Below are 46,148 nucleotides of genomic sequence, written 5' to 3'. Positions count from 1 at the left end.
GCGCAAAGCCATCTGAAGGCGATGTGTTTGAACCTGTTGAAAGCGGCTAACAGGCTAAGTGTGCCTGTTGCTGCCTAAAAGGCGGCCCGGATGCCTGATTATCGGGTATCCGGGGAGGATTAAGGGGATATTTGGGTAAAATTAGGAGTGATTTGGGGGGCGGAAATAGACGAAAACCTGTGTTTGGGTTTCGGCTGTCGGGGGAAGGGCTTTTTTGCAAAGGTCTCCACTTTTGAATTTTGGAAACTGTTTTTCAAATATCTGTTTCTTAAAATTTCCAATGGATCCCCGCCTGCGCGGTAATGACGGTTCATAATGCTGATTAAAAACCGAGCTGCCTGTAGCGTGGGTTCTACCCACGAATGAACAGAGATGATTGGATTCGGATGTTTGGGCGGAAGATCGTGGGCGAAGCCCACGCTACGATTTGCTGCAACGGCAACTTGTTCCTTCCCCCGTCCGACGGGGGAAGGTTAGGATGGGGGTGGCTTTATGGTTCTAGGTAAAATTAAATTCGTGCAAACTGTAGAGCCGATCTCTCCTGCTAGACGGGAGATTCAGCCGCTCGTAGCGTGGGTTCTACCCACGAATAAACAGAGATGATTAGATTCGGATGTTTGGGCGGAAGATCGCGGGCGAAGCCCACGCTACGATTTGCTGCAACGGCAACTTGTTCCTTCCCCCGTCTGGCGGGGGAAGGTTAGGATGGAGGTGGCTTTATGGTTCTAGGTAAAATCAAATTCGTGCAAACTGTAGAGTTAACCTCTTCCGCCAGACGGGAGAGCCAGCCGCCCGTAGCGTAGGTTCTACCCACGAATAAACAGAGATGATTAGATTCGGATGTTTGGGTGGGAAGGTCGTGGGCGAAGCCCACGCTACGGGTCGGTTTATCCTGAATCTGTATCCACTTGACGAAGGGTCGTCTGAAAACAGAAATCCTCAATTTTTCAGACGACCTCAATAACAGACTTTCAATTCAATCCACTATAATTTTTACCATTGAAATTTACGGCAACTATTTACATTATCCACGCCATAATAATTTTCCGCATCCAATTTATTATTTCTATAAAATATAGGTATTCCTCTAAAATATTTATTTAAATCAATATCTCTATCTCTATCTCCATCACTTAAGGTATGTTTTCCTTTCCAATTAACGTAGTATTTAGAAGGCGCCATAACCAAGCACCCACTTTTATGATTTAAAATCAAAATATTATTAGTTTCATGATAATGCGAGGAATTTTCTTCCAAATCCTCTACCATGCCTCCTTCTATGTGCATAAATATCGAATACTTGCCATCAGGCGAAGATTCCAGATAAACCATTTCAGATACACAATTATCTACTTCATCTTTTTGATAACAGCCATCTTGTAAGGAATATGTTTTTATTCCTTTATTTTTCATCGTATAGCGCATAAAAATATTTTTTTTATTTGGCTTTAAAAACTCTAGCTGCCCATAACCCAACAAATTTTGCACCTCGCGAACAGGAAAAATATTTTGTTCTGCCATAGCGAAACTACTATAAATAAAGAATAATAAAATGATTTTCTTCATATCAATCCACCTTTGTCGTATTGCTCCTGCTCCCGTGCCCAGTCCACCATATCTTTAGGATAGTACAGATACTGCCGCAGGGAGGTGTCGTCCAAATCTTTCAAATAGGCGACGGCGGCGGATTCAAAACTCCAGTAGCCGATATAGCCGCCATATTCGGGATCTTGGTTCAAATGTGTGTCAATCAGGAGATTGCCGATTTTTCGGTTGCCTTCGTACCAGCCGGAGAGGTAGGCGTTGAGGTGTTTCAGGGTTTCTTCCTTGCTTTCTGCCATGATTGCTTGCAGTAGGGGTTTGCGGAAGTTGTGTCCGCCTTTGGCAAATTTGGCGCGGGGATCAAATTTCGTGGGTATCGCCATATTCATCAAAGCCCTGAACGAGGGGTCGTAATACATTTCGTCATCGTTATAGGGATTGAGGCTGTCTTTAATGGTTTCCAGCCAATCCATCCGTTCGAACAAGAGGCAAAGTCCGATAATGTTGGGCTGCTTTTCTCCCGCCCACTCCTCCGGTCCCCAAATAAACATGATGTCTTCCTCTTGCCCGTATTGCCTGTGTATATCTAGGCATTGCTTACAGTAATAAACTATCTGCTCCATACGTTGCTTGATTTCCTCTATCGGAAATCCTGCGGTGTATTCGGTAAGTAATAAAGGATATAACTGGTCAACCACATTTGTAGGCGGTTCGGTAGGATAGTCTTTTTCACACTGAAACGTGACATTAAGCAACATAAGGTTATTTTCATAAGATTGTTCAAAAAAATCCTGATTGAACAACCCCTGACGGTCTTTGTTATGGTCGTATTTGCTTTGATTGGTCATTTTGAGTCTTTTAAATAAATAAGTTATTTTAAGCCGCATTGCTCCTGTTCGTGCTTAAGCTCCTGCTCCCGTGCCCAGTCCACCATATCTTTAGGATAGTACAGATACTGCCGCAGGGAGGTGTCGTCCAAATCTTTCAAATAGGCGACGGCGGCGGATTCAAAACTCCAGTAGCCGATATAGCCGCCATATTCGGGATCTTGGTTCAAATGTGTGTCAATCAGGAGATTGCCGATTTTTCGGTTGCCTTCGTACCAGCCGGAGAGGTAGGCGTTGAGGTGTTTCAGGGTTTCTTCCTTGCTTTCTGCCATGATTGCTTGCAGTAGGGGTTTGCGGAAGTTGTGTCCGCCTTTGGCAAATTTGGCGCGGGGATCAAATTTCGTGGGTATCGCCATATTCATCAAAGCCCTGAACGAGGGGTCGTAATACATTTCGTCATCGTTATAGGGATTGAGGCTGTCTTTAATGGTTTCCAGCCAATCCATCCGTTCGAACAAGAGGCAAAGTCCGATAATGTTGGGTTGCTCTTCTCCCGCCCACTCCTCCGGCCCCCAAATAAACATGATGTCTTCCTTTTGCCCGTATTGCCTGTGTATATCCAGGCATTGCTTACAGTAATAAACTATTTGATTCATACGCTTCTTGATTTCTTCTATCGGAAATCCTGCGGTGTATTCGGTAAGCATTGTTAGATAAAGCTGTTGAGGCAGTGCATCTGAAGGAATAGTTGAATCACTCTTACTTTCTTCTATCCACTCTTGCAGCAGTTGTAGATTTTCAGAATAACTGGTTTTAAAAAAATCTTCTTTAAACAATCCCTGACGGTCTTTATTGCGATCATATTTAACTTGATTGGTCATTTTAGTCCTTAAATAGACAAGTAAGTTATTTAAATCATCTGGGGCTGGTTTCTGCATTTTTCCAACGTTTTTTTTGGCATTTTCATAGTTTCTTTGTGCTTTTAGCCTTTTCTCCGTTAGCGAACAATCAATTCTTTACCTAGAAAATGTGGTCGGCAGGTTTGTGATGGCGGTGTATCACAGCCATATGAATAATTAAACAGGACGACTGCTATTGGCAAAGAGGTCGTCTGAAAACTTTCAGACGACCTTGATAGATGTTGGATTTCCAACCCAATCTACGCTTACTGCACTCCTTCGGATGTTTTGAAAAAAGCGTTTTCCAAAATAGGCGTTGGCGGAGGCAGCATATTGAATCGATACTCGGAAGGATGGCATTTGATGTTCGGTTTGTCTGCACTTTTAATGTTTATATCGACGGTATCGGTATTTTTTGCCGAACAAAATAGCATTATGATAGGTATAAACTGCGTACTTAAAATAGGCATCATAAATCATCTTCAAGCTTTTATCATTACGCATAATATCCCATATCATTTTCCGACGCTGTTCTCTTTGAACTCCCCCTGATGTGGAAAACAAAAATTTCGTTATAAAATGAAAACTTTGTTCAAATATTTGCTGATGATTGAAATTTTATCTTTTAGGACGGTAGAATGCGGGGGTATTGGATAGGAGACATCCTCTAAAATGTTGGGACTACCTGATTTGTGGTTCCGAGTGTCAAAATTTGAACAATGAAAGTACCAATCATGCAGGAACCTTATTCTCGCGAGGGGAATAATCCCTCATCTCATTCCGGCTCATTTTGGGAGCGCGAAGTATTGCGCGAAGTATTGCTGGCTTCTTATAAAGAGCAGCGTAGCGCACGTATTTGGCGCAATATTTGGCGTGTTATCGGTGTGATTTTATTTCTCATGTTTATTGCGTCACTGTTTGGAGACGATACCGATGCAGTACAAAGCAGCGGGGAACATACGGCAGTTATCGATTTGAAAGGTGAAATCGGCAATGAACTTGATGATCAGGTTGAGATGCTGCGCACTGGTATGGAGGCGGTTTACAATAATCCCAATGCTAAAGCGATTATCATCCGCGCCAATAGTCCGGGCGGATCGCCTGTGGTTTCCAATATTGCGTTTAACGAAATCCGCCGCATGAAGTCGGAGCATAAAGACATTCCTGTGTATGTGGTGGCGGAAGATATGTGTGCATCGGGCTGTTATTACATTGCGGCTGCGGCTGACAAGATTTATGCGGATCCTTCCAGCGTGGTAGGCAGTATCGGTGTAATTGGCGGAGGGTTTGATGCGACGGGGCTGATGGATAAAATCGGTATCAAACGTCGTCTGAAAATCGCGGGCAGCAATAAAGGCATGGGCGATCCGTTTTCTCCTGAAACGCCCGCACAAACTCAGATTTGGGAAAAAATGCTGACCGATATCCATAAGGAATTTATTAAATCGGTTAAACTCGGACGCGGAAAGCGTTTGAAAGATCAGCAGTATTCTGATGTTTTCAGCGGCCGTATCTATACCGGTTCGGAGGCTAAAGAAGTGGGATTGATTGATGATTTCGGCAGCGTATATAGTGTCGCTAGAGATGTCGTCAAAGCCCCTGAGTTGGTGAACTATACGCCTGAAGAGGATTTCGGCAAAATATTGGGTCGCCATTTGAGTGCTGAAATGGAGACTAAAGTTAAAGAAAAACTGTCGAAAATATGGTAACAGGATTTGTCCATTATTCGTTTGTTGCCGCCCTAAGTCATTGTGGGGTCGTCTGAAAACGTATCTCTTGAGGTGTTTGATGATGTTCCATATGCCATTTATAGGTTGGAAGGTAACAAACCAATGACAAAAAAGCGGCTTGGAAGGTGTCCTTGCCGCTTTTTTAAGTCCACTAATATAGGGTAAAGTTATCCGTCCTTCGATTAAAGCGACCGCAGAAGCAGTTTTTTGTATGTCAAACAGTTTTTTGTTGATAATACGAAGGCTTCAAGATCGGAACTGCTGAGGCTGAATGTTTATCATGAAATGCCAAGGAATGTTTGAGGTCGTCTGAAAAGCCATTTTGTCATTTCATCTGCGTGATAAAGGTTTATCAGTTGGCGTTAGCGTTCCCGATTTTTGCATCCAACCCCTTCATATCTTATAAATATTATGATTAATGTCCAACATCTAGATTTTTACTACGGCAATACGCAGGCCTTATACGATGTCTCGGTTGAGCTTCCGCAGGGCAGTATTACCGGATTAATCGGACCTAATGGTGCCGGCAAATCCACTTTGATGCGCTGTATGGCAGGATTGGAAATCCCGACATCCGGGGATGTCTTACTTGATGGTCTGCCTATTCTTGATAATCCGCGCGACAGCTTTTCCAAACTCGGCTACCTACCTGATTTTTTTGGTTTGCCGGATGGTTTGAGCGTAATCCAGTGCTTAACTTATGCCGCCAAATCCCGCGGTATTCCTGATGCGCGACTTCCTGATTTGCTGCTGGAAACCGTTCGCCTGCTTAATTTGGAACATAAACTCTATGCCAAAGTCAGCGACCTCTCCCGCGGTCAGAAGCAGCGTGTCGGTATCGGACAAGTCATCATCCATCGTCCTAAGTTCTTGCTTTTGGATGAACCCGCCAGCGGTCTTGACCCTGAGGCACGACATGAATTGTCTTTGTTGCTGCTGAAGCTCAAAGATGAAGGCATGAGTATTTTGGTATCGAGCCATATTCTTTCCGAGCTGGATGAATATTGTTCGCATATGCTGGTGATCAAAGGCGGACGTGTTCAGGCATTTCAATCTGTTAATGATGATGTTAACGAAGATCAGACTGTTTCGCTGCAATTTGTCGGTTTGGATGAAGCCATATTCAAGAGCGTCCGCAATACGGAAGGGGTGAAGAGGGCAGAATGGAGCAATCATGCCGTTACCGTCGTATTGGATGCGGGAGAAGAAGCGCGTGCAGCCTTGTTGCGTAAGCTGTTTGAGCAAAACTTGCCTTTGAGCGAAGCTGCCGTCATTAAAGCGTCGCTGCTGCACAGTTATCAAAACAGCCTCAATCCCCACAAACAGGAGCAAGCCGATGGACAATAAATTGAATATCCCTAAAATCCGGGTTAACGCCGAATTCCAAAGGCTGATGTGGCTCAACATGAGCTGGGGCATGATTGCAGGCATCATCATACTCTACAGCCTGTTTATCTTTGCTAAAGCAAATTCTGAGGACTTGGTGGAATATATTGCCGGAGTCGGTACATTCGGCGCATTCATTTCAAATATCGCCCTTTATCTGCAGATTGAGCGCAGTTTGCGCCAAGATGTATCCAGCAATGCATTTGACCAGTTGCGTATGTCCTCTTTGTCTCCGTGGCAGATGGCTTGGGCGAGGATTGTTGTCGCGCCTTTGACCGGTTGGGTTATTTTCCTTGTTGGCTGGATACTGCTCGGCCTAACGATGTTTCATTTCAACCATGAAGACAGCGATGTTTTCATCATATGGTTGATTATGCCGCTTAATTCATGGGCGCTTGCCTGTCTGATATTGGTCAATGCTTTGCAGTTCAAACGCGGCAACAATCAATGGGAAGGATCTCTGTTGCAACTCCTATTGCTGTTTGTTGTCATGGTCATGTTCGTAACCGGTATGTTGTCCGCCGCGGAAGATCTTTCATACTTGAGTGAAGGTGTATCCAATACAGTATCTCCAATTATTGCTTCCATTGTTTCTGTTGTCTTATGCAGCGTTGCCGCCCGCGCGGCTATGGCAGAACGCCTGCACCTGCGCTCTTCTCGATTGACTTTTATCGTACTTGGACTTCTTACGCCTTTAGCTGCGATTAGCTTCGTAAGCAACTATAAACAATTGCTGTATATTTGCGCCGTAGCTTATGGCGGCATGAGTATTTTGTCTTTGATTACGCAGAAGCAGACGACCTTTTCTTCTGTTGGAGAATTTGTCCGTGCACGTAATAGAAAACCGAAGTGGGCGATTGCTTCGTTGCCTGCTTGGATGATTCTGTTGCCTTTGGGATTGATTTGTGCCGCATTGGTGTCAGCAGACATGGTATGGGTATACATAGGACAATTCTTTCTCCTCATACTGCTGGTTTTTTCCATCAACCAAATGAAATGGCGATACAACAACATCACTATCGCATTATTGATATACCTGCTTCTTCGAGGCCTTTGGTTCGTGATTGCATCGTAACAGGAGCGTATTTTTCTGTTTTTCACCCTGCCTTTAGCCATAGAGAGGTTGGGAGGTAGGATAGGATAAAGGTCGTCTGAAAACCGGTTGGCAAGGTTTTCAGACGACCTTTTTGTCTATACGCAAATGAATTCGGCTGTATCGAGGTCGTCCATGCTTTTCCGTCCCAAACTCATGTGTAACGGCATTTAAATATCAGTTAAGAAACAAGGCCCAAAACCGCCCCTGCCTTGTCGGAATTGCCGAATGACGGTACTATGCGCAGTTAACAGCTTGATTGCCGTTCGGATGGTCATGCGTCCGGGCGAGGTTTTAAATTCAGTATCTTATTTGAAAGTATAAAATGATTAACGATATTCAAAAGACAGCGGAAAGCAAAATGCAGCGCTCGGTAGAAGTGCTGAAAGAGAATTTGGCGAAAGTGCGTACCGGCCGTGCGCATACCGGTCTGTTGGACCAAGTGGAAGTCGAATACTGGGGCAGCATGGTTCCAGTCAGCCAAGTTGCCAACGTGACGCTTCTGGACGCGCGCACCATCGGCGTGAAACCTTTTGAAAGCAATATGGCGGCCAAAGTCGAGAAAGCTATTCGCGATTCAAACTTGGGTCTGAACCCGGCAGCCGTCGGCGATTTGATCCGCGTGCCTATGCCTATGTTGACCGAAGAGCGCCGTAAAGATTTGATTAAAGTCGTACGCAGCGAGGCGGAAGAAGGACGCGTGTCCATCCGCAACGTGCGCCGCGATGCCAACGACCACATCAAAAAACTCTTGAAAGACAAAGAAATTTCCGAAGACGAAGCACGTCGCGGCGAAGAGGCGGTTCAAAAACTGACCGACAAATACATCGCCGAAGCCGATAAAACGCTGGCTGCCAAAGAAGAAGATTTGATGGCGATTTAAACCCTTGTCCGCGGCGTTTCAGACGACCTTTGAACCGCCGCGCTGCGAAAGGCAGATATGAAGAGCAGCACGCAGACCATTTTGGAACACACTTCGGTTCCAAAGCATATCGCCGTGATTATGGACGGCAACGGCCGTTGGGCGAAAAAGCGTTTCCTTCCCCGCGTGATGGGGCATAAACGCGGCTTGGACGCGTTGGAAAATATGGTGAAGCATTGCGCCAAACTGGGTGTGCAATATCTGACCGTGTTTGCCTTTTCGACTGAAAACTGGCGCCGCCCCGAAGACGAAGTGTCGTTCCTGATGGGGCTGTTTTTGCAGGCTTTGCAAAAGCAGGTGCGCCGTCTGCACGAAAACAATATGCGCCTGAAGGTGTTGGGCAGCCGCGAACGCTTCAACCGGCAGATTCTGCAAGGCATCGAAGAAGCGGAAGCCTTGACGGCAAACAATACCGGTCTGACCCTGAGCATCGCTGCGGATTACGGCGGCCGCTGGGATATTTTGCAAGCGGCAAACAAACTGATTGCCGAAGGCGTATCCGAGATTACGGAAGACGCGCTGGCGAAACACTTGATGCTGGGCGATGCGCCGGAACCGGATTTGTTCATCCGCACCGGCGGAGAAACACGCATCAGCAATTTCCTGCTTTGGCAGATGGCGTATGCCGAACTTTATTTTACCGATACCCTGTGGCCCGATTTTGACAGCAAAGCCTTGGACGATGCTGTCGCCTCGTTCCAAAAACGCGAACGACGCTTCGGGCGCACTTCGGAACAGCTGCCGGTAGAGCAGCAAAGGGGTTAAAAATGTTGAAACAACGGATTATCACGGCGCTGTGGATGCTGCCGTTGATGCTCGGTATGCTGTTTTACGCGCCGCAATGGCTGTGGGCGGCATTTTGCGGATTGATTTCTCTGGTTACGCTGTGGGAATACTCTCGCATGAGCGGACTGGAAAAACTGAAAACCAATCATTATCTCGCTGCGACGCTGGTGTTCGGCGTCATCGCTTATGCAGGCGGTTGGATGCTGCCGGATATCGTCTGGTACGCCGTTTTGGCGTTTTGGCTGGTCGTCATGCCTTTGTGGCTGAAATTCAAATGGAAATTGAACGGCGGCTGGCAGGCTTATACCGTCGGCTGGCTTTTGGTCATGCCGTTTTGGTTCGCACTCATGTCCCTGCGTCCGCATCCCGATTATGCCCTGTCGCTGCTTGCCGTGATGGGTTTGGTGTGGGTTGCCGATGTTTTCGCGTATTTCAGCGGCAAAGCGTTTGGCAAACACAAAATCGCACCGACCGTCAGCCCCGGCAAAAGCTGGGAAGGCGCAATCGGCGGCGCGATTTGCGTGGCAGTGTATATGACTGTGGTGTGGTGGTCAGGTTGGCTCACGTTTAACGCAGGCTGGCTCAATACTGTGTTAATCGGTTTGGTGTTGACTGTTGTCAGCGTATGCGGCGACCTGTTGGAAAGCTGGCTCAAACGCGCGGCGGGCATCAAAGACAGCAGCAACCTGTTGCCTGGCCACGGTGGCGTGTTCGACCGCGTGGACAGCCTGATTGCCGTTGTCAGCGTCTATGCCGCCTTTGCAAGCTTGTTCTGAAGCGGTTAAAAATCGTTGGAACACATCAAACACAATATCGAATAAGCGTTTTCAGACGACCTTTCCGACCTCAAGCCTAAAGGTCGTCTGAAATCCGAAAGCAGTACATAAAGAACACACCATGACACCACAAGTCCTGACCATATTAGGCAGTACCGGCAGCATAGGCGAAAGCACGCTGGACGTTGTTTCGCGCCACCCCGAAAAATTCCGCGTATTCGCGCTGGCGGGGCATAAGCAGGTTGAGAAGCTGGCGGCTCAATGTCAAACGTTCCGCCCCGAATATGCCGTCGTTGCCGATGCCGAACACGCCGCCCGGCTTGAAGCCCTGTTGAAACGCGACGGCGCGGCGACGCAGGTTTTACACGGCGCGCAGGCATTGGTTGACGTTGCGTCTGCCGACGAAGTCAGCGGTGTCATGTGCGCCATCGTCGGTGCGGCGGGGCTGCCCTCCGCGCTGGCGGCGGCGCAAAAAGGCAAAACCATTTATCTGGCGAACAAAGAGACGCTGGTGGTTTCCGGCGCGTTGTTTATGGAAACCGCGCGCGAAAACGGCGCGGCAGTGTTGCCCATCGACAGCGAACACAACGCCATTTTCCAAGTTTTGCCGCGTGATTACACAGGTCGTCTGAACGAACACGGCATCCGTTCGATTATCCTGACTGCTTCCGGCGGCCCGTTTCTGACGACCGATTTAGGCACATTCGACAGCATTACGCCCGCGCAAGCGGTCAAACACCCCAATTGGAGCATGGGGCGCAAAATCTCCGTCGATTCCGCCACCATGATGAACAAAGGTTTGGAGCTGATTGAAGCGCATTGGCTGTTCAACTGCCCGCCTGATAAACTCGAAGTCGTCATCCATCCGCAGTCCGTGATACACAGCATGGTGCGCTACCGTGACGGCTCCGTGCTGGCGCAACTGGGCAATCCCGATATGCGTACGCCCATCGCTTATTGTTTGGGCTTGCCGGAACGCATCGATTCGGGTGTCGGCGACCTGGATTTCGACGCATTGTCTGCGTTGACCTTCCAAAAGCCAGACTTTGACCGCTTCCCTTGTCTGAAGCTCGCCTATGAAGCCATGAATGCGGGCGGAGCCGCGCCCTGCGTATTGAACGCCGCCAACGAAGCCGCCGTCGCCGCTTTCTTGGACGGGCAGATTAAGTTTACCGACATTGCCAAAACCGTTGCCCATTGTCTTTCACAAGACTTTTCAGACGACCTCGGCAACATCGAAAACCTGCTGGCGCAAGACGCCGTTACCCGCAGACAGGCGCAGGAATTTATCGCCGCATTGGGATAAACCGTGCCGCAACGATAAAAAATGACAGGTCGTCTGAAAACCCGCCCACCCGTCATGTGTGGCGGACAAAACGGCAGACTGACTTTATAATCGGCAAAATAACGCCAATAATATTTTCTACACATTGCGAATGCTTTCAGACGACCCCTGCCTTGATACGTCGTCTGAAACATCGACAACGTCAACCCATACCCAACCAGAGAGATTCTTTTGCAAACCCTTCTAGCTTTTATTTTCGCTATCCTGATTTTGGTCAGCCTGCACGAGTTCGGACACTACATCGTCGCCAGATTGTGCGGCGTCAAAGTCGTACGCTTTTCCGTCGGCTTCGGCAAACCGTTTTTCAGCAGAAAGCGCGGCGATACCGAATGGTGTTTGGCGCCCATCCCGTTGGGCGGTTACGTCAAAATGGTCGATACGCGCGAGGGGGAAGTGGCACCGTCCAACCTTCCTTACGCCTTCGACAAACAGCATCCCGCCAAACGCATCGCCATCGTCGCCGCAGGCCCGCTGACCAATCTCGCGCTGGCAGTTCTGCTTTACGGCTTGAGTTTTTCCTTCGGCGTTACCGAAATCCGCCCTTATGTCGGCATGGTCGAGCAAAATACCATCGCCTCAAAAGCAGGTTTTCAGCCCGGAGACAAAATTATTTCGGTTAACGGCGTTAACGTCGGCGAGTGGGAAAAAGCCCAGCAAGAAATCGTGTTGAACATCGAGTCAGGCAAGGTAAATGTTGCCGTTCAGACGACCTCGGGGCAAAAAACCATGCGGATTATCGATGCCGCCGGTACGCCTGAGGCAGGTAAAATTGCGAAAAACCAAGGCTATATCGGGTTGTCGCCTTTTAAAATCACCACCCGCGTCGGCGAAATGAAAGAAAACAGCCCGGCTGAAAAAGCCGGTTTGAAAAAAGGCGACAAGCTGATCAGCGCCGACGGACAAGATATCGAGTCTTGGCAGCAATGGGTGGAAATCGTACGCCAAAGCCCGGGCAAGAAAATCGAATTGATTTATGAGCGCGACGGTAAAACTTTTCAGACGACCATCCGCCCCGACAGTATCCAGCAACCCGACAGAACGCTGGTCGGCAGGGTAGGCTTCGATCCTCAGGGCGACGAAGCGTGGACAAAAGAAATCAAGCGCGAATATAAGCCGTCTGTTGCAGAAGCATTTGCGATGGGCTGGGACAAAACCGTCAACAACGCTTGGATGACGGTAAAATTCTTCGGAAAACTGATTACAGGCAATGCCTCCCTGAACCATATTTCAGGCCCGCTGACCATTGCCGACGTCGCCGGAAAAACGGCACAGCTGGGATTTCAAAGCTATTTGGAATTCCTCGCGTTGGTCAGCATTAGTTTAGGCGTGTTGAACTTGTTGCCCATCCCCGTATTGGACGGCGGGCATTTGGTGTTCTACACTGCCGAATGGATACGCGGAAAGCCCTTGAGCGAGCGCATACAGGCAATCGGCCTGCGCCTCGGACTGGCTGCCATGCTGTTCATGATGGCACTGGCTTTCTTTAATGACATCAACCGTTTGTTTGGATAATTTTATGAAATTGAAACAGATTGCTTCTGCTTTGATGGTATTGGGCATGTCGCCTTTGGCGTTTGCCGACTTCACCATTCAAGACATCCGCGTCGAAGGTTTGCAGCGCACCGAACCGAGTACGGTCTTCAACTACCTGCCCGTCAAAGTCGGCGACCAATTCAGCGACGCACGCAGCGAAGAAATCATCAAAAGTCTGTATGCGACCGGTTTTTTTGACGATGTCCGCGTAGAGACCTTGGGCAATCAGGTCTTGCTGACCGTTATCGAACGCCCGACCATCAGCACGCTGAACATTACCGGCGCGAAAATGCTGCAAAATGATGTGATCAAGAAAAACCTTGAATCCTTCGGTTTGGCGCAATCCCAATACTTTAATCCTGCCACGCTGAGCCAGTCTGTCGCCAGCCTGAAGGAAGAATACAAAAGCCGCGGCAAACAGTCGGTCCAAATCACGCCGACCGTCACTAAACTCGCGCGTAACCGCGTTTCCATCGACATCGCCATCGATGAGGGTAAAACCACCAAGATTACCGACATCGAATTTGAAGGCAACAAAGTCTATTCCGACCGCAAGCTCATGAAACAAATGTCTTTGAGCGAAGGCGGCATGTGGACTTGGCTGACCAAGAGCAACCAGTTTAACGAGCAGAAATTCTCGCAAGACATGGAGCGCGTCAGCGAGTTCTACCAAAACAACGGCTACTTCAATTTCCGCATTCTGGATACCGACATCCAGACCAACGAAGACAAAACCAAGCAAACCATCAAAATCACGGTTGACGAGGGCGAACGCTTCCGTTGGGGCGACGTGCGCATAGAAGGCGACACCCGCGAAGTGCCGAAAGAAGAGCTGCAAAAACTGCTGACCATGAAGAAGGGCAAATGGTACGAACGCGCCCAAATGGTCAAATCGCTCGAAGCCATTCAAAACCGCATGGGTACGGCAGGCTACGCGTTCAGCGAAGTCAACGTTCAGCCAGTGCCTAATGCCGAGACTCAAACTGTCGATTTCGTCCTGAATGTCGAACCCGGCCGCAAAATTTATGTGAACGAAATCAACATTACCGGCAACAACAAAACCCGTGATGAAGTCGTGCGCCGCGAATTGCGTCAGATGGAATCTGCGCCTTACGACACTTCCAAGCTGCAACGTTCCAAAGAGCGCGTCGAGCTGCTGGGCTACTTCGACAACGTACAATTCGATGCCGTACCGGTTGCCAATACGCCCGACCAAGTCGATTTGAACATGAGCGTGAACGAGCGTTCTACCGGTTCGCTGGATATGAGTGCGGGCTGGGTTCAGGATACCGGCTTGGTCATGTCTGTGGGCGTTTCCCAAGACAACCTGTTCGGTACGGGTAAATCTGTTTCCCTGCGTGCTTCACGAAGCAAAACCACGCTGAACGGCTCGCTGTCGTTTACCGATCCGTATTTCACACCCGACGGCGTGAGCCTCGGTTACGATATTTACGGCAAGTCTTACGACCCGCGTAAAGCCTCTTCCAGCGCGAAACAATATAAAACCACCACCGCAGGCGCGGGCGTGCGCATGGGCATCCCCGTTACCGAATACGACCGCGTCAATTTGGGTCTGGCGGCGGAACACCTGACCGTGAATACCTACAAAGGCGCGCCTAAACGTTATGCCGACTTTATCAACCAATATGGTAAAGGCACGGACGGCGTGGGCAGCTTCAAAGGCTGGCTGTACAAAGGTACGATCGGTTGGGGACGCAATAAAACCGACAGCGCCTTGTGGCCGACCCGCGGTTACATGACCGGCATCAACGGTGAAATCGCCCTGCCGGGCAGCGACCTGCAATACTACACACTGACCCACAACCAAACCTGGTTCTTCCCGCTGACCAAAGACTTTACCCTGATGCTCGGCGGCGAAGTCGGCGTCGGCAACGGCTACGGCAAAACGAAAACCATGCCGTTCTTTGAAAACTTCTACGGCGGCGGCTTAGGCTCCGTACGCGGTTACGAGAGCGGCACGCTGGGTCCGAAAGTTTATGACGAATACGGCGAGAAAATCAGCTACGGCGGCAACAAAAAAGCCAACGTTTCCGCCGAGTTGCTGTTCCCGATGCCGGGTATCAAAGACTCCCGCTCCGTCCGTCTGAGTCTGTTTGCCGACGCGGGCAGCGTATGGGACGGCAAAACTTATAACGACAGCAGTAGCAATACCTACTACACCAACAATGCCGCTCAAAACCCATACGGTTTAGGCAAGACCCACAAATCGACCTTCAAGGAAGAGTTGCGCTACTCTGCCGGTGCGGCAGTAACCTGGCTCTCGCCTCTGGGTCCGATGAAGTTCAGCTACGCTTACCCGATCAAGAAAAAAGACAGCGACGAAATCCAACGCTTCCAGTTCCAATTGGGTACCACATTCTGACGTAGGCAGAAAAAGGTCGTCTGAAAACTGACATCCCTATGCGGTCAAACGTTTTCAGACGACCTGAAGGAAAAGGGGCAGGGCGTTCTGCCTCTTTTTAAAAACAAACCGTCATCCCGCTGATTGGCGGGATACAAAATCAAGGAAATCCAGATGAACATCATTGCCAACGCCTTCCGCCTCGGCGGCGCGGCTTTATTGGGCTTCGGGTTGATGAACCAAGCTGCGGCGGCGGAAGCCGTGCAGAAAATCGGCTTTATCAATACCGAGCGCGTTTATCTTGAGTCCAAGCAGGCGCAACGCATTCAGACGACCTTGGAAAAAGAATTCCGCGGCCGTCAGGACGCTTTGCAGAAATTGCAGCAAGAAGGTGAAAAGCTCGAAAAATCCCTGTCCGAAGGCAAATTGCAGGGCAAAGAGCGTGAAGCTGCGGCAAAACGCTGGGGCGAGCTGGTTCAGCAGTTCCGCAAGAAACAGGCGGAGCTGGCAGAAGACTACAACCTGCGCCGCAACGAAGAATTTGCCGCCCTTCAGCAAAACGCCAACCGCATCATCGTCGATCTTGCCAAACGCGAAGGCTATGATGTGATTTTGCAGGACGTGATTTACGTCAACGCACGTTACGACATTACCGACAGCGTGATTAAAGCCCTGAATACACGTTAATCGGAAGGCTGAACGAGATACAGCAAACCTGTTTTCAGACGACCTCTTTCAAGCGAAGGGTCGTCTGAAAATCCAATAAACGATATAATTACCTGTCTTATCACTCCTGCCGGCATACGTTTTAGGCAAACCGTTCTGTCCGACTGCTCCCGCCGTCCCTTTCAGACGACCTCATCCCAAAGCTTACGAAACATCATGACTTCAAAAACCTACACCCTGTCCCAAATCACAGCGCAGCTTGGCGGCGAATGGCGCGGCAAGGACATTTCCGTCGCCGCCGTGCGCCCGCTCGCAGACGCGCAGGCGGAACACATCAGCTTCCTTGCCAATCCGAAATACAAAGCCGAAGTCCACGACAGCAGCGCGGGTGCGGTCATCGTTTCCGCCAAAGCAGTAAACGAATTTGAAGGGCGAAACCTGATTGTCGCCGACGACCCCTATCTCTATTTTGCCAAAGTCGCCCGCCTGTTTTCGCCTATCGTCAAAGCGCGCGGCGGCATCCATCCGACCGCTGTCGTCGAAGAAAGTGCGACCGTTCCTGCAAGCTGCGAAATCGGCGCAAACGCCTACATCGGCGCGAACACCGTGCTCGGCGAAGGCTGCCGCATCTTGGCAAATGCCGTTGTCCAACACGATTGCAAACTGGGTGACGAAGTCGTCCTGCATCCCAACGCCGTCGTTTATTACGGCTGCACACTGGGCAACCGCGTCGAAATCCACAGCGGCGCAGTCATCGGCGCGGACGGTTTCGGACTCGCCTTCGCCGGCGATTCATGGTTTAAAATCCCGCAAACCGGCGCGGTAACGCTGGGCGACGACGTAGAAATCGGTTCGAACACCAACATCGACCGCGGCGCAATGAGCGACACCACCGTCGGCAACGGCACCAAAATCGACAACCAAGTCCAAATCGGACACAACTGCAAAATCGGTTCGCACACCGTCATCGCCGCCAAAACCGGCATTTCCGGCAGCGTTACCATCGGCAGCTACTGCATCATCGGCGGCGGCGTCGGTACGGTCGGACACATCGAAATCGCCGACAAAACCACCATCGGCGGCGGCACGTCCGTGACCCACAGCATTACCGAAAGCGGCAAACACCTCGCCGGCATCTTCCCGATGTCCACCCATAAAGAATGGGCGCGCAACGCCGTTTACATCCACCGCCTGAGCGAAATGAACAAACGCCTCAAAACATTGGAAAACCGTCTGAGCGACAGCGAAAAAGACGAATAACCCCACAATCGGTTTACATGGCGGATGCGCTTTAAATCCCAACAAAGCAGCAAAGCCTGCCGTTTTAAAGCCCCCGCGATGAAACCGCCCAGCCAACCCGAAACACCAAGGAATACGACGAACATGGACGTACAACTCCCCATCGAAGCCAAAGACATCCAAAAACTCATTCCCCACCGCTACCCGTTTTTGCAACTCGACCGCATCACCGCCTTCGAGTCCATGAAAACCCTGACCGCGATTAAAAACGTCACCATGAACGAGCCGCAGTTCCAAGGCCATTTCCCCGACCTGCCCGTCATGCCCGGCGTACTCATCATCGAAGCCATGGCGCAAGCCTGCGGCACACTCGCCATCCTCAGCGAAGGCGGCCGCAAAGACAACGAATTCTTCTTCTTCGCCGGCATAGACGAAGCCCGCTTCAAACGCCAAGTCATCCCCGGCGACCAGCTTGTTTTCGAAGTCGAGCTGCTGACCAACAAACGCGGCATCGGCAAATTCAGCGCCGTCGCCAAAGTGGACGGACAAGTCGCCGTCGAAGCCATCATCATGTGTGCCAAACGCGTGGTTTGAGTGTTCAGAAAAAGGTCGTCTGAAAGTTTCAGACGACCTGTTGCCGTCGCGCATCTTCGCGGCAACACGACAGGAAAGGAAAAACATGACCCTCATCCACCCGACCGCCGTTATTGACCCCAAAGCCGAACTTGACTCCAGCGTCAAAGTCGGCGCGTACACCGTCATCGGCCCCAACGTCCAAATCGGCGCGAACACCGAAATCGGCCCGCATACCGTCATCAACGGCCACACCACCATCGGCGAAAACAACCGCATTTTCCAATTTGCCAGCCTCGGCGAAATCCCGCAGGACAAAAAATACCGCGACGAGCCGACCAAGCTGATTATCGGCAACGGCAACACCATCCGCGAATTCACCACCTTCAACCTCGGCACGGTAACCGGCATCGGCGAAACCCGCGTCGGCGACGACAACTGGATTATGGCGTATTGCCACCTCGCGCACGACTGCGTCATCGGCAACCACACCATCTTCGCCAACAACGCCTCGCTTGCCGGACACGTTACCATCGGCGACTACGTCGTCTTGGGCGGCTACACGCTGGTGTTCCAGTTCTGCCAAATCGGCGACTACGCCATGACCGCCTTCGCCGCAGGCGTACACAAAGACGTACCGCCATACTTCATGGCGGCAGGCTACCGCGCCGAACCCGCAGGCATCAACAGCGAAGGCATGCGCCGCAACGGCTTCACCGCCGAGCAGATCGCCGCCGTCAAAGATGTGTATAAAACCATCTACCACCGCGGCATCCCGTTTGAAGAAGCCAAAGCCGACATCCTCCGTCGCGCCGAAACGCAAGCCGAGTTGGCGGTGTTTAAAGACTTCTTCGCCCAATCTACGCGCGGGATTATCCGTTGATTGGGAGAAACCGTACCGACAGGCAGGATTAAGGGCTGAAAGCCGTAGCAACGACAAAGTTTGAATAGAAACTGGGTGCTGTCCGCAAACCGTTTCAGACGACATTGTCGCACCGTCAGCCTTGTCCTTTTCCTGTTTAGCGCGGGAATGACTGCCGTCCAAACATTTGTCTTCAGTCCAATAGAAAAGGTCGTCTGAAAACCGGGTAAACCAAGTTTCAGACGACCTTTTGATTTTATGGCACGATGTTCGTCATGCGGATTTTAGGGGAATGGGGCGGCATCTTCTGCGTGGGCAATGCCTGCCGTTCCGCCTGCTTAGTGGACGTGGCTGCTTTCTACGCCGCCTTTGATTTCGCCATAGACTTGTGCAGAACTGCCTTGTCCGGATTGGGAGGCGCAGGCGTTGAGGAGCAGGAGGGCGGTGGTGAGGAAGATGAATTTTTTCATGCTGGTTTCCTTTGGTTGGATGGGAGGGGAGGTCGTCTGAAACTCAATAAAAGGGTTTCAGACGACCTTTTTTACCAATGCGACGCCATATTGTCGCGGTGGATGAGTTCGTCTTCGTGGGCGTAGCCTAATTTTTCGGCGATGCGCTCGGACGGGGTTTGCAGGATTTTGGCGGTTTCGCCGCTGCTGTAATTGGTCAGGCCGCGGGCGATTTCTTTGCCGTCGGTATCGAGGATGGCGACGAGTTCGCCGCGGTGGAAATGGCCGTCCGCGCGGATGCAGCCGACGGGCAGCAGGCTGGCGTGTTGTTCGGTCAGGGCTTTTGCCGCGCCGCTATCGACGGTCAGGCTGCCTGCGGTTTGGACGTGGCCGAGCAGCCATTGTTTGCGGGCGGCGACGCGGCTGTGCGCGCTGGTAAAGAGCGTGCCTATGCTTTCGCCTTGTTTGAGGCGGACGAGGACGTCGGGTTCGCCTCCCCATGCGACGACGGTGGCGGCTCCACTGAGCGCGGCGCGTTTGGCGGCGGTCACTTTGGTGTACATGCCGCCGGTACCGACGCTGCTGCCCGCGCCGCCCGCCATGCTTTCGAGGTCGGGATGGTCGGCTGCGATGGTTGGAATCAGTTTGGCTTGCGGATTTTTGCGCGGGTCGCTGTCGTACAGGCCTTTTTGGTCGGTCAGAAGGACGAGGGCGTCGGCTTCGATGAGGTTGGTCACGAGCGCGCCGAGGGTGTCGTTGTCGCCGAGTTTGATTTCGTCGGTGGTCACGGTGTCGTTTTCATTGATGACGGGGACGATGCCTTTGGACAGCAGGGTTTGCAGGGTGCTGCGGGCGTTGAGGTAGCGGGTGCGGTTGCTCAGGTCGTCGTGGGTGAGCAGGATTTGGGCGGTGCGGATGCCGTGCGGTGCGAACGCGGCTTCGTAGGCTTGGGCAATGCCGGTTTGCCCGACGGCGGCGGCGGCTTGCAGTTCGTTGATGGCGGTGGGGCGTTTGCTCCAGCCCAGCCGTTTGATGCCTTCAGCGATGGCGCCGCTGGAAACGAGGACGGTTTGCACGCCTTGTTTGCCCAGTTCGGCGATTTGCGCCGCCCAGCGGTCGAGTGCGGCTTGGTCTATGCCTTTGCCGCCCGCGGTAACGAGGCTGGAACCGACTTTGACGACGAGGGTGCGGATGTTGGAGAGGTTTTGCAGGGACATGGTTTTTCTCGCTGGGGATATGGGGCGGCTTCGGACGGGTTGTTAAACGTAAAAAGGTCGTCTGAAAGCGCGAAAACTGATTTTCAGACGACCCCTATGGGGCTGTCAATACGCGGTATCGTGAAATTGCTAAAAGACAGGCGGGATTCGGTGAGCCGACTGTTGATGCCAATACGATACAAAAAGGTCGTCTGAAAACCACGATACGGGTTTTCAGACGACCTTTGATTTATTTGGTGTACAAGAATATCAAATACTCTGCGTATAGCCAGCCTGCTTACATCGATACGGCGGATAGCAGATACCGTATCGGCAACCAGTCGGGCCGGCCATCTCGACTATGCTTTACCGAACACCTTCTCCAAATGCGCCCGATAATCCGCCAAATACTGCTCCACCTGCGGATTCTTGATCACATCGTTGCAGATGAACGAGGGCAGGCGCGTGGTGCCGAGGAACTCGTTGGCCTTGTGGAAATGCAGGTACACGCCGTCCACGCCCGCGCCCTCAAAGAAATCGCCTTCGCGGGTAAACGCCTCAATCGGCGCGTTCCAAGTGGATGAAATCATGTGTTTTTTGCCATGCAGCAAGCCGCCCGTGCCGTAGCCTTCCGTCGGGTTGACACGGTGGCGGCCGTCGTTGGCCACCAGCTTGTTTTCGCCCACGCCTGCGGTAAACACTTCATCGATATATTTTTTCACCGTCCACGGCTCGCCCATCCACCAGCCGGGCATCTGCCAAACCACCGCGTCCATCCACAGCCATTTTTCCACTTCGGCATCTTTGTCGTAGCCTGCTTCAATCACGGTTTCCTTCACTGCATGACCGAGTGCGGTCAGCGTGTCGCGTGCGGTTTGGTGCAGCGTGTGGTTCAGGCGGCCGGCGGAATGGCCGAAATGTTGGCCGCCGTCAATTAACAGAATATTCATGTTGGTCCTTCAAATATTTGCGTTGAAAAAGCATTATTGTACTCCGATGCTTTATAATGAAAACAGCAATAATTGCAAAACACTTTTCCAGGAAAAGCAACAATGAAAACCCATTCAGACGAACTGGCCGTGTTCGTGCAGGTGGTGGAAAGCGGCAGTTTCAGCCGTGCGGCAGAACGGCTCGGGCTGGTCAACTCCGCCGTCAGCCGCACCGTGAAGCGGCTGGAAGACAAACTCTCCGCCAACCTGCTCAACCGTACCACACGCCAACTGCGGCTTACCGAAGAAGGCTGCCGCTTTTTCGAGCGCGCGCGGCAGATACTGCACGACATCGAAGCCGCCGAGGCCGAAATCCTCTCCACAGGCGGCGCGCCGCAGGGCGTGCTTCGGGTGGATTCCGCCACGCCCACGCTGCTGCACCTCGTCGCCCCGCTGGTACGCCCGTTCTGCGAACGCCACCCGCAGGTGTCGCTGCTGCTCACCTCGTCCGAAGGTTACATTGACCTCATCGAGCGGCGCGTGGACATCGCCATCCGCGCAGGCAGCCTGCACGACTCCGCCTTGCGCGCCCGCCATCTATTCGACAGCCGTCTGAAACTCGTTGCCGCGCCCGATTATCTCGCCCGTCACGGCACGCCCCAAACCGTCGCCGACCTGTCGCAGCACACCCTCATCGGCTTCTCCGAGCCCAAAACCTTGAACAACTGGCCGTTTGCCGATACCGGCCACACGCCCTACGCCGCCGTGCCGCAACTGTCCGCCAACAGCGGCGAAACCATCCGCCGCCTGTGCCTGGAAGGCAACGGCATCGCCTGCCTGTCGGATTTCACCGTCGCCGCCGATATCGCAGCGGGACACCTGCACGAACTCCTACCCGACCGCGCCTTGAACGAAGCCAAACCGTTTTACGCCGTCTATTACGGCGACAATGCCGTCAGCCCGAAAATCCGGGCTTTTGTGGATTTTTTGGTAGAACAAGTCAATTAAAGTACGTTTTTAAACACTAAGTCTTTCCGAACTTGCCCAAGATACAAAAAGGTCGTCTGAAAACCAAGATACAGGTTTTCAGACGACCTTTGCTATGGCGGAACGGCTTTACGCTTTGACCGGTTTGCCGCGCAGGGAGAAGGTGTAGGCTTCGGTGATTTCCAAATCGATCATTTGGTTGATCATGTCGGGCGTGCCGGTGAAGTTGACCACGCGGTTGTTGGCGGTACGGGCTTGGAGCTGGTCGGGGTCTTTTTTGGAGATGCCTTCGACCAGACAGCGTTGTACGGTGCCGATCATGGTTTGGTTAATGCGGGCGGTTTCGGCTTCGATGACTTCGTTCAGGGCTTCGAGGCGGCGCACTTTTTCGGCGTGCGGGGTGTCGTCCGGCAGGTTGGCGGCGGGTGTGCCGGGACGCGGGCTGTAAATGAAGACGAAGCTCAAATCGAAGGCGATGTCTTTCACCAGCTTCAGGGTTTGCTCGAACTCGCGCTCGGTTTCGCCGGGGAAACCGACGATGAAGTCGCTGCTCAGGCACAAGTCGGGGCGGATGGCGCGCAGTTTGCGGATGATGGATTTGTATTCCAAGGCGGTGTAGCCGCGTTTCATCGCGCTCAATACGCGGTCGGAACCGCTTTGAATCGGCAGGTGCAGGTGCGACACCAGCTTGGGCAGATCGCGGTAGCACTCGATAATCGAGTCGGTAAACTCGCGCGGGTGGCTGGTGGTGAAGCGCATACGCTCGATGCCGGGGATTTCGTGGACGATGCGCAGCAGGGTGGCGAAGTCGCAGATTTCGCCGTCTTCCATTTCGCCGCGATAGGCGTTGACGTTTTGTCCTAAGAGGTTGATTTCTTTCACGCCTTGCTGGGCAAGGTTGGCGATTTCGGTCAAAACGTCGTTCAGCGGGCGGGAGAACTCTTCGCCGCGGGTGTAGGGGACGACGCAGAACGAGCAGTATTTGGAACAGCCTTCCATGATGGACACGAATGCTGCGCCGCCTTCGACGCGGGCGGGCGGCAGGTGGTCGAATTTTTCGATTTCGGGGAAGGAAATATCGACTTGCGACAGGCCGCTGGTTTCTTTATCCACAATCATTTTGGGCAGGCGGTGCAGCGTTTGCGGGCCGAAGACGACGTCCACATAAGGCGCGCGTTTGATGATGTTTTCGCCTTCTTGTGAGGCGACACAGCCGGCAACGCCGATGATGAGGTCGGGATTTTTTTCTTTGAGCGGGCGCACGCGGCCTAAGTCGGAGAACACTTTTTCCTGCGCTTTTTCGCGTACGGAGCAGGTGTTGAAGAGGATGATGTCGGCTTCGTCGGCTTCGGTCACTTGTTCGATGCCGCCGTTTTCTTCGGCGAGTACGGCGAGCATTTTTTCGCTGTCGTATTCGTTCATTTGGCAGCCGAAGGTGCGGATAAATACTTTTTTCATGGTTTGTGTCTTTCTCAGGTAGCCCGTAATTGCGGGGCTGATTGTTATGGAAATCTTTATTTCAGACGACCTTTGGAACGTGGGCAGGTCGTCTGAAACGCAGATTCGTCAGGGCGCAAAAATGCGCGGTTGCGCTGCTGCGGCTGCAACAGCCAACCACGCGGTGTGTGTTTGGGTCGTCTGAAACGGGCAAACGACGGCTTATTGCGCGTCTTTTTTAATCTCGTCGCGGACTTCTTTTTGCGCGGTAAAACGGGAGGCTTCGTCGTCGGTCAAAACCCACACTTCGCGCACGAGGGCGTTGGTGTCGTTGTGTTTGAACGCGATGGTTTTGCCGGTTTTGCTTGCCAGCCGCCCCATCGGGATGAAGCGGTCGTTTTCGTCGTGGATTTTGGTGAAACGGGTGATTTGCAGCTTGGCGGAATTGCCGTCGGCAATGCCCAGCGTCAAGAGGCGCGTCCATGAGAAACCGCCACGGCTCACTTTCAGATAAGGCAGTTCGACCTGTTTCAAAACCGCCGCGTCCATATCGCTCGGCAGCTTGCGCTGGGCGGCGTAGGAGACGGTGGAAACCAAAAGGGTAAGCATTAAAATGAATCCGCGTAACATGATGTTTTCTTTATGGTATAAATGGGTGCGGATTATAGCACAAACGCTTCAAATATGAACAGAGTGATTGTTTTTACAGAACAATTTTCATTTTCAGATGCGGTGTTGCGCCGTGGCGGTTTGGGCTTTGGGGGTCGTCTGAAACGGCTGGCGCGGGCAATCTGATGATAAAATACCGCTTATTTTTCAGACGACCTCAGAAAGAATCCGCTATGAACCGTAACGAAATCCTGTTTGACCGCGCCAAAGCCATCATCCCCGGCGGCGTAAATTCCCCCGTCCGCGCATTCGGCAGCGTCGGCGGCGTGCCGCGCTTCATCAAAAAAGCCGAAGGCGCGTATGTTTGGGACGAAAACGGCACGCGCTACACCGATTACGTCGGTTCGTGGGGACCTGCGATTGTCGGACACGCGCACCCCGAAGTCATCGAAGCCGTGCGCGAAGCCGCCTTGGGCGGTTTGTCGTTCGGTGCGCCCACCGAAGGCGAAATCGTCATCGCCGAAGAAATCGCCAAAATCATGCCGTCGGTCGAACGGCTGCGCCTCGTCAGCTCCGGCACCGAAGCGACCATGACCGCCATCCGCCTCGCGCGCGGCTTTACCGGACGCGACAAAATCATCAAATTCGAAGGCTGCTACCACGGCCATTCCGACAGCCTGCTGGTCAAAGCCGGCAGCGGCCTGCTCACTTTCGGCAACCCGTCTTCCGCAGGCGTTCCCGCCGACTTCACCAAACACACCTTAGTCCTCGAATACAACAACACCGCCCAGCTCGAAGAAGCGTTCGCCCGCAACGGCGACGAAATCGCCTGCGTCATCCTCGAACCCTTCGTCGGCAATATGAACCTTGTCCGCCCGACCGAATCCTTCGTTAAAGCCCTGCGCGAATTGACCGAGAAACACGGCGCGGTGTTGATTTACGACGAAGTGATGACCGGCTTCCGCGTCGCGCTCGGCGGCGCGCAGTCGCTGCACGGCATCACGCCCGACCTGACCACGATGGGCAAAGTCATCGGCGGCGGTATGCCGCTTGCCGCGTTTGGCGGACGCAAAGACATCATGGAATGTATTTCCCCGCTGGGCGGCGTGTATCAGGCAGGCACCTTGTCGGGCAACCCGATTGCCGTCGCCGCCGGCTTGAAAACGCTCGAAATCATCCAACGCGAAGGCTTCTACGAAAACCTGACCGCCCTGACCCGCCGCCTCGCCGACGGGCTTGCCGCCGCCGCCAAAGCGCACGGCATCGAGTTCACCGCCGACAGCGTGGGCGGCATGTTCGGTCTGTATTTCGCCGCACACACCCCGCAAAACTACGGCGACATGGCGCGTTCCAATATCGACGCCTTCAAACGCTTCTTCCACGGTATGCTCGACCGCAACACTGCCTTCGGTCCGTCCGCCTACGAAGCAGGCTTCGTCTCCGCCGCGCACACGCCCGAGCTGATTGACGAAACCATCGCCACCGCGCATCAAGTGTTCGCGGAAATGGTGAAGTAAGACGGAAACCGGCTTGTCGTATTGAGCGGCACGCGGATAGGCGCAACGTCAGGGCAGGGCGGACAACGCCGCCTGCCGCCGCCCATCTTTTGGCAAGACAAAAAGGTCGTCTGAAAACTCGAATCCGAGTTTTCAGACGACCTTTCGTTTGTGGACAAGCTTTGTTTTGTCCTTAAGCTTCTTCGCGCGTCAGATGGCGTACCGACGCGGCGATTTCGTCCGCCATCCGACGGCTGGCACCTTGATGGCCGGCGACGAAGTGTGCCGCCTGCTGGGCGAAATGGCTGCGCTCGCTCGGGTTTTCCAAGCAGTCTGCCACGAAGGTGCGCCATTCGTCCGCGTTTTGCACCTGCACTGCCGCTCCGGCTTCCAGCGCGCTGCGGCAGGCGGCGGCAAAGTTGTAGGTGGAGAAGCCGAACACGGTCGGAATGCCGCAGGCTATCGGCTCGATGATGTTTTGACAGCCGCTGTCCACGAGGCTGCCGCCGACAAAGGCGACATCCGAACTGAGGTAGTAGGCAAAGAGTTCGCCCATGCTGTCGCCCACCCAGACTTGGGTTTGCCGGGAAACCGGCAGGTTGTCGCTGCGTTTTTGAACGGTATAACCCAATGCCTGCGCTGTTTCAAAGGTCGTCTGAAAACGCTCCGGATGGCGCGGGACGACGACCAGCAATGCGTCGCCGGCATAGCTTTTCCAGGCTTCGAGCAAGAGCGCCGCCTCGTCTTGGTCTTTGTAAAAACGGGTGCTGGCGCAGACGGCGACGGGGCGCGCGCCTATGCGTTCGCGGAAGGCGGCAGCCAGCGCGCGCATCCGTTCGGGCGGGGAAATATCGTATTTGGTGTTGCCGCAGACATGGACGTTGGATGCGCCGATCAAATGCAGCCGCTCCGCGTCTTCGGCGGTTTGCGCGAAACAGCCGCTTAAGGTTTGCAGCGCAGGTTCGAACAGATTGCGGATTTTCAAATAGCCGCGCTGCGATTTTTCAGACAGGCGGGCGTTGGCGAGAAACAGGGGGACGTGCGCGTCGGCGCAGGCGTGCATGAGGTTGGGCCAGATTTCCGTTTCCATCAGTACGCCGAACAGGGGGCGGTGTTCCTTCAGGAATTGGGCGACCCATTCGGGCTTGTCGTAAGGCAGGTAACGGCATTGCGCGTCGGGAAACAGTTCTTTCGCGGCGGCGCGTCCGGTCGGCGTCATTTGGGTCATGAGCAGCGGCGCATCGGGGAAATGGCGACGCAGCGCCTCCACCAAGGGCTGCGCGGCACGGGTTTCGCCGACCGATACGGCATGCACCCAAATCGGACGTTGCACAGGCCGGTCAAACGGTTCGCCGAAACGCTCGCCCCAATGGTAGAGATAGGCAGGCGATTTGGCGGCGCGCTTTTTGAGATAGTGGCGGATAAGCGGCGGCGCGATGCGCCATAATTGCGTGTAAAACCAACGATTCATGTATTCCACTCGAAAACGGTACGGACGGGGTGACGGATGGTGCGCGGCGGGGCGGATTCTAGGCGGTTGACGGTTTCAAGCTGCCTGTCGCCGAACCTCCGGTTTCCCAGACCTATTCTAGCCGATTTTGCCGCCTCGCCCATGCCTCTTTTGAACCTGACTTGATGTAACGGTGGAAAAAGGTCGTCTGAAAAACCGAAATCCGATTTTCAGACGACCTGTCTTGGTTGCGTCGCAGCGGGTTACGCCGTTTTCTTTTCGCGTATCGGCAGGTTCAGCAAAGCCGCCGTTCCCGCCAACACCGCATCGGCATACCACATCCAGCCGTAATCGTTGAACCGGTAAATCACGATGCCGCCGATATACGAGCCTAAAAAGCCGCCGATTTGGTGGCTCAACATGGTCAGCCCGAACAGCGTCGCCAGATAGCGCGTGCCGAACAGTTTGCCCGTAATCGCAGCGGTCGGGGCAACGGTGGCGAGCCAAGTGAAGCCCAGCGCGGCGGCGAAAATGTAGAAATTGACGTCGGTTCTCGGGGCGGCAAGGTAGATCAGCACCATCGCCACGCGCGAGGCGTAGAGTCCGAACAAAACGTATTTGCCCAAAAACCGCCCCGTACACCAGCCCGAAAAAATGCAGCCCGCGATGTTCGCCAAACCGATAATCGCAATCGAAGTCGAAGCGACCGAAGCGGGCAGGCCGCAGAGCGCGATTTCGTTGGGCAGGTGGGTTACCAAAAACGCAATGTGGAAACCGCAGGTAAAAAAGCCCAAGTGCAGCAGGATGTAACTGCGGTCTTTAAACGCCGCTTTGACCGCCTGTCCCAGCGTTTGCCCGTTTTCAGACGACGTGTGGTGCGTGGCGACAGCGTTTTTGCCGCCCGCCAGCCACCACGAAATCGGCAGGATTAAAAGTGCAATCCCGCCCCAAACGTAAAACGTTCCCGTCCAGCCGACGGCGGGCAACACCAGCAAACCCTGCACCAGCGGCGCAAACAGAAACTGCCCCGCCGAACCGCCCGCGTTGACCAGCCCTGAAGCCAAACCGCGTTTGTGCGGCGGCACTTTCGCCGCGACCTGTCCCATGATGATGGAGAAACCGCCCGCACCCGTTCCGAATGCAAAAAGCAGCCCGATTGCCAGCATCAGCCCCCAATACGTCGGCATCTGCGGCACCATCAGACAGGCAGATGCCAGCAACAGCGCGCCGCCGCCCAACACCTTAAACGCGCCGAAGCGGTCGGCAAGCGCACCGGAAAGCGGCTGGGACAAGCCCCACATCAACTGGAAAACGGCAATAATCAGGCTGAACTCTTGGATACTCAGCTCGGTAGAGTCGACGACCGGACGGACAAACAGCCCCATAGTCATGCGCATACCAATGGTAATCAGCAGGATGGCGGCGGCAGCAGTGATAACCAGCCAAAGGTTAGGGGATTTTTGCTGTGTGTGAGTCATGGTTATGGTTTGTTTCTATTGAAAAATGCCGTTCAATCAACCGGCAAAACGACGGATTTTAACAAACGGGCTGACGCAGGCTAAATAACTCCTGATGCTTTGATTATAGCCAAAACCTCTATCCGCGCCACGTTGTCCGTTCCCCTTTATTCACAAGGCAGGATGTGGAATGCGGACGGAAATTCAGTGCGTAAAGAACGGCAAAGGTCGTCTGAAAACCCGAAATCCGATTTTCAGACGACCTTTGTCCCGAGAACGGATAAAATCCGTATTGATGAAGCCGTATCGGCTTAAAGTGCATTCGCTATATAATCCGCCCTTTTCAGACGACCCCAACCCGCCACCGCTATGACCCCGATTTATTTTGACCACACCGCCACCGAACACGCCTGCCGTTTGGCGCGGCAATTCCAGCTTCCCATTTTGTCCGACCTGCCCGACAGCGGCGAATACCTGCTTGCCGATGCGGAGGGCATCAGCTTGTGCCGCGCGGGGGAGAAAGGACGTGTCCGCGTCGATTTCGGCGGCGGTGCAGCCCAATACCGTCGCACCAAAGGCGGCGGCGAGCTGATTGCCAAGGCGGTCAACCACACAACCAAACCGACCGTCTGGGACTGTACCGGCGGACTCGGACGCGACAGCTTCGTCCTCGCCTCGCTCAGTTTGAACGTCCAAACCTTCGAACAGCATCCCGCCGTCGCCTGCCTGCTTGCCGACGGTCTCGAACGCGCGCTGCAAGAGCCTGAAATTCAAGACATTGCCCGCCGCATTACCTTCCGTCACGGCGATGCCGTCGAATTGATGCGGGAACTCGCCGCCCAATCGCGCCCCGACATCGTGTACCTCGACCCCATGTACCCCGAACGCCAAAAATCCGCCGCCGTCAAAAAAGAAATGGCGTATTTCCACAGCGTCGTCGGTGCTGCCCAAGAAGAAGCCGAGCTGCTTGCCGCCGCCCGCGCCGTCGCCAAAAAACGCGTCGTCGTCAAACGCCCGCGACTCGGCGAGTTTCTCAACGGCGAAAAACCCGCCTACCAATACACGGGCAAAAGCACCCGCTTCGATGTGTACTTGCCTGATCATCCGGTTAAAGACGGGGAATAATTTATAGTGGATTAACTTTAAACCAGTACGGCGTTACCTCGCCTTGCCGTACTATCTGTACTGTCTGCGGCTTCGTCGCCTTGTCCTGATTTAAATTTAATCCACTATAAAACGCGAAAAGGTCGTCTGAAAACTGAATTTCAGACGACCTTTGTGTTTCTGCGTCCTGCGTTAGAACGATTTGACCAGCGACAGACCGACTTCGTTTTGTTTGTAGCTGTACAGCCAGTCGGTGTTGCCGTGGACGCGGCGGTGTTTGTAGCTGAGGACGGGTTTGAGGCCGGCGAATTTCCAGCGGTCCGCGCCTATGCTGAGGCGGTAGGTTTGTTCTTTGTCGCGGCGGCGTTGTTCGAGTACGGCGTTTTCTTCGCGGTGGCTGCGGATGCCGAAGGTGGCGGAGGCGGAGGCGTCGAAGCCGGCTTCAAACATTTTTGCCGCGCCCAGCCGTGCGGAGATGAGGCGGTAGCTGTCCACCGGTTCTTTGGCTTTGCGCTGCTGCCAGTCTATGCCGCCGTAGAGCATGAGGTCGTTGCGCGGGAAGTAGGACAGGGTGTTGTAAACGGAGATGAGGTTGCTGTCGAGCAGGCGGGTTTTGTCGGAATAGGAGAGGTGTTTCCACTCGGCTTTGGTGTTCCACGTCCAGCTGCCTTTGTCGAGGTTCCACTCGCTGCGCACGCCGTAGGCGCGGTTGAGGGTTTTGCCGCCGCTGCCGTTCCATTCGACAAGCGGGGCAAGGGCGAAGGTGTGGCGGTGGTTTTCAAACTGGTAGCCTGCGCTGAGGTTGAGCGTGTGTTCGTTGAAGTCTTTATGGTCGCGGTAGAAGCGGCCGTAGCCGAGCGCGCGGGCGGCGATGCCGTGGTGTCCTTTAATCTGCCAGCGGCGGACGGCGGCGGCTTCGTATTTGATGCCGTTGGCGGAAATGGGTTTGTCGCCTGAAAATTCTTCCCAACATTCGCCGTCGATTTCGGTTTTACACCACGTTTTGCCGCTGGCTTCGTTGATGTTGCTGTTGTGGACGGCGCCGACGGAAAGGCTGCCCTGCCGGCTTTGGCGTTGGTTTAAGGAATCGCGGAAATGTCCGATGTTTTCTTTGACGGCTTCGGGCAGGTCTTCGTTTTGAAGGCGCATAAATTCGGAAGTGGCTTCGCGGTTCAGACGACCTTCAAAGAGCAGGCGGGCGTAATCGAGCCGTCCGCGCGTGAAGTCGGGGTGGCGTTGCAGCAGGGTTTCGTAGTCTTGTTTGGCGGCTTTCCATCTGCCTTCGCCGCGGGCAAGCGAGGCGCGGGCAAAGAGGGCGATGTCGGGGTCGTATTCGGTTTGCTGTGTATAACGTTCAAGCAGCGGGCGCACGGTTTGCCAGTCGCTGCGGTTGACGGCGTTAAACAGGGCTTCGCCTTGGTCGGCTTCGGGGTTGGTTTCGGCTGCCTGCCCGATGTTTTCGGCTGGAATGTCGAGGCGGTATTCGCGCACTTTTTGTTCCTGTTCCTGCATGGTTTGGCGGGTGTCCTGCCACAGGCGTTGTGCGGTACGGTCGTCTGAAAAGTCAGAACGTGGCGCGGCAAGGACGGGGGCGGCGAGAAAGAGGAGAAGGCAGGCAGACGGTTTGTACATGATGTCGGCTTTCCGGTCGGCGGTTTTCAGACGACCTTGAGAAGGTGGTTGGCGGGCTGGTGTTTAAAAAAGCCTGCGTGAAGCAGGCTTTATTTTACTTAACTACGGATTTTAGCGTTTTACACCGCCGTATGCCGTATCCAAGTTGCGGTCGGTTTTAAACTTGGCAACACCGGCCAGCGCGCTTGCGTTGTGACCGAAGAAGTGGCCTTCGGTTTTACCGAAGTGGCCGTTGGCGCGGGCATAACCTTCAAACGATGCGCTAGACGGTTTGATGCGGGCATGGACATCCATGTTTACCGCGTTGTTCTTCATAGAACCCGCCAAGACGCGTTGACCGAAGTCTGCGCGCAAAGTACCCGCCATCGGGTTGTTGCCGGTGTAGTTGTTGATGCCTTTAACTGCGTAGTTGGCTACGCCTGATACCGGCATAGAGGTAGCGCGTTTGTCGCCAGAGTAGAAAACGCCACGATTGGTGCCTTTAGCGTATTCTTTGCCGACCCATTCACCGTAGTACACTTCAGAGCCGCCGCTCTTGATGGTGTTGAACGCATAGCGGCCGAGGTTTTGACGGGTGTATGCGTCGTTAACCTGTACGGTTTTGACGCCGTTGCGGTCTACATTGCCGGGCATGCGGTTTACGTTGGTGTAGTGTACGCCTGAACGGTAGGCAGCGTGTTTCATCACTTTTTCGCCTTCGGCTTCAGATGCGGGTTTGCCCCATTTTTTGCCGTATTTGTGGTTTTGGTAACCGTAATCAAATGGATTGTAGGCATTGTTGGCGGCAAATACGCCTGCGCTGAACAAAACAGCCAAAACAGCAGCGGTGGTTTTTTGCAGATTCAGTTTCATGATACGCTCCTTAGGGGAAAAACGATGGTTGGGAAAATAATGTTCCGTCGGTGTCAGTGTGAGCAGACTATCGTTCGTTATGTGAGGAGACTTTTGTTTTTCTTTTTTCTTGAACATCATTCTAGAGGGGGAATGTTAGAGGAGAATTAGCGGATGTTTTAGGGAGTGTCTTAATGAGATAAGAATATTTATTTTTGGTTAAGATGTATAGTGGATTAACTTTAAACCAGGACGGCGTTACCTCGCCTTAGCTCAAAGAGAACGATTCTCTAAGGTGCTGAAGCACCAAGTGAATCGGTTCCGTACTATCTGTACTGTCTGCGGCTTCGTCGCCTTGTCCTGATTTAAAGTTAATCCACTATATTTGGAATCGGCGCGGACGGTATGATGCTGTCCGCCAAATTGCCCGTGGTTACGTTGTTTTGTCCCGATGGATATTCGATTTGCGATTAGGCTGATGTGTTAGAGGGAAGTTGTCCTCAAACAAAAAAAGGTCGTCTGAAACTTTTCAGACGACCTTTTTCAACAACATTATTAGCGGATGTTGACATACGCGCCTGAGTGCAGGTCGCGCAGCAGGTTGGTTGTAGCCTGTTGGGCTTTTTGCTCGGACATGTATTGGCGTACGGCGTTGCGTTGACGCTCTTCGGGCGTACCGGCGTCACGGACGTCGTTCAGCTTGATGATGTGCCAGCCGAATTGCGTGCGTACGGGTGGGCTGACTTGACCGGGTTTGAGTTTGTGGACGGCTTCTTCAAACGGCGCAACCATCATGCCGTCGGCGAACCAGCCCAAATCACCGCCGCTGCTCGCGCTGCCGTCTTGCGAATATTGGCGCGCCAAACCGGCAAAGTCAGCGCCGCTGCGGGCTTGCGCGTAGATTTTGCGGATGGTGCTTTCCGCGCCTGCCGCCGCGTTGTCGTTGTCAGCTTTAATCAAGATGTGCTGAGCGCTGTATTGGCGCATCGGTTCGCCTTCAGGCAGGGCGACACCTTGTTGGCGCGCGCGCTCGATGAAGCTGTTGACTTCTGCATCGCTGACGCGGCTGTTTTGCATCACGGCCTGCTGGCGCACTTTTTCCATAATGATGGTGTCGGCGATTTCCCGGCGGGTGTGTGCAGACGGATTTTTCAGCGACGGCGTTTGGGCGATGACGGCATCGATTTCGGCATCGGTCGCTTGAATGTTGCGGCGTTTGCCCGCTTGAACAATCAGGGATTGGTTGACCAGTTGCGCCAGGACTTGCTGGCGGAGTTCGTCTTCGCTGATTTGCGTGCCTTTAGGAAGGTGTTGGCGTGCTTCGGCAATGGCATGTGCCAGCTGACGCTGGGTAATGACTTCATTGTCGGCAATGGCGGCGATGCCGTCGGAAAGGCGTACGGCGCCCGAATCGGCAGGCGTGGCTGCCGCTGCCTGTTTTGCTGCTTTCTGCGTTTTGACCGGCTTGCCTTTGGATGCGGCTTTGGGCGCGGCGTGTGCGTTCAATGCCAGACCGAGTGCGGCGGCAAGAATCAGGGGTTTGACGTTCATGGGGTAACTACCTCGTTGGTTTTGCTGTAGCCGGGAATGGCCAAGCGCAGTTTTTCAAATGGATTGTTGCCGAGATTGCTCAGGTCTTTGAGTTGGAGATTGAAGAATACGGCGTTTTTGCGGCTGTTTTCACCGGTCACGTAGCGTTGTCCGACGAGGCTTGCGCTCCAGCAGCCGCAATCGCTTTTGTATTCTGCGCCAACCAAGATTTCGAGCGGTTTCTTGGCTTGGATTTCATAGTTGTAACGTGCAACGGCGTAAAGGTTTTTACGGATGGGCCATTGCGCTGCCAAATCGACTTGGCGGATTTTGTCGTAGAAATAGTTGCCGTCGGATTGCAGGTAAATGCGTTCGTTGCGACCGTATTTGTAACGCGCGCTCAATACTTTGCCCGGCTCGGGATTGTAGCGGACAGTCGCGGCGTAGCTTTCGGCACGGCTTTCGTTTTGGTTGTAGTGGATGTCGAAGCCGGCATGGATGCTGTTGCTCAGTTTGCCGTGCGCAAAGCCGACCCAGTCGGATTGGCTGCGTTCGTAACGGCCGACGCTGCCGTCCAACAACACCTTGTCGTTTTTGAAATAAAACTTCTGTCCGATACCGGCGCGGAACAGTTCGGCACCGTTGTTCGGGTCGAGGAAGCGGGTTTGCGCGGCGGCGGTCAGGCTGTTGGCGGAGTTGATGCGGTCGTTGCCGACGTACAGGTTTTCACGGAAAAGTTGGTTGTAAGAGAAGCTGTTTTCCGAGGTGTCGAAATTGGGTAAATCGTTTTGGGACTTGGTCGGGATGTAGTTGTAGAACAGGCGCGGTTCGAGGGTTTGCAGATAGGCATTGCCGAACAAATTGGCGTTGCGCTCGAAGGTCATGCCGGTATCGACGTTGAATATTGGCAATACGCGGCTGACGCGGCGGCCGGATTGGTTGCCGAACGAGCCTAAGTCGTAATAAGTCGCGTGTACGCCGATTTTCGGACGGATATAGCCCCATTGGTTGTTGAAATCCCAACGGACGCTGGGATAAAGCACGGTACGGCTGCCGTCTTGTTTGCTGTCGTGTACGAAACGGGTGAACTGGCTGAATACGTTGATATTCGCCTTGCCCATGGTTTTCTGCCAACGTCCGGTCAGGCGCGGCATGATGGCGTAGGGTTCGTCTTTGTAACCGTTTTGGTTGGCAAGGGTTTGGTATTTCTGTACGTTCAGCGCGCCGTCAAAAGAGCCGCCCCAGATATTGTCGCCGTAGTTCAGCCACAGTTGGCGGTTGAGGTTGACGTTGCTGGCAATGTCTTCGCGTCCATAGAAGTCACGGTAGTAATTGTCGTCTGAAACCTGATTGAAGCTGATGCCGCCGCTGAGTTTGTCGGTCAGTTGGTGGTTGTGATCAAACTTGATTTGATAGCGGTTGTTTTCGTGGCGTTTTTTATCGTGCGGCATCCAATCGCCGTCAATGACGCCGTTAAATTTCGGCTCGAGATAGCGGACTTGTCCGCCAAGCTGCACGCCGCGCGAGCTGATGATGCCGGGGCGGAAGGTGGCGTCCAAGTTGGGGGCGAGGTTGAAATAATAGGGAAGAGCGAGTTCCAAACCGTCCGAACCGGTTGCTAAGGTCGGAACCAGCAGACCGCTCTTGCGATGACCGTTGAGCGGGAAATCCGCCCAAGGCGTATAAAGCACCGGAACGCCGCCGAACACCAGCGACGCGTCTTTTGCCACGCCTATACCCGTTTCCTGATCGGTTTCGATGCTTTTCGCTTTGATGTACCAACTTGCATCACCGGGCGAGCAGGTATTGAATTTGGTATTGATGAGCTTGTACAGCCCTTTGCCTTTCATTTCCGCCTTTTCGCTGACGCTTTGGAGGCGGCGGCCGTCTTTTTCGGCATCAACGCGGACATATTCGCTCGAGCCGGTATTGTCTTTCAGGTTGTACACCAAAGTATCGCCGCTGACGGTCGAACCGTCTTGATACAGCTTAAAGCGGTCGCCCGCCCTGACGGTATTGCTGGTTTGGTCGTAATCGGCCCAATCGGCGTTCAACACTTCCTGATTGCGCTCGATGATGACATCGCCTTCAGCGCGGACAGCGACTTTCGACTGTCCGGCAACCCTATCCGCAATCACGCGGGTGTAATCCTGCGGCAGGGCTTCTTCGCCACTGCGTTTGATTTCAGGTTGCTTGTTTGCTTCGGAAGCCTGATGCTGGCAAAACAGGCAGGTATCGCCTAAGGACAATTTGTCCTGATCGGCCAGACGATGGTTCTCCACGCTTTGAACCGCAGGCGGGGTGGCCTTTACCGGCTCGTAATCGGCAGGTTGCGGCAAAGATGCATTTTGCGCATATGCCCCTTCCGCGCCGAAGCCGACGCTTAACGCCAAAACCAATGGTTTGAGTGAAAATAAACGAGCCAAAATCGCCCCTTAAATCGGTTTGCCAGTTAGAATAGCGGTTATTTTAACCTGAAAATCCGCGACACCGCTATGCAACGACAAACCGAATTACAAAATTGGCTTCGCGCCGTCTATCCCGAACAAAACTTCGAATTAAGCTTCGCCGCCGCCGATGCCGACTTCCGACGCTACTTCCGCGCTACGTTTGCCGACGGCAAGACCGTCATCTGCATGGACGCGCCGCCCGACAAAATGAGCGTCGCTCCTTACCTAAAAGTGCAAAAACTTTTCAATATGCTTAACGTTCCCCAAGTATTGCATGTGGACGAAGCACAAGGATTTCTGGTGCTCAACGACTTGGGCAGCACCACTTTCCTGACCGCCATGCAGCAAGAGCAAGGCGCAGATGCACACAAAGTCCTGCTGCTTGAAGCCATAGACGAACTGGTCGAGCTGCAAAAAGCCAGCCGCGCGGGCGAATTGCCCGAGTACGACCGCGACATCATGCTGCGCGAAATCAACCTTTTCCCCGAATGGTTCGTCGCCAAAGAACTCGGACGCGAACTCAACTTCAAACAACGCCAGCTTTGGCAGCAAACCATAGACACCCTGCTGCCGCCGCTGCTTGCCCAGCCGCAGGTGTACGTCCACCGCGACTTCATCGTCCGCAACCTCATGCTCACCACCGGCCGCCCCGGCGTACTCGATTTCCAAGACGCACTCTACGGCCCGATTTCCTACGACTTGGTTTCCCTCCTGCGCGATGCCTTCATCGAATGGGAAGAAGAATTCGTCTTGGACTTGGTCATCCGTTACTGGGAAAAAGCCCGCGCCGCCGGATTGCCCGTACCCGCCGCGTTTGACGAGTTTTACCGCTGGTTTGAATGGATGGGCGTACAACGCCATCTGAAAGTCGCCGGCATCTTCGCCCGCCTGTACTACCGAGACGGCAAAGACAAATACCGCCCCGAAATCCCACGCTTCCTCAACTACCTGCGCCGCACTTCCCGCCGCTACACCGAGCTTGCACCGCTTTACGCGCTGTTGGTCGAACTGGTCGGTGACGATGAATTGGAAACCGGGTTTACGTTTTAAAAGGCAGATGGCTTTGTGCCACTCTTGATAACGAAAGAGGTCGTCTGAAAATTCTGAAATGGAGTTTCAGACGACCTCTTTAAGTCTTTTCTTCATCTGTTGAGGATGTTGTGGATAGGATTTCGGGTACACGGCATAAGAGTTCGCGTAGCTAATTCCTTATTCACTATAAAAAGGTCGTCTGAAAACCTGATTTTCAAGTTTTCAGACGACCTTTTCAGTATATGCCTTGAACGGTTTGCCCAACTCAAAACCCGATTCGGGTTCAGGTTGTCTGAAATAAATATTCCAAGGCTTTTTGCAAAGCAAAAATATCCGTCAGTGCATATAAACCTATCGATGTTTCCAGATGCTTGCTTGAGGGCGGTTGGGCAACGGCCGCTGCAATCAGTTTGACTTGATTTGCAGGGTCGGGCAGGTATTTCATTTGCGCCACGGCATAGCGGGAAATCCGAACTCTGCCGTCTTGATAATGTGCGCCGCGGGCAGGCAGTTTCTGTACTTCTTCCAAGTTTGGCACATGATCGAACACGCCGTCGTAAAACTCTATGACGGGGCATTCGTTGATGCCGGTGTCGCAGTGTACATAGGCAACGTAAAACCGTTTCTGATACTGAATGGAGACGACGTCTTGCGGGCGGAAAAAAGTAATATTGTCAGGCATGATCGGACGGCGTTTGAGCGGCTGCGGAGGCGTTTGCAGAAACGCTTTAATTTGCGGTGACCGGCGTTCGAAATCGTCGGAAAGCTCGACTGCGGCATTTAAAGCATCTATCGCGACCAAGGCTTGAGGAAGGATAGAGTCGATATTCAAGCCGTATTTATGGGCGATAACAGCCATGGCGAGAATGGTTTTCTGTTTATATGCCGCGCTGACTTCTTTTTTATCTTCTTCCTGTAACACGCAATTCCACCTACTGAGGATTTGTTGCCATACTTGGTTTTGCATATCAAGCGACCCCCCTTTTGTTGGCATGCTCCAGTTCATGGCGCGGGCAAAACTTTCGTCCAAGGCTTGTACGAGGAAACGCGCAGCCAGTTTGTCCAAGATTTGCTGGTGTTTCATGAGTGTTTCCTTTCAGAACGGTATCGGCAGCGTTGGAGTGGTAGCCGCATCTGTTTCGATTATTCTGAACTAAGCCTCCGCCACGGAATCGCGGCTGAAGGTTTTTTCGCAGTAATGGCATTTGAGCTTGGTCTGACCGCTTTGTTTGCGGACGTAGAAGCGGCTTTTCACCGGCTCGCCGTGGCTGGCGCAGTTGGTGTTCGGGCAGCGGAACACTTCGGCGATTTCGTCTGGCAGGGTGAGCCGGCGTTTGTTGATGACTTTGAAGTGGTCGATGGTGTTGACGACGGCTTCGGGGGCGAAGAGGGCGAGGCGGTTGGCGGCGTTGTCGTCCAGCCAGACGCCGGTGATTTTGATGATGTCTTTGCTGCCTTGGGTTTTGCTGGGCAGGTTGAAGCCGACGGTTACGGCGCTGCCGTAGTGCAGCAGTTTGAATTGGCGCAGGATAATCAGGCCTTTGCCGGCGGGGATGTGGTCGATGACGGTACCTTTTTCGATGGCTTCGACGCTGAGTTTAGGGGTTTCCATATTTGCTCCTTATACTTCTTCGTTCAACACCAGCGATAAAATCGCCATGCGGGCGTAAACGCCGTTGGTCGCCTGCTCGAAATAGTAGGCGTGCGGCGTGGCATCGACGTTGGGGTGGATTTCGTCAACGCGCGGTAGGGGATGCAACACGCGCAGGTTGGGGCGGGCGTTGGCGAGCATGGCGGCGTTGAGGTTGAATTTGCCTTGGATTTTGGCGAACTCTTGTTCGTCGAAGCGTTCGCGTTGGACGCGGGTCATGTATAGGATGTCCGCCCATTCGACGGCGGCTTCGAGGTCGGACAGGATTTGGTAGCGGCAGCCTGCGGCTTCGAGTTCTTCGGTGATGTATTCGGGCATGGCGAGGCTGGGCGGGGAGACGAAGGCGAATTCGCAGTCCCAGCGTTTGAGGGCTTGGCAGAGGGAATGGACGGTGCGGCCGTATTTGAGGTCGCCCGCCATGGCGATTTTGAGCTTGTTCAGACGACCTTGGGTTTCGTAGATGGTCACGAGGTCGAGCAGGGTTTGGCTGGGGTGTTGGTTGGTGCCGTCGCCGGCGTTGATGACGGGAACTTTGGAAAACTCTGCGGACACGCGCGCCGCGCCGTCTTTGGGATGGCGTTGGATGATGGCGTCGGTGTAGCTGGAGATGATGCGGGCGGTGTCGGCGAGGGTTTCGCCTTTTTTCGCGCTGGTGTTGGCGCCGTCGGCAAAGCCGATGACTTTGCCGCCCAAGCGTTGTACGGCGGTTTCAAACGACAGGCGTGTGCGGGTGGAGGGCTCGAAAAAGCATGAGCCGATGAGTTTGCCTTCGAGCAGGTCGTCGCGCGGGTCGGCTTTGAGCTTGAGGGCGGTTTGCAGGAGCAGCTCAAGCTGTTCGGTCGTCAGGTCGGAAATGGAGATGACGTGTTGTCGGTAAAGCGGGTTGGGCATTCGGCTTCCTTTCTTCAATTCGGCAAAAACCCCGCTAAGGCGGGGTTTTACGAAACAACGACGGACGCGCCGCGGCGTGCGGTACGGGCAAAACGGGCGGGGCGGGCGTTGAGGCGCATGGGTCGTCTGAAATCGGTTTGAGGTGGCGGTATTATCGCATATTTGACGGGGCGGGGTTTCGGATTTTCGTGAAAAGGGGTCGTCTGAAAAATGGGGTTTCATCCTTTTCAGACGACCTGCTTTATTCGGTTTTGCCCGTCAGGGCTTTCATACAAAGCTGATATTCCGCCTTGCCCGTATCTCGGGCGAAGATGGCGTAGTCGGATTTGGGGACGGCGTTCAAAGTCGATTGCGGGAAGTGGTAGATTTCTTGCGCCACGCGCTCGGTTAGCCCTTGAATGAAGGAGCGGCTGTAATCGTTTTTGGCAACGACCATAAAGCGTTCGTTCATCTTCTCAACGGTTTGTCCAACACCCGTACCGGACAAACGTTCGCCCATGGCGGTTTGAGCCATCAGTCCGACCAAGGCGCATTGGTCTTGGAAGGAGGCTTCTTGCGGTTCGGCGTGTGCAAAAGAGAATGCGGCGGCGAGCAGGAGGGCTGCGGTATATTTTTGTATGTTCATGGTGATTTCTTTGGAATAGAGGTTGTTGGAGCAGGCGGGAATTTACATGAAGTATTCTGTGGTGGCAACAACACGAAGCCGGCAGGATTTCAGGCGTGAAAAAGCAAGAAGGCGAAACCGTTTACCGTTTGGGCATTATCCGTGGGCGAAACGGCGACGAACATCAGACGCAGGTCGTCTGAATTTTACTTGCCGGAATAATTTAAGGTTATTTGAAATATAGTGGATTAACTTTAAACCATTACGGCGTTGCCTCGCCTTGCCGTACTATCTGTACTGTCTGCGGCTTCGTCGCCTTGTCCTGATTTAAATTTAATCCACTATAGTTTCAGACGGTCTTATGTTATTCCCTATGAATTTAAGCAGTTGCCGGAAATTTTGTGAAAACATCATAGAACGTACCGATAATTTGAGAACTTATCTTCCTGTTTAATAGTCTATTTTATTGTCGAGAATACCCCGACAGGATTCCGTGATATGCAAAATCAAAATGAAGCATCCGTTAGGTGCGGGTCGTCTGAAACCGCTGTTTCCCGACTTTCTCTGCTGCTTTGGGCGGGAATTGTAGCGGCGGTGTGCTGGACTGTTGCCGATATGCTGCTGGTCGGATTCGTGCAGACGCCGGAACGTTATCCTTTGCTTTCGCAGACGCTGGCGCCTCAGTTGGGCGAGGCGGCGGATTTTGCCGTGCTGATGCAGGCCGGCTCGCCCGAGCGGCTGCTGTGGGGCGTGTTGCCGGCGACGTTTTCTGCGGCGCTGTATCTGGCGGCGGCATTCGGCGTTTACCGGCTGATGCGGCCCGGACGCACGGCCAAGGTCGGTTTTGCAGTGCTGTTTTTCGGATATGCGCTGTCGCCTTTGGGACATGCCGGTTTTTATTTTACGGGCATGGTTGCCAAGGTGCTGCTGAATGCTGTGCCGGACGATTATCCGCCGCTACTGGCGCTGTTCCGCCATTTTTACCGGATGCTGGCGGTGCACTGGATGGCTTCGGTCGGTTCGATTGCGGCGGGATGGCTGCTGTTGCTGGTACAGACGCTGCGCCGCAGGACGCTGCTTCCGCGTGTCGCTGCATGGTGCAATCCGTTGCCGGTAGGAACGGTTATTGCGGTTTCGTACAGCCTGTTTCCGCAATCACCCGTTGCCGCCGCGCTTGGCGGGGCGACGTTTAATCTGGCGCAGTTGGTGTTTTTTGTTTGTGCGGCGGCGTGTGTCCGCAGGCGGGGAATGGGGATGCAGCCGGGCTGAAATAAAACGATGCCGCCTTTGCCGGACGGCAATCATCCGCCTTGGTGCCGATGCTTGTAATACAGGTAATCCGCCGTTTCGTCCCAAACCCATCACACATCATATTGCCGCTACGGCTCAAAGGTCGTCTGAAATTTGACGCTCCATTTTCAGACGACCCCTTGTCGTTTTTCAAAAAACAAAAAATCCGACTCCGGCCCCAAGCGCCACGAAGCACGGACAGTAGGGTATAATCGCAAAGTATATTCCTTCGTGAAATCAATAAAAAACAAAGACGCCACAGCAGTTTTTGAAAGGTTTCACCCTAATTTCAAACTCTACACAGGAAACCGCCATGTTAGTCTGCAATCCCTACGAAGTCGTGATCCACGGCACAACCAACAAAGGTAAGATTTTCCGTCCCAGCGACTGGGCAGAACGCTTGTGCGGCATATTGTCCTCATTCACCAAAGACAACCGATTGTCGTACTCCAACTGGGTGCGCCCCATGCTGGTGGACAACGTCCGCTGCGTCGCCGTCGATAAGAAACTCGAAGAAGACAATCCGCAGATGTTCCGTTTCCTGATGGACTTTGCCGCCGACAACGACCTGCGCATCATCGACTGCAAAGAGCTTTTGAAAGAACAAGAAGACAAAGCACAAGGCGAGCCAGCCGAACGCGTTTTGCTGGCACAAGCCATCGAAGAAAAACACGCCGCCGAAAAAGCACAGGCCCAAGCCGCCACCGCCGAATACATTTTGCGCGAAATCCCGCCCGAAGACACATCCACCGCCTTCGCCGCCCTCAGCGTCCTGCGCTCCGCATTGACCGACATCAGCAAATTCACCGAACAAATTAACACCATCCAACGCCCCGCCGGCTACCGCCTCTTAGGCATTTTTGAAGAAGGCAAACACAACGCCGTCGCCGTCTGCGGCTTCCGCGAAGCCTGCAACCTCGCCAGCGGCCGCCATATCCACATCGACGACATCGTTACCCTGCCGCAAAGCCGCCGCAAAGGCTACGCCTCCCGCCTGTTGGCAGAAGTCCGCAAAATCGGCGCGGAAACGGGCGTGACCAAAATCCACCTCAACGTCCATGTCAATCACGACCGCGTCGATGCGCACCGCCTGTATTTCAAAAACGGCTTCGAAATCTGCGCATATCATTTCCGCTGCGATCCTAAATAACCCAAAAGGTCGTCTGAAAATTTTTCAGACGACCTTTTTTAAAGTTGGATTTTTAACCTAACTTACGTTTGCTAAACTCCCTAAAATGGATTTTTATAAAGTTTTCCAGATTTTAAAAGGGATAATTTCTATTGCAAACCCCTAAAAATTCGATATTTTCATGCTTAGTCTCATCGTCATAAATAAATTTATCATTACTATCAAAGCAAAAAGAATAATACTTACTTTCCCTTCTAGTACTAGTAGTCCTTATAGCAATAGAAACTGTACCATTCCTATATTTATTTCTATCAAAAATTAAAGTATTATTTCCAATAAATTGCATACCTGGTTTTTTATTAATTATATTTTCTATTTCTGAATAACATTTTTTTCTTCCTCACTACCTGCACAGTAAATGTTTATATCTTCCAATACTGCTCCATTATCATAAAAACCTATACTAAGATCAAATATTATATCTCGATCATCATGATCAATTATTACGTAAATGAATTGAGGATCAGTAATTGATGTTATTTTTACCTTTTTAATTTTAAATGCACTTAATAAGCATATATAAATAATAAAAATAAATATTGCAAGGAAGTATAGTTTAATTTTTTTGTCATGAAATTTATTGGTTCCAAATTCAAAAAATTCTAAAAAACTTTATCTTAAGCGGTTTTGCCACACTTGTATAAATCTTACTACTACTACTATGCTTGGGTATGCTGACAACCACTACTTTGCCTATTACTCTCTAACTACGTCCACTTTCACACCTAGCCCCAGCATAACACTAATTTTATTGGGACCTTTGCAAAATTCCCCAAAATCCCCTAAATGTCTTGGTGGGAATTTTGGGGATTTTGGGGAATTTTGCAAAGGTCTTAACCCTTTAAAACTTGGGTTCTTTCTGTAAATAAGTTAGTAAATCGGGATCCTGATAGCCCTCATCGATTTTATACCCCTTGCTAACCAACATGGCTTCCTCTTTTTTGCGTTTTGCCAGTTCAATATTTCGGTAGCGTTGCCAGTATTCCGGCAGGCGGGAGCTGATTTTATCCATTTCTTCTTGAAGTTTATCGATGCCATAACCGTCAGGGATAAATGTGTTATATATGTCATTTCGGGTGCTGTAGCGCGCGGTCGTAAATGAGATCCTCATCATATACTGCCCCCATTCGTTAAAACTTAATGTTTTATTGATGCTATCTAAATCTTCTTGGTCGTTGACGGTCGAGTCAAATGAAAGACTCATTTCAACACCGTCCAAATAAAAGGTTGCAATCATGCCTCGCTTCATCATAACGCTATACCATGTATTAAAATCGGGAACTACACCGGGATCGGTAATATTACCCAAGCCAAAATTTTCTTCATCTTGGAAATATCTGATGGCATCTTTATCTGTCAGCCGAGGACTGGATAAATAAATATAGCGTTGCCAGCCACTGTCCTGTATCCGCTTCATCAGTTTAACCCATAAATCATAGGCTTCACGATGGCGGATAAGTTCATCGGCACTGATGCCGCTGTTTAAAACAATATTATTTACTCCCTCTCCCTCAGGTTCGGAACGTACCGATCCCATGGCGGTAAAGGTATGCGGAATAGTCAGGTCATGGCCGCTGTGGCGGATGGTGACGGCTCCCAATTGTTTTGACGGCCACTTCAAATCTAAAAAGCCGACCAGTTCTCCTGCGGTATGGTGATCTGCAACCGCACCTGCCAGTTTGAAACTTTCCGGCCCTTTCTTACCTAATTGTAACGTAACTTCATGCAGCATGATTTTCTCCTTGTCTTCTAAAGCATGAACTGTTAATGAGATCAGAGCAAGCAAGAGAGTAGCGAGCAAAGCTGCTACAACCCGCTCACTGATTGCCTTGTGGATCGTTCCAAGATTCATGGGTTTCTCCTTTTTTGGTACTGCCTATCCAGCCTGCTATAGTTTGCAGGTGTCTTTCGATATATTCCCTACTTTTCGAATCACTCATTAAATTATGATACTTATCCGCTACGTCTAAAATCCATTTCATCCTACTATCATATTTCTCTGCTTTCATATTGTCTGGTGCATAGGAGAATGGGTCTTCCTTCAACCTGTATTTGACCCTTTCCGCCTGCGGCAGCGGCATACCGTGCCGGTTGAAAGATTCAACCGCATGATTACCACCGGATTCTTTCAACCTTTGAAGATAGACGGCATACGGTTCTTCTTCATAGCTGCTGTGGAAGCGGATAAAAGTCTTGGGATTCTTTGCCCACCGTTGCATTTCTGCACCTAAACGCATCCATGGATGATCCCAACATATGCTTTGGAGGATATTCTTCTGTTCTTGTACTGCAATCAGTTTAAGGTGTTTGATTTGAGATTCTAAAGCATTTTTACTGTATGGTTTTAAGTTTTCTATAAGTGGTAACTCTTGGAAAGCTTTCCGTATTTCATCGGTCAATTTAAAGCCCTTTACACCAGGCAGGGCTGTGGACGCCCAAGGCAAAGCATTGAGGGCTTTTTTTACTGGAGCAACATAATTACTTGCATTACGACTGGCTTTACATTGTTCAAAAGAACCTGGACTCAGTGCCCAAGCCCAATGCCATGGCGCAACATCCATAAATAGCCATAAATTCCCTTTGGCGAAAATATGAGCGGATTTCGCTGCATCACGATATTTTTCAGCCCATTTCGGTACATACCGAACTTTGGCAGCCCAAAGACCTGTTGTTGTAACCCAAGAGTTAAATGTGGCTGCTACCGTTTTTGAGGCAAATGCACCTAACCCCATCCAATAAAAACGCCCTGTTAAATTGGGGTTACCTCCTAACTCTTTCTCCATTTCTAGATAAATCCGTGCATAAATTGCCGCAATTCTTCGTGCACGTTGCTCATACCATACTTCAAGACGGTATTGATTATTTCCAGTTTTATTGGAAAGTTTAATGTAACTCGTCTGTTGTAATAAAGACCAAAAAGTATTACAGGTACACTTTTCGGAATGACAACTTTTTGGGGTTTGATTGGTTTGTGAGGTACTAAATGTTAAATTAGTCGCCATTTTTATGCATCTCCAAATGGTGGGGCAGAATCAAAATCAGCCCATTGTAATTCAGTTTTTAATTCCTGCTGTTTTTCTGCATGTATTCTATGACTAAGACCTTTAGTAGTCGTAATGCCGGTAATTACCTCATCTTTATTATGGATAATATACGCAATAGAATGCATAGGTTTGCCATCAGGAAATAAAAATTGAAACTGCTCATCATATTTTTCAACCGCAGGCATACCTTTCATATTTATCCCTGCACTATTCGGCCCCGTTACCTCCATCGGCGCCTTCACCCTAACCAGCTTCGGACTCCCAATCTCAACCTCCCCGTTCGCCAGTTTGATATACGCCCCTTTGCAGGTAATCAGAATCTCCTCCTTCGCCGCAATGGTGATTTTCC

General features: G+C 52.4%; 41 protein-coding genes. 20 read left to right on the top strand and 21 right to left on the bottom strand.

Annotated features, from left to right (window positions below; all coding sequences use genetic code 11):
- Window positions 1–993: 993 nt before the first annotated feature.
- The 3 genes from AAG834_RS07160 to AAG834_RS07150 form a co-directional block, all read right to left on the bottom strand.
- Window positions 994–1,566: a hypothetical protein gene (locus tag AAG834_RS07160; protein ID WP_070512566.1), complete on the bottom strand. Its 573-nt coding sequence runs from the start codon at window positions 1,564–1,566 to the stop codon at window positions 994–996.
- Window positions 1,563–2,093: a PoNe immunity protein domain-containing protein gene (locus tag AAG834_RS07155; RefSeq protein ID WP_342031713.1), complete on the bottom strand. Its 531-nt coding sequence runs from the start codon at window positions 2,091–2,093 to the stop codon at window positions 1,563–1,565. The genes AAG834_RS07160 and AAG834_RS07155 overlap by 4 nt, the downstream gene beginning before the upstream one ends.
- Window positions 2,094–2,413: 320 nt before the next feature.
- Window positions 2,414–2,953: a PoNe immunity protein domain-containing protein gene (locus AAG834_RS07150; RefSeq protein ID WP_342031712.1), complete on the bottom strand. Its 540-nt coding sequence runs from the start codon at window positions 2,951–2,953 to the stop codon at window positions 2,414–2,416.
- A gap of 1,049 nt (window positions 2,954–4,002) precedes the next feature.
- On the opposite strand from AAG834_RS07150, the gene AAG834_RS07145 reads away from it, so the two are divergent.
- The 13 genes from AAG834_RS07145 (at window position 4,003) to lpxA (ending at window position 18,562) form a co-directional block, all read left to right on the top strand.
- Entirely contained in the window at window positions 4,003–4,977 is a 975-nt protein-coding gene (locus AAG834_RS07145; protein WP_039863262.1) for a S49 family peptidase, read from the top strand.
- Between the two features lie 432 nt (window positions 4,978–5,409).
- Window positions 5,410–6,345: an ABC transporter ATP-binding protein gene (locus AAG834_RS07140; protein ID WP_342031711.1), complete on the top strand. Its 936-nt coding sequence runs from the start codon at window positions 5,410–5,412 to the stop codon at window positions 6,343–6,345.
- Window positions 6,335–7,459 carry a beta-carotene 15,15'-monooxygenase gene (locus AAG834_RS07135; protein WP_342031710.1) on the top strand — a complete coding sequence of 375 codons (1,125 nt, stop codon included), beginning with the start codon at window positions 6,335–6,337 and terminating at the stop codon, window positions 7,457–7,459. The genes AAG834_RS07140 and AAG834_RS07135 overlap by 11 nt, the downstream gene beginning before the upstream one ends.
- Before the next feature lie 343 nt (window positions 7,460–7,802).
- On the top strand, window positions 7,803–8,360 hold the full coding sequence (gene frr, locus AAG834_RS07130; protein ID WP_003758927.1) for a ribosome recycling factor: 558 nt from the start codon (window positions 7,803–7,805) through the stop codon (window positions 8,358–8,360).
- A 57-nt stretch (window positions 8,361–8,417) separates the two neighbouring features.
- Window positions 8,418–9,164: an isoprenyl transferase gene (locus tag AAG834_RS07125; RefSeq protein ID WP_003758925.1), complete on the top strand. Its 747-nt coding sequence runs from the start codon at window positions 8,418–8,420 to the stop codon at window positions 9,162–9,164.
- A 2-nt stretch (window positions 9,165–9,166) separates the two neighbouring features.
- Window positions 9,167–9,961, top strand: a complete 795-nt coding sequence (locus AAG834_RS07120; protein ID WP_342031709.1) for a phosphatidate cytidylyltransferase — start codon at window positions 9,167–9,169, stop codon at window positions 9,959–9,961.
- Between the two features lie 121 nt (window positions 9,962–10,082).
- Window positions 10,083–11,267, top strand: coding sequence for a 1-deoxy-D-xylulose-5-phosphate reductoisomerase (gene ispC, locus AAG834_RS07115; RefSeq protein ID WP_342031708.1), 1,185 nt, complete (start codon window positions 10,083–10,085; stop codon window positions 11,265–11,267).
- 210 nt (window positions 11,268–11,477) lie between these two features.
- On the top strand, window positions 11,478–12,818 hold the full coding sequence (gene rseP, locus AAG834_RS07110; RefSeq protein ID WP_342031707.1) for an RIP metalloprotease RseP: 1,341 nt from the start codon (window positions 11,478–11,480) through the stop codon (window positions 12,816–12,818).
- A gap of 4 nt (window positions 12,819–12,822) precedes the next feature.
- The gene (gene bamA, locus AAG834_RS07105; RefSeq protein WP_342031706.1) at window positions 12,823–15,222 is read left to right on the top strand and encodes an outer membrane protein assembly factor BamA; all 2,400 of its coding nucleotides are present in this window, start codon (window positions 12,823–12,825) and stop codon (window positions 15,220–15,222) included.
- Window positions 15,223–15,384: 162 nt separating this feature from the next.
- Entirely contained in the window at window positions 15,385–15,888 is a 504-nt protein-coding gene (locus AAG834_RS07100) for an OmpH family outer membrane protein (protein ID WP_374968210.1), read from the top strand.
- 195 nt (window positions 15,889–16,083) lie between these two features.
- On the top strand, window positions 16,084–17,127 hold the full coding sequence (gene lpxD / locus AAG834_RS07095) for a UDP-3-O-(3-hydroxymyristoyl)glucosamine N-acyltransferase (RefSeq protein WP_107843329.1): 1,044 nt from the start codon (window positions 16,084–16,086) through the stop codon (window positions 17,125–17,127).
- A 123-nt stretch (window positions 17,128–17,250) separates the two neighbouring features.
- Complete coding sequence (fabZ, locus tag AAG834_RS07090; protein ID WP_070441502.1) at window positions 17,251–17,700, top strand: 3-hydroxyacyl-ACP dehydratase FabZ; 450 nt, start codon at window positions 17,251–17,253, stop codon at window positions 17,698–17,700.
- 85 nt (window positions 17,701–17,785) lie between these two features.
- Window positions 17,786–18,562 carry an acyl-ACP--UDP-N-acetylglucosamine O-acyltransferase gene (lpxA, locus tag AAG834_RS07085; protein ID WP_039404531.1) on the top strand — a complete coding sequence of 259 codons (777 nt, stop codon included), beginning with the start codon at window positions 17,786–17,788 and terminating at the stop codon, window positions 18,560–18,562.
- A 317-nt stretch (window positions 18,563–18,879) separates the two neighbouring features.
- Here lpxA and AAG834_RS07080 read toward each other — a convergent pair whose 3' ends face one another.
- From AAG834_RS07080 to AAG834_RS07070, 3 genes are all read right to left on the bottom strand, one after another.
- The gene (locus AAG834_RS07080; protein ID WP_259345818.1) at window positions 18,880–19,011 is read right to left on the bottom strand and encodes a hypothetical protein; all 132 of its coding nucleotides are present in this window, start codon (window positions 19,009–19,011) and stop codon (window positions 18,880–18,882) included.
- A 71-nt stretch (window positions 19,012–19,082) separates the two neighbouring features.
- Window positions 19,083–20,207, bottom strand: coding sequence for a glutamate 5-kinase (gene proB, locus AAG834_RS07075; protein ID WP_342031705.1), 1,125 nt, complete (start codon window positions 20,205–20,207; stop codon window positions 19,083–19,085).
- A gap of 338 nt (window positions 20,208–20,545) precedes the next feature.
- Window positions 20,546–21,136 (bottom strand): NAD(P)H-dependent oxidoreductase, encoded by a 591-nt coding sequence (locus tag AAG834_RS07070; protein WP_342031704.1) that lies wholly within the window; start codon window positions 21,134–21,136, stop codon window positions 20,546–20,548.
- Between the two features lie 102 nt (window positions 21,137–21,238).
- Between AAG834_RS07070 and AAG834_RS07065 the strand changes: the two genes are divergently transcribed.
- A complete protein-coding gene (locus AAG834_RS07065) occupies window positions 21,239–22,123 on the top strand; it encodes a LysR family transcriptional regulator (RefSeq protein WP_342031703.1) in 885 nt (294 codons plus the stop codon).
- A gap of 108 nt (window positions 22,124–22,231) precedes the next feature.
- Here AAG834_RS07065 and miaB read toward each other — a convergent pair whose 3' ends face one another.
- Complete coding sequence (miaB, locus tag AAG834_RS07060; RefSeq protein WP_342031702.1) at window positions 22,232–23,560, bottom strand: tRNA (N6-isopentenyl adenosine(37)-C2)-methylthiotransferase MiaB; 1,329 nt, start codon at window positions 23,558–23,560, stop codon at window positions 22,232–22,234.
- Window positions 23,561–23,606: 46 nt separating this feature from the next.
- Here miaB and AAG834_RS07055 point away from each other — a divergent pair, with 46 nt between their 5' ends.
- On the top strand, window positions 23,607–23,744 hold the full coding sequence (locus tag AAG834_RS07055) for a hypothetical protein (RefSeq protein WP_342031701.1): 138 nt from the start codon (window positions 23,607–23,609) through the stop codon (window positions 23,742–23,744).
- Window positions 23,745–23,761: 17 nt separating this feature from the next.
- Here the strand turns inward: AAG834_RS07055 and AAG834_RS07050 are convergent, their stop codons facing one another.
- Complete coding sequence (locus AAG834_RS07050) at window positions 23,762–24,169, bottom strand: hypothetical protein (RefSeq protein ID WP_342031700.1); 408 nt, start codon at window positions 24,167–24,169, stop codon at window positions 23,762–23,764.
- A 212-nt stretch (window positions 24,170–24,381) separates the two neighbouring features.
- Between AAG834_RS07050 and hemL the strand changes: the two genes are divergently transcribed.
- The gene (gene hemL, locus AAG834_RS07045; protein ID WP_342031699.1) at window positions 24,382–25,665 is read left to right on the top strand and encodes a glutamate-1-semialdehyde 2,1-aminomutase; all 1,284 of its coding nucleotides are present in this window, start codon (window positions 24,382–24,384) and stop codon (window positions 25,663–25,665) included.
- 172 nt (window positions 25,666–25,837) lie between these two features.
- Here hemL and waaA read toward each other — a convergent pair whose 3' ends face one another.
- Both waaA and AAG834_RS07035 read right to left on the bottom strand, forming a co-directional pair.
- Window positions 25,838–27,115, bottom strand: a complete 1,278-nt coding sequence (waaA, locus tag AAG834_RS07040) for a lipid IV(A) 3-deoxy-D-manno-octulosonic acid transferase (RefSeq protein ID WP_342031698.1) — start codon at window positions 27,113–27,115, stop codon at window positions 25,838–25,840.
- Window positions 27,116–27,357: 242 nt separating this feature from the next.
- A complete protein-coding gene (locus tag AAG834_RS07035) occupies window positions 27,358–28,572 on the bottom strand; it encodes an MFS transporter (RefSeq protein WP_342031697.1) in 1,215 nt (404 codons plus the stop codon).
- 348 nt (window positions 28,573–28,920) lie between these two features.
- On the opposite strand from AAG834_RS07035, the gene AAG834_RS07030 reads away from it, so the two are divergent.
- Window positions 28,921–29,676 (top strand): class I SAM-dependent methyltransferase, encoded by a 756-nt coding sequence (locus AAG834_RS07030; protein ID WP_342031696.1) that lies wholly within the window; start codon window positions 28,921–28,923, stop codon window positions 29,674–29,676.
- A 171-nt stretch (window positions 29,677–29,847) separates the two neighbouring features.
- Here the strand turns inward: AAG834_RS07030 and AAG834_RS07025 are convergent, their stop codons facing one another.
- From AAG834_RS07025 to AAG834_RS07005, 4 genes are all read right to left on the bottom strand, one after another.
- On the bottom strand, window positions 29,848–31,287 hold the full coding sequence (locus AAG834_RS07025; RefSeq protein WP_342031695.1) for a surface lipoprotein assembly modifier: 1,440 nt from the start codon (window positions 31,285–31,287) through the stop codon (window positions 29,848–29,850).
- Window positions 31,288–31,398: 111 nt separating this feature from the next.
- Entirely contained in the window at window positions 31,399–32,139 is a 741-nt protein-coding gene (locus AAG834_RS07020; protein WP_342031694.1) for a Slam-dependent surface lipoprotein, read from the bottom strand.
- A gap of 534 nt (window positions 32,140–32,673) precedes the next feature.
- Window positions 32,674–33,669, bottom strand: coding sequence for a peptidylprolyl isomerase (locus AAG834_RS07010; protein WP_342031693.1), 996 nt, complete (start codon window positions 33,667–33,669; stop codon window positions 32,674–32,676).
- Window positions 33,666–36,074 (bottom strand): LPS-assembly protein LptD, encoded by a 2,409-nt coding sequence (locus tag AAG834_RS07005; RefSeq protein ID WP_342031692.1) that lies wholly within the window; start codon window positions 36,072–36,074, stop codon window positions 33,666–33,668. The genes AAG834_RS07010 and AAG834_RS07005 overlap by 4 nt, the downstream gene beginning before the upstream one ends.
- A gap of 69 nt (window positions 36,075–36,143) precedes the next feature.
- On the opposite strand from AAG834_RS07005, the gene amgK reads away from it, so the two are divergent.
- The gene (gene amgK / locus AAG834_RS07000) at window positions 36,144–37,148 is read left to right on the top strand and encodes an N-acetylmuramate/N-acetylglucosamine kinase AmgK (RefSeq protein WP_342031691.1); all 1,005 of its coding nucleotides are present in this window, start codon (window positions 36,144–36,146) and stop codon (window positions 37,146–37,148) included.
- A 265-nt stretch (window positions 37,149–37,413) separates the two neighbouring features.
- Here amgK and AAG834_RS06995 read toward each other — a convergent pair whose 3' ends face one another.
- From AAG834_RS06995 to AAG834_RS06980, 4 genes are all read right to left on the bottom strand, one after another.
- A complete protein-coding gene (locus AAG834_RS06995) occupies window positions 37,414–38,214 on the bottom strand; it encodes a hypothetical protein (RefSeq protein WP_342031690.1) in 801 nt (266 codons plus the stop codon).
- A 69-nt stretch (window positions 38,215–38,283) separates the two neighbouring features.
- Window positions 38,284–38,742 carry an aspartate carbamoyltransferase regulatory subunit gene (pyrI, locus tag AAG834_RS06990; protein WP_003758869.1) on the bottom strand — a complete coding sequence of 153 codons (459 nt, stop codon included), beginning with the start codon at window positions 38,740–38,742 and terminating at the stop codon, window positions 38,284–38,286.
- Window positions 38,743–38,751: 9 nt separating this feature from the next.
- A complete protein-coding gene (gene pyrB / locus AAG834_RS06985) occupies window positions 38,752–39,672 on the bottom strand; it encodes an aspartate carbamoyltransferase (RefSeq protein WP_342031689.1) in 921 nt (306 codons plus the stop codon).
- Window positions 39,673–39,913: 241 nt separating this feature from the next.
- The gene (locus AAG834_RS06980) at window positions 39,914–40,297 is read right to left on the bottom strand and encodes a hypothetical protein (protein ID WP_342031688.1); all 384 of its coding nucleotides are present in this window, start codon (window positions 40,295–40,297) and stop codon (window positions 39,914–39,916) included.
- 477 nt (window positions 40,298–40,774) lie between these two features.
- On the opposite strand from AAG834_RS06980, the gene AAG834_RS06970 reads away from it, so the two are divergent.
- Both AAG834_RS06970 and AAG834_RS06965 read left to right on the top strand, forming a co-directional pair.
- Entirely contained in the window at window positions 40,775–41,545 is a 771-nt protein-coding gene (locus tag AAG834_RS06970) for a DUF6796 family protein (protein WP_342031687.1), read from the top strand.
- 334 nt (window positions 41,546–41,879) lie between these two features.
- Window positions 41,880–42,716, top strand: a complete 837-nt coding sequence (locus AAG834_RS06965; RefSeq protein ID WP_070513099.1) for a GNAT family N-acetyltransferase — start codon at window positions 41,880–41,882, stop codon at window positions 42,714–42,716.
- Between the two features lie 880 nt (window positions 42,717–43,596).
- Here the strand turns inward: AAG834_RS06965 and AAG834_RS06960 are convergent.
- The 3 genes from AAG834_RS06960 to AAG834_RS06950 all read right to left on the bottom strand — a co-directional run.
- Window positions 43,597–44,607 (bottom strand): hypothetical protein, encoded by a 1,011-nt coding sequence (locus AAG834_RS06960; protein ID WP_342031686.1) that lies wholly within the window; start codon window positions 44,605–44,607, stop codon window positions 43,597–43,599.
- Window positions 44,573–45,757 carry a DUF2515 family protein gene (locus AAG834_RS06955; RefSeq protein ID WP_342031685.1) on the bottom strand — a complete coding sequence of 395 codons (1,185 nt, stop codon included), beginning with the start codon at window positions 45,755–45,757 and terminating at the stop codon, window positions 44,573–44,575. The genes AAG834_RS06960 and AAG834_RS06955 overlap by 35 nt, the downstream gene beginning before the upstream one ends.
- A gap of 2 nt (window positions 45,758–45,759) precedes the next feature.
- Window positions 45,760–46,148: DUF2345 domain-containing protein (locus tag AAG834_RS06950; protein WP_342031684.1), on the bottom strand; the 389-nt coding region annotated here is incomplete at its 5' end.

It is taken from the genome of Neisseria sp. Marseille-Q2251 (genome assembly GCF_940793045.1).
Classification (GTDB): Bacteria; Pseudomonadota; Gammaproteobacteria; order Burkholderiales; family Neisseriaceae; genus Neisseria.
The sequence above is the reverse complement of the archived record's forward strand: the minus strand, read 5'-3'. Positions and strand labels throughout refer to the sequence as shown.

Bases quoted from the DNA above. Each gene is read 5' to 3' on its own strand.
- ispC (WP_342031708.1), top strand. From the start codon at position 10,083: ATGACACCACAAGTCCTGACCATATTAGGCAGTACCGGCAGCATAGGC.
- AAG834_RS06995 (WP_342031690.1), bottom strand. From the start codon at position 38,214: ATGAAACACCAGCAAATCTTGGACAAACTGGCTGCGCGTTTCCTCGTA.
- AAG834_RS07030 (WP_342031696.1), top strand. From the start codon at position 28,921: ATGACCCCGATTTATTTTGACCACACCGCCACCGAACACGCCTGCCGT.
- proB (WP_342031705.1), bottom strand. From the start codon at position 20,207: ATGTCCCTGCAAAACCTCTCCAACATCCGCACCCTCGTCGTCAAAGTC.
- AAG834_RS06980 (WP_342031688.1), bottom strand. From the start codon at position 40,297: ATGAACATACAAAAATATACCGCAGCCCTCCTGCTCGCCGCCGCATTC.
- miaB (WP_342031702.1), bottom strand. From the start codon at position 23,560: ATGAAAAAAGTATTTATCCGCACCTTCGGCTGCCAAATGAACGAATAC.
- amgK (WP_342031691.1), top strand. From the start codon at position 36,144: ATGCAACGACAAACCGAATTACAAAATTGGCTTCGCGCCGTCTATCCC.
- AAG834_RS07125 (WP_003758925.1), top strand. From the start codon at position 8,418: ATGAAGAGCAGCACGCAGACCATTTTGGAACACACTTCGGTTCCAAAG.
- AAG834_RS07065 (WP_342031703.1), top strand. From the start codon at position 21,239: ATGAAAACCCATTCAGACGAACTGGCCGTGTTCGTGCAGGTGGTGGAA.
- frr (WP_003758927.1), top strand. From the start codon at position 7,803: ATGATTAACGATATTCAAAAGACAGCGGAAAGCAAAATGCAGCGCTCG.
- AAG834_RS07055 (WP_342031701.1), top strand. From the start codon at position 23,607: ATGGAAATCTTTATTTCAGACGACCTTTGGAACGTGGGCAGGTCGTCT.
- AAG834_RS07050 (WP_342031700.1), bottom strand. From the start codon at position 24,169: ATGTTACGCGGATTCATTTTAATGCTTACCCTTTTGGTTTCCACCGTC.
- AAG834_RS07010 (WP_342031693.1), bottom strand. From the start codon at position 33,669: ATGAACGTCAAACCCCTGATTCTTGCCGCCGCACTCGGTCTGGCATTG.
- pyrI (WP_003758869.1), bottom strand. From the start codon at position 38,742: ATGGAAACCCCTAAACTCAGCGTCGAAGCCATCGAAAAAGGTACCGTC.
- lpxA (WP_039404531.1), top strand. From the start codon at position 17,786: ATGACCCTCATCCACCCGACCGCCGTTATTGACCCCAAAGCCGAACTT.
- bamA (WP_342031706.1), top strand. From the start codon at position 12,823: ATGAAATTGAAACAGATTGCTTCTGCTTTGATGGTATTGGGCATGTCG.
- AAG834_RS07025 (WP_342031695.1), bottom strand. From the start codon at position 31,287: ATGTACAAACCGTCTGCCTGCCTTCTCCTCTTTCTCGCCGCCCCCGTC.
- waaA (WP_342031698.1), bottom strand. From the start codon at position 27,115: ATGAATCGTTGGTTTTACACGCAATTATGGCGCATCGCGCCGCCGCTT.
- AAG834_RS07035 (WP_342031697.1), bottom strand. From the start codon at position 28,572: ATGACTCACACACAGCAAAAATCCCCTAACCTTTGGCTGGTTATCACT.
- AAG834_RS07020 (WP_342031694.1), bottom strand. From the start codon at position 32,139: ATGAAACTGAATCTGCAAAAAACCACCGCTGCTGTTTTGGCTGTTTTG.
- pyrB (WP_342031689.1), bottom strand. From the start codon at position 39,672: ATGCCCAACCCGCTTTACCGACAACACGTCATCTCCATTTCCGACCTG.
- AAG834_RS07160 (WP_070512566.1), bottom strand. From the start codon at position 1,566: ATGAAGAAAATCATTTTATTATTCTTTATTTATAGTAGTTTCGCTATG.
- AAG834_RS07145 (WP_039863262.1), top strand. From the start codon at position 4,003: ATGCAGGAACCTTATTCTCGCGAGGGGAATAATCCCTCATCTCATTCC.
- AAG834_RS07080 (WP_259345818.1), bottom strand. From the start codon at position 19,011: ATGAAAAAATTCATCTTCCTCACCACCGCCCTCCTGCTCCTCAACGCC.
- AAG834_RS07070 (WP_342031704.1), bottom strand. From the start codon at position 21,136: ATGAATATTCTGTTAATTGACGGCGGCCAACATTTCGGCCATTCCGCC.
- hemL (WP_342031699.1), top strand. From the start codon at position 24,382: ATGAACCGTAACGAAATCCTGTTTGACCGCGCCAAAGCCATCATCCCC.
- AAG834_RS07150 (WP_342031712.1), bottom strand. From the start codon at position 2,953: ATGTTTATTTGGGGGCCGGAGGAGTGGGCGGGAGAAGAGCAACCCAAC.
- lpxD (WP_107843329.1), top strand. From the start codon at position 16,084: ATGACTTCAAAAACCTACACCCTGTCCCAAATCACAGCGCAGCTTGGC.
- AAG834_RS06965 (WP_070513099.1), top strand. From the start codon at position 41,880: ATGTTAGTCTGCAATCCCTACGAAGTCGTGATCCACGGCACAACCAAC.
- AAG834_RS07140 (WP_342031711.1), top strand. From the start codon at position 5,410: ATGATTAATGTCCAACATCTAGATTTTTACTACGGCAATACGCAGGCC.
- AAG834_RS07135 (WP_342031710.1), top strand. From the start codon at position 6,335: ATGGACAATAAATTGAATATCCCTAAAATCCGGGTTAACGCCGAATTC.
- AAG834_RS06960 (WP_342031686.1), bottom strand. From the start codon at position 44,607: ATGAATCTTGGAACGATCCACAAGGCAATCAGTGAGCGGGTTGTAGCA.
- fabZ (WP_070441502.1), top strand. From the start codon at position 17,251: ATGGACGTACAACTCCCCATCGAAGCCAAAGACATCCAAAAACTCATT.
- AAG834_RS06955 (WP_342031685.1), bottom strand. From the start codon at position 45,757: ATGGCGACTAATTTAACATTTAGTACCTCACAAACCAATCAAACCCCA.
- AAG834_RS06970 (WP_342031687.1), top strand. From the start codon at position 40,775: ATGCAAAATCAAAATGAAGCATCCGTTAGGTGCGGGTCGTCTGAAACC.
- AAG834_RS07155 (WP_342031713.1), bottom strand. From the start codon at position 2,093: ATGTTTATTTGGGGACCGGAGGAGTGGGCGGGAGAAAAGCAGCCCAAC.
- AAG834_RS07120 (WP_342031709.1), top strand. From the start codon at position 9,167: ATGTTGAAACAACGGATTATCACGGCGCTGTGGATGCTGCCGTTGATG.